Source organism: Streptomyces sp. NPDC059917, assembly GCF_042730635.1.
Classification (GTDB): domain Bacteria; phylum Actinomycetota; class Actinomycetes; order Streptomycetales; family Streptomycetaceae; genus Streptomyces.
Map to the genome: position 1 here is coordinate 1 of NZ_JBHWLC010000046.1, position 57,253 is coordinate 57,253.

47 protein-coding genes, 9 tRNA genes and 1 pseudogene (1 of these 57 cut by a window edge) are annotated in these 57,253 nt (G+C 73.1%); 31 read left to right on the forward strand and 26 right to left on the reverse strand.

What is annotated here, in order from left to right:
* The 5 genes and pseudogenes from ACFWAR_RS24790 to ACFWAR_RS24810 all read left to right on the forward strand — a co-directional run.
* A pseudogene (locus tag ACFWAR_RS24790) lies at positions 1-691 on the forward strand (DNA polymerase III subunit gamma and tau); the annotation flags it as partial.
* Positions 692-751: 60 nt separating this feature from the next.
* Positions 752-2,005: a phosphoribosylamine--glycine ligase gene (gene purD, locus ACFWAR_RS24795; protein WP_385781022.1), complete on the forward strand. Its 1,254-nt coding sequence runs from the start codon at positions 752-754 to the stop codon at positions 2,003-2,005.
* A 308-nt stretch (positions 2,006-2,313) separates the two neighbouring features.
* Positions 2,314-3,984, forward strand: coding sequence for a hypothetical protein (locus ACFWAR_RS24800; RefSeq protein ID WP_385781025.1), 1,671 nt, complete (start codon positions 2,314-2,316; stop codon positions 3,982-3,984).
* Positions 3,985-4,212: 228 nt separating this feature from the next.
* The gene (locus ACFWAR_RS24805; protein WP_385781028.1) at positions 4,213-5,688 is read left to right on the forward strand and encodes a N,N-dimethylformamidase beta subunit family domain-containing protein; all 1,476 of its coding nucleotides are present in this window, start codon (positions 4,213-4,215) and stop codon (positions 5,686-5,688) included.
* An 84-nt stretch (positions 5,689-5,772) separates the two neighbouring features.
* Complete coding sequence (locus ACFWAR_RS24810) at positions 5,773-6,684, forward strand: phosphoribosylaminoimidazolesuccinocarboxamide synthase (protein WP_385781031.1); 912 nt, start codon at positions 5,773-5,775, stop codon at positions 6,682-6,684.
* Positions 6,685-6,802: 118 nt separating this feature from the next.
* Here the strand turns inward: ACFWAR_RS24810 and ACFWAR_RS24815 are convergent.
* The 8 genes from ACFWAR_RS24815 to ACFWAR_RS24850 all read right to left on the reverse strand — a co-directional run bounded on the left by ACFWAR_RS24815 (position 6,803) and on the right by ACFWAR_RS24850 (position 11,421).
* A tRNA-Gly gene (locus ACFWAR_RS24815) sits at positions 6,803-6,875 on the reverse strand.
* A gap of 22 nt (positions 6,876-6,897) precedes the next feature.
* Complete coding sequence (locus ACFWAR_RS24820) at positions 6,898-7,509, reverse strand: response regulator (protein WP_385781143.1); 612 nt, start codon at positions 7,507-7,509, stop codon at positions 6,898-6,900.
* Between the two features lie 68 nt (positions 7,510-7,577).
* Positions 7,578-8,867, reverse strand: a complete 1,290-nt coding sequence (locus tag ACFWAR_RS24825) for a sensor histidine kinase (protein ID WP_385781033.1) — start codon at positions 8,865-8,867, stop codon at positions 7,578-7,580.
* 18 nt (positions 8,868-8,885) lie between these two features.
* Complete coding sequence (locus ACFWAR_RS24830) at positions 8,886-9,683, reverse strand: ABC transporter permease (RefSeq protein WP_385781035.1); 798 nt, start codon at positions 9,681-9,683, stop codon at positions 8,886-8,888.
* A complete protein-coding gene (locus ACFWAR_RS24835; protein ID WP_385781037.1) occupies positions 9,680-10,627 on the reverse strand; it encodes an ABC transporter ATP-binding protein in 948 nt (315 codons plus the stop codon). Before ACFWAR_RS24835 ends, ACFWAR_RS24830 begins: the two co-directional genes overlap by 4 nt.
* 151 nt (positions 10,628-10,778) lie before the next feature.
* Positions 10,779-10,851 (reverse strand) — tRNA-Gly (locus ACFWAR_RS24840).
* 92 nt (positions 10,852-10,943) lie between these two features.
* A tRNA-Gly gene (locus ACFWAR_RS24845) sits at positions 10,944-11,015 on the reverse strand.
* 88 nt (positions 11,016-11,103) lie between these two features.
* The gene (locus ACFWAR_RS24850; protein WP_354378979.1) at positions 11,104-11,421 is read right to left on the reverse strand and encodes an Lsr2 family protein; all 318 of its coding nucleotides are present in this window, start codon (positions 11,419-11,421) and stop codon (positions 11,104-11,106) included.
* A gap of 327 nt (positions 11,422-11,748) precedes the next feature.
* Here ACFWAR_RS24850 and purS point away from each other — a divergent pair, with 327 nt between their 5' ends.
* The 5 genes from purS (at position 11,749) to ACFWAR_RS24875 (ending at position 16,418) form a co-directional block, all read left to right on the forward strand.
* Positions 11,749-11,994, forward strand: a complete 246-nt coding sequence (gene purS, locus ACFWAR_RS24855; protein ID WP_030009438.1) for a phosphoribosylformylglycinamidine synthase subunit PurS — start codon at positions 11,749-11,751, stop codon at positions 11,992-11,994.
* A 2-nt stretch (positions 11,995-11,996) separates the two neighbouring features.
* A complete protein-coding gene (purQ, locus tag ACFWAR_RS24860; RefSeq protein WP_385781041.1) occupies positions 11,997-12,677 on the forward strand; it encodes a phosphoribosylformylglycinamidine synthase subunit PurQ in 681 nt (226 codons plus the stop codon).
* Positions 12,674-14,923: a phosphoribosylformylglycinamidine synthase subunit PurL gene (gene purL, locus ACFWAR_RS24865; protein ID WP_385781044.1), complete on the forward strand. Its 2,250-nt coding sequence runs from the start codon at positions 12,674-12,676 to the stop codon at positions 14,921-14,923. Before purQ ends, purL begins: the two co-directional genes overlap by 4 nt.
* 123 nt (positions 14,924-15,046) lie before the next feature.
* Positions 15,047-15,586, forward strand: coding sequence for a hypothetical protein (locus ACFWAR_RS24870; protein ID WP_385781046.1), 540 nt, complete (start codon positions 15,047-15,049; stop codon positions 15,584-15,586).
* A 40-nt stretch (positions 15,587-15,626) separates the two neighbouring features.
* Entirely contained in the window at positions 15,627-16,418 is a 792-nt protein-coding gene (locus tag ACFWAR_RS24875; RefSeq protein WP_385781048.1) for a sterol carrier family protein, read from the forward strand.
* A gap of 44 nt (positions 16,419-16,462) precedes the next feature.
* Here the strand turns inward: ACFWAR_RS24875 and ACFWAR_RS24880 are convergent, their stop codons facing one another.
* Positions 16,463-17,905 (reverse strand): sulfatase-like hydrolase/transferase, encoded by a 1,443-nt coding sequence (locus tag ACFWAR_RS24880; protein WP_385781051.1) that lies wholly within the window; start codon positions 17,903-17,905, stop codon positions 16,463-16,465.
* Between the two features lie 110 nt (positions 17,906-18,015).
* On the reverse strand, positions 18,016-18,111 hold the full coding sequence (locus ACFWAR_RS24885) for a putative leader peptide (RefSeq protein ID WP_385781054.1): 96 nt from the start codon (positions 18,109-18,111) through the stop codon (positions 18,016-18,018).
* 158 nt (positions 18,112-18,269) lie between these two features.
* On the opposite strand from ACFWAR_RS24885, the gene purF reads away from it, so the two are divergent.
* A complete protein-coding gene (gene purF / locus ACFWAR_RS24890) occupies positions 18,270-19,787 on the forward strand; it encodes an amidophosphoribosyltransferase (RefSeq protein ID WP_385781057.1) in 1,518 nt (505 codons plus the stop codon).
* A 49-nt stretch (positions 19,788-19,836) separates the two neighbouring features.
* Positions 19,837-20,907, forward strand: a complete 1,071-nt coding sequence (gene purM, locus ACFWAR_RS24895) for a phosphoribosylformylglycinamidine cyclo-ligase (RefSeq protein ID WP_385781060.1) — start codon at positions 19,837-19,839, stop codon at positions 20,905-20,907.
* A 118-nt stretch (positions 20,908-21,025) separates the two neighbouring features.
* On the opposite strand, the gene ACFWAR_RS24900 is transcribed toward purM, so the two are convergent.
* Positions 21,026-21,292, reverse strand: coding sequence for a DUF3073 domain-containing protein (locus tag ACFWAR_RS24900; RefSeq protein WP_385781063.1), 267 nt, complete (start codon positions 21,290-21,292; stop codon positions 21,026-21,028).
* A 348-nt stretch (positions 21,293-21,640) separates the two neighbouring features.
* Entirely contained in the window at positions 21,641-22,747 is a 1,107-nt protein-coding gene (locus ACFWAR_RS24905; protein ID WP_354378989.1) for a Glu/Leu/Phe/Val dehydrogenase dimerization domain-containing protein, read from the reverse strand.
* 190 nt (positions 22,748-22,937) lie between these two features.
* On the opposite strand from ACFWAR_RS24905, the gene ACFWAR_RS24910 reads away from it, so the two are divergent.
* Both ACFWAR_RS24910 and bldC read left to right on the forward strand, forming a co-directional pair.
* Complete coding sequence (locus ACFWAR_RS24910) at positions 22,938-23,792, forward strand: hypothetical protein (protein ID WP_385781065.1); 855 nt, start codon at positions 22,938-22,940, stop codon at positions 23,790-23,792.
* 512 nt (positions 23,793-24,304) lie between these two features.
* Complete coding sequence (bldC, locus tag ACFWAR_RS24915; RefSeq protein ID WP_003949541.1) at positions 24,305-24,511, forward strand: developmental transcriptional regulator BldC; 207 nt, start codon at positions 24,305-24,307, stop codon at positions 24,509-24,511.
* Positions 24,512-24,856: 345 nt separating this feature from the next.
* Here bldC and ACFWAR_RS24920 read toward each other — a convergent pair whose 3' ends face one another.
* The 3 genes from ACFWAR_RS24920 to hrpA all read right to left on the reverse strand — a co-directional run bounded on the left by ACFWAR_RS24920 (position 24,857) and on the right by hrpA (position 29,283).
* Positions 24,857-25,048, reverse strand: a complete 192-nt coding sequence (locus ACFWAR_RS24920) for a DUF6274 family protein (protein WP_385781068.1) — start codon at positions 25,046-25,048, stop codon at positions 24,857-24,859.
* A gap of 158 nt (positions 25,049-25,206) precedes the next feature.
* Positions 25,207-25,280: transfer RNA gene (locus tag ACFWAR_RS24925), tRNA-Asp, on the reverse strand.
* A gap of 79 nt (positions 25,281-25,359) precedes the next feature.
* A complete protein-coding gene (hrpA, locus tag ACFWAR_RS24930) occupies positions 25,360-29,283 on the reverse strand; it encodes an ATP-dependent RNA helicase HrpA (RefSeq protein ID WP_385781071.1) in 3,924 nt (1,307 codons plus the stop codon).
* 118 nt (positions 29,284-29,401) lie between these two features.
* On the opposite strand from hrpA, the gene ACFWAR_RS24935 reads away from it, so the two are divergent.
* From ACFWAR_RS24935 to ACFWAR_RS24945, 3 genes are read left to right on the forward strand one after another with little or no spacing between them, the layout of a single operon-like run.
* Positions 29,402-29,803: a hypothetical protein gene (locus tag ACFWAR_RS24935; RefSeq protein WP_385781074.1), complete on the forward strand. Its 402-nt coding sequence runs from the start codon at positions 29,402-29,404 to the stop codon at positions 29,801-29,803.
* Between the two features lie 60 nt (positions 29,804-29,863).
* Complete coding sequence (locus tag ACFWAR_RS24940; RefSeq protein ID WP_385781077.1) at positions 29,864-30,610, forward strand: DsbA family protein; 747 nt, start codon at positions 29,864-29,866, stop codon at positions 30,608-30,610.
* Positions 30,607-31,455 (forward strand): cytochrome c biogenesis CcdA family protein, encoded by an 849-nt coding sequence (locus tag ACFWAR_RS24945; protein ID WP_385781079.1) that lies wholly within the window; start codon positions 30,607-30,609, stop codon positions 31,453-31,455. Before ACFWAR_RS24940 ends, ACFWAR_RS24945 begins: the two co-directional genes overlap by 4 nt.
* Before the next feature lie 37 nt (positions 31,456-31,492).
* Here the strand turns inward: ACFWAR_RS24945 and ACFWAR_RS24950 are convergent.
* From ACFWAR_RS24950 to ACFWAR_RS24965, 4 genes are all read right to left on the reverse strand, one after another.
* Positions 31,493-31,569, reverse strand: a tRNA-Phe gene (locus ACFWAR_RS24950).
* A gap of 22 nt (positions 31,570-31,591) precedes the next feature.
* Positions 31,592-31,665, reverse strand: a tRNA-Asp gene (locus ACFWAR_RS24955).
* Between the two features lie 39 nt (positions 31,666-31,704).
* Positions 31,705-31,777: transfer RNA gene (locus tag ACFWAR_RS24960), tRNA-Glu, on the reverse strand.
* Positions 31,778-31,899: 122 nt separating this feature from the next.
* Entirely contained in the window at positions 31,900-32,250 is a 351-nt protein-coding gene (locus ACFWAR_RS24965) for a metallopeptidase family protein (RefSeq protein ID WP_385781081.1), read from the reverse strand.
* A 67-nt stretch (positions 32,251-32,317) separates the two neighbouring features.
* Between ACFWAR_RS24965 and ACFWAR_RS24970 the strand changes: the two genes are divergently transcribed.
* The 4 genes from ACFWAR_RS24970 to ACFWAR_RS24985 all read left to right on the forward strand — a co-directional run bounded on the left by ACFWAR_RS24970 (position 32,318) and on the right by ACFWAR_RS24985 (position 36,270).
* Complete coding sequence (locus ACFWAR_RS24970) at positions 32,318-32,770, forward strand: CrcB family protein (protein ID WP_385781084.1); 453 nt, start codon at positions 32,318-32,320, stop codon at positions 32,768-32,770.
* Positions 32,767-33,144 (forward strand): fluoride efflux transporter CrcB, encoded by a 378-nt coding sequence (crcB, locus tag ACFWAR_RS24975; protein ID WP_385781087.1) that lies wholly within the window; start codon positions 32,767-32,769, stop codon positions 33,142-33,144. Before ACFWAR_RS24970 ends, crcB begins: the two co-directional genes overlap by 4 nt.
* Before the next feature lie 115 nt (positions 33,145-33,259).
* Entirely contained in the window at positions 33,260-33,802 is a 543-nt protein-coding gene (locus tag ACFWAR_RS24980; RefSeq protein WP_385781089.1) for a hypothetical protein, read from the forward strand.
* Positions 33,803-34,089: 287 nt separating this feature from the next.
* The gene (locus ACFWAR_RS24985; protein ID WP_385781091.1) at positions 34,090-36,270 is read left to right on the forward strand and encodes a DEAD/DEAH box helicase; all 2,181 of its coding nucleotides are present in this window, start codon (positions 34,090-34,092) and stop codon (positions 36,268-36,270) included.
* A gap of 94 nt (positions 36,271-36,364) precedes the next feature.
* On the opposite strand, the gene ACFWAR_RS24990 is transcribed toward ACFWAR_RS24985, so the two are convergent.
* A complete protein-coding gene (locus tag ACFWAR_RS24990) occupies positions 36,365-37,579 on the reverse strand; it encodes a S8 family peptidase (protein ID WP_385781094.1) in 1,215 nt (404 codons plus the stop codon).
* 238 nt (positions 37,580-37,817) lie between these two features.
* Here ACFWAR_RS24990 and cseB point away from each other — a divergent pair, with 238 nt between their 5' ends.
* From cseB to ACFWAR_RS25010, 4 genes are all read left to right on the forward strand, one after another.
* Positions 37,818-38,540 carry a two-component system response regulator CseB gene (cseB, locus tag ACFWAR_RS24995; protein WP_385781097.1) on the forward strand — a complete coding sequence of 241 codons (723 nt, stop codon included), beginning with the start codon at positions 37,818-37,820 and terminating at the stop codon, positions 38,538-38,540.
* A complete protein-coding gene (locus ACFWAR_RS25000) occupies positions 38,537-39,814 on the forward strand; it encodes an ATP-binding protein (protein ID WP_385781100.1) in 1,278 nt (425 codons plus the stop codon). Before cseB ends, ACFWAR_RS25000 begins: the two co-directional genes overlap by 4 nt.
* Positions 39,815-39,938: 124 nt before the next feature.
* Positions 39,939-40,724 carry an ABC transporter ATP-binding protein gene (locus tag ACFWAR_RS25005; RefSeq protein WP_385781102.1) on the forward strand — a complete coding sequence of 262 codons (786 nt, stop codon included), beginning with the start codon at positions 39,939-39,941 and terminating at the stop codon, positions 40,722-40,724.
* 77 nt (positions 40,725-40,801) lie between these two features.
* A complete protein-coding gene (locus tag ACFWAR_RS25010) occupies positions 40,802-43,375 on the forward strand; it encodes an FtsX-like permease family protein (RefSeq protein ID WP_385781105.1) in 2,574 nt (857 codons plus the stop codon).
* 77 nt (positions 43,376-43,452) lie between these two features.
* Here ACFWAR_RS25010 and ACFWAR_RS25015 read toward each other — a convergent pair.
* Positions 43,453-43,525: transfer RNA gene (locus ACFWAR_RS25015), tRNA-Lys, on the reverse strand.
* 175 nt (positions 43,526-43,700) lie between these two features.
* Positions 43,701-44,279 carry a TetR/AcrR family transcriptional regulator gene (locus ACFWAR_RS25020; protein WP_385781108.1) on the reverse strand — a complete coding sequence of 193 codons (579 nt, stop codon included), beginning with the start codon at positions 44,277-44,279 and terminating at the stop codon, positions 43,701-43,703.
* Between the two features lie 86 nt (positions 44,280-44,365).
* Here ACFWAR_RS25020 and ACFWAR_RS25025 point away from each other — a divergent pair, with 86 nt between their 5' ends.
* From ACFWAR_RS25025 to ACFWAR_RS25040, 4 genes are all read left to right on the forward strand, one after another.
* Complete coding sequence (locus ACFWAR_RS25025) at positions 44,366-44,860, forward strand: FBP domain-containing protein (protein ID WP_385781111.1); 495 nt, start codon at positions 44,366-44,368, stop codon at positions 44,858-44,860.
* Positions 44,861-44,931: 71 nt separating this feature from the next.
* Positions 44,932-45,008: transfer RNA gene (locus tag ACFWAR_RS25030), tRNA-Met, on the forward strand.
* A 220-nt stretch (positions 45,009-45,228) separates the two neighbouring features.
* Complete coding sequence (locus ACFWAR_RS25035; RefSeq protein ID WP_385781146.1) at positions 45,229-46,401, forward strand: PP2C family protein-serine/threonine phosphatase; 1,173 nt, start codon at positions 45,229-45,231, stop codon at positions 46,399-46,401.
* Positions 46,402-46,712: 311 nt separating this feature from the next.
* A complete protein-coding gene (locus ACFWAR_RS25040; protein ID WP_385781114.1) occupies positions 46,713-47,795 on the forward strand; it encodes a M23 family metallopeptidase in 1,083 nt (360 codons plus the stop codon).
* Here ACFWAR_RS25040 and ACFWAR_RS25045 read toward each other — a convergent pair.
* The 4 genes from ACFWAR_RS25045 to ACFWAR_RS25060 all read right to left on the reverse strand — a co-directional run bounded on the left by ACFWAR_RS25045 (position 47,704) and on the right by ACFWAR_RS25060 (position 53,020).
* The gene (locus ACFWAR_RS25045; RefSeq protein WP_385781117.1) at positions 47,704-49,098 is read right to left on the reverse strand and encodes a PrsW family intramembrane metalloprotease; all 1,395 of its coding nucleotides are present in this window, start codon (positions 49,096-49,098) and stop codon (positions 47,704-47,706) included. The two genes, ACFWAR_RS25040 and ACFWAR_RS25045, sit on opposite strands and share 92 nt — an antisense overlap.
* 56 nt (positions 49,099-49,154) lie before the next feature.
* A complete protein-coding gene (gene trmB, locus ACFWAR_RS25050) occupies positions 49,155-49,961 on the reverse strand; it encodes a tRNA (guanosine(46)-N7)-methyltransferase TrmB (RefSeq protein WP_385781120.1) in 807 nt (268 codons plus the stop codon).
* A 106-nt stretch (positions 49,962-50,067) separates the two neighbouring features.
* Positions 50,068-51,267: an FAD-dependent oxidoreductase gene (locus ACFWAR_RS25055; protein WP_385781122.1), complete on the reverse strand. Its 1,200-nt coding sequence runs from the start codon at positions 51,265-51,267 to the stop codon at positions 50,068-50,070.
* Between the two features lie 76 nt (positions 51,268-51,343).
* Entirely contained in the window at positions 51,344-53,020 is a 1,677-nt protein-coding gene (locus ACFWAR_RS25060; protein WP_385781125.1) for a sporulation protein, read from the reverse strand.
* Positions 53,021-53,611: 591 nt separating this feature from the next.
* Here ACFWAR_RS25060 and ACFWAR_RS25065 point away from each other — a divergent pair.
* Both ACFWAR_RS25065 and ACFWAR_RS25070 read left to right on the forward strand, forming a co-directional pair.
* Positions 53,612-55,867 carry an asparagine synthase-related protein gene (locus ACFWAR_RS25065; protein WP_385781127.1) on the forward strand — a complete coding sequence of 752 codons (2,256 nt, stop codon included), beginning with the start codon at positions 53,612-53,614 and terminating at the stop codon, positions 55,865-55,867.
* A 226-nt stretch (positions 55,868-56,093) separates the two neighbouring features.
* Positions 56,094-57,253 carry the 5' portion of an ATP-binding protein gene (locus ACFWAR_RS25070; protein ID WP_385781130.1) on the forward strand. The gene runs 2,188 nt beyond the window's last position, so the window shows 1,160 of its 3,348 coding nt (coding positions 1-1,160); the start codon lies at positions 56,094-56,096; its stop codon lies off the right edge, out of view.

Here is a 57,253-nt window from a genome sequence, read left to right on the forward strand (position 1 = left end):
GCCCGGCGCCGCCGCATCCGGCGCCCCGGCGCCCGCGGCCGCCCCCGCGGCCCCGGTCCCGGTCGCCGCGGCTCCCGCGCCCGCCGCCCCGGTGGCCTCCGGGCCCGGGATGGCCGCCGGTGCCGGACAGGTCCAGGCGATGTGGCCCGGCGTCCTGGAGGCGGTCAAGAACAAGCGCCGCTTCACCTGGATCCTGCTCAGCCAGAACGCCCAGGTGGTCGGCTTCGACGGCGCCGTCCTCCAGCTCGGCTTCCCCAACCCCGGAGCCCGCGACAACTTCGCGAGCAGCGGCAGCGAGGACGTCCTCAAGCAGGTCCTGTCCGAGCAGTTCCAGGTCAACTGGAAGATCGAGGCCGTGGTGGGCGGCGGTCAGCCCGCCCCCGTCTCCACCTCGTACTCGGCCCCGCCGCCGTCGTACGCGCCCCCCGCCCCGGCCCCCGCGTACCAGCCGCCGCAGGCCCAGGCCCCGCAGCAGCCGGCGGCCCCGGCGTACCAGCCGCCGCCGGCCCAGGGCCACCAGCAGCAGCCCCCGGCCGCGCCCGCGCCCGTCCCGATGCGGGAGCCCGTACGGCCCGAGGACGACGTACCGGAAGAGGACGATCCGGATCTCGTGGACAGCGCGCTGACCGGACACGACCTGATCGTGCGCGAGCTCGGAGCCACCGTGGTGGAGGAATATACGAACGACTAGGGCCCCCTCATTGGGGTGGCCGCACGAAAGGCATCGTCGCAGGCGGGCTAGGCTGCACCCGTGAAGGTCCTCGTCATCGGCGGCGGCGCCCGCGAACACGCCCTGTGCCGCTCTCTGTCCCTCGACCCCGACGTCAGTGCGCTCTACTGCGCCCCCGGCAACGCCGGCATCGCCGAGGTGGCGGAGCTGCGCCCGGTGGACGCCCTCGACGGCGAAGCCGTGGCCCGGCTGGCCACCGAACTGGGGGCGGGCCTGGTCGTTGTCGGGCCCGAGGCGCCCCTGGTCGCCGGGGTCGCCGACGCCGTGCGCGCGGTCGGCATCCCCGTCTTCGGCCCCTCCGCCGAGGCGGCGCGGCTGGAGGGCTCCAAGGCCTTCGCCAAGGACGTGATGGCCGGGGCCGGTGTCCCGACCGCCCGTTCCTACGTCTGCGCCACCCCCGCAGAGGTGGACGAGGCCCTCGACGCCTTCGGCGCCCCGTACGTCGTCAAGGACGACGGACTCGCCGCCGGCAAGGGCGTCGTGGTGACCGAGGACCGGGCCGTCGCCCGCGCCCACGCGCTGGCCTGCGACCGGGTGGTCATCGAGGAGTTCCTCGACGGCCCCGAGGTCTCGCTCTTCGCCATCACCGACGGCGTCACCGTGCTGCCGCTCCAGCCCGCGCAGGACTTCAAGCGCGCGCTCGACGGCGACGAGGGCCCCAACACCGGTGGCATGGGTGCCTACTCGCCGCTGCCCTGGGCCGACCCCAAGCTCGTCGACGAGGTCATGGCGAGCGTGCTCCAGCCGACCGTGGACGAACTGCGCCGCCGCGGCACCCCCTTCTCCGGCCTGCTCTACGCCGGTCTCGCGATCACCTCGCGGGGCGTGCGCGTCATCGAGTTCAACGCGCGCTTCGGCGACCCCGAGACCCAGGTCGTCCTCGCCCGGCTGAAGTCCCCGCTCGCGAGCGTCCTGCTGAACGCGGCCCGGGGCACGCTGGACGCCGAGCCGCCGCTGTCCTGGCGCGCGGACGCGGCCGTCACGGTCGTCATCGCCTCCCACAACTACCCGGAGACCCCGCGCACCGGGGACCCGATCGAGGGCCTGGCCGAGGTCGCGGCCGAGGACGCCCCGACGGCGTACGTGCTGCACGCGGGCACCCGCCGGGAGGGCGACGCCGTCGTCAGCGCGGGCGGTCGCGTGCTGTCGGTGACGGCGACCGGTTCCGATCTGGCGCAGGCCCGCGAGAGGGCGTATAAGGCCGTCGCGCGGATCCGGCTGGCCGGTTCGCAGCACCGCACGGACATCGCGGCCAAGGCCGCCGAAGGCCGCTGAAGTCGGCCGCGGAGCACTGACCAGCGGGGTCTCCCCCACCCTTCGCCACGCGGGCCCGGAGCGCACTCGACGCGCTCCGGGCCCGCGCGTGCGACTGCATCCGGCCGCGTTCGAACGCACCCAGCTTTACCCAAAGCCATTCCATCGGGTGATCGATGCCCGGTCCGCCTGACGGCCGCCCCGGCCCCAACTAGGGTGCGGCGCAAGCACTCCGGCACTTGGCCCACCGGCATTGCGATGTCAGTGGCGGGTGTCACAGTGGGGGAGTGACCAAGACCGTCGCAGGGCAGAGGGGGTGACGTCCGGCCGTGTCCGGAACCGTATCGACCAAGGAGGTGGGCGCGCAGTCCGCGCGCTCCCGGGCCCTGGCCGTGCTGCGCGTGCGCAGCAGGGCACTGGCCCTCGCACTCCTGCCCGCCGCCTTCGCGGTGGTCCTGGTGGCCGCGCGCACGACCGGGCGGCTGGCCGGTGACCCCTGGGGCACCGTCACCCTCGTCGTCTGCGCCGTCGCGGCGCTCGTGCTGCTGGTCGCCGGCGTGTTCGGCGCGGTGGTGCTGCGGGCCGCGCCGGCCGTGACGCCGACGGTCGCGCTGGCCGAGGCCGCCGCGCCCGACCTCTACCGGATGGTGCGGGACCTGGCCGACCGGATGCAGGTGCCGGCGCCCTCCGCGATAGCCCTGACCCCCGACTGCGACAGCTGGTTGGAGGACCGTACCCACGCCGCGCACCGCAGGCGGGGCGCGGTCGCCGGACGGCCGGCCGGCCCGGAGACGGTGCCCGGCGCGGCTCCGGTCCTGGTGATCGGTTCGCCGTTCCTGTGGTGGATGCGGGTCGCCGAGCTACGGGCGGTGCTCGCCCCCGTCGTCGCGGGCACGGGCCCTTCCGCGCACCCCGACATAGCCGACGCCCGCCGCTTCGTGCGCGGGTTGGACGCGGCCGCCGACGTCGGCAACCGGCCCGGCCTCGGCTGGATCGGGCGGACGGCCCGGCTGCTGCTGCGGCTCTGCCGCACGGACGCGGCCGAGATGGAGCGCGGGGTGGCCGCGGCCGCCGCGGACCGGGCCCAGGGCGTGGACTACGGGCTGCGCATCGTCGCCCAGGAGCAGGTCGGCCTCGCCTACGCGGGCTGGGACCGGCTGCTGACCCGGGTCGCGCTGCCCGCCTGGCGGATGGGCCGCTGGCCCGCACACCTCGACACCGGGGTGGTCCGCGCGCTGACCGAGCTGTCCCGGCGCGACCGGCTGGCCGAGGGCTTCACCTCCCGCCTCGGCGAGCGTCCCGCCTGCGATCTGCTGGAACAGCCCGGGGTGGTCGACGAGGCGGCGTCGCTGCTGGCCGCGCGGCTCTTCCACGGCGGTCCGGCCGAAGTCGGTCCGGACTGGTCGCCGGTGGACTGGGCGGCGTATCCGGAGGAGGTCGTGGACCGCAAGTGGCGCACGGAGGCGGCCCGCTTGCACCGCTCCCTGGACGTCCTGGCCGGGGCCGCGCCGCAGGGCGCGGGGGCCGGGGACGCGGCGGGCGGACCGACGCTGGAGCGGGTGCTGCGCCACCTGTCCGTCGACGGGGCGGTCGGGGCGGCCGGGACCGACGGCGCCGATGCGGACGCACTGGCCGGGCGGCTCTGCGCGGACCTGGCGCGCGAGGAGCGGGCCGTCGCCGAGCGGGCCGGCGTGGGCGCCGGTGCGAAGGCGCGCGGCGCGGACGCGGTCCCGCTGTTCCCGTTGCAGGCCCCGCGCAGCGGCCGGGACCTGCTGGCCGACCACGTCATGGCGATGGTGTGCTGCGCGGCCGTGGACTCGGCGGGCGGTGCGCCGGGCCTGGACTGGCTGGACGGACCGGTGCTGCTGGTCGCCGGCGCGCGCTGCGCCGACCTGGCGCCGCCGGTGCTCGCCCTGGTGGAGGACGGCGATCCCGCCCCGCTGCGCGAGTGGCTCGCGGACCTGGGGATCCGTCCCGAGAAGCCGGTCCGGCTGGTCTGAGCGCCGGGCGCCACCTCCGTGCCCCGGATGAGGGCGCGGAGGGGAGTGCGCGGCGCCCGTGGAGGCGTACGGGTCGCACGGGTAAGCGGATGTGAATGTTCCGGTCACGTCAATTCGCGACGAACGGTGACGGAGTGCGTGCGTTATGTGATGTGCTGGGACCGGTCGCGGGCATGGACGCGACGAGGCCGGGCATACGCGTTCGGGGGAGCGAGGGAGGGGAGCGGTATGGGTGCGGACCAGATCCGGCGTTGGGAGTCAGGTGCGCTCGCGCACGCGGTGAACGACCCCTTCGGCCAAGGTCCGTTGCCCTGGTTCCGGGGCAGCGAGGTGTACATCGGCGACACCGGCCAGGTGCTCCCCTGGTACGTGGACCCCTCCTTGGCGCCCGGCCAGGTCCCCCGCGCCCGCACGAGCGGCCCCCGCACCGCCGATGACGTGCACCGCCAGATCAAGGGCTTCGCCTCCACCGGGGCCGTCGCCCCCGGCGAGGCCATCGACTTCCGCATCACCGTCGACCCGCCCCAGCAGTTCTCGGTCGACATCTACCGGATCGGCCACTACGGCGGCGACGGCGCCTCGAAGATCCACTCCAGTCCGCGGCTGTCGGGCATCGTCCAGCCCGCCCCGCTCACCGCCGACCGCACGGTCTCCTGCCACCACTGGTGGCTGTCGTGGCGGCTCCAGGTGCCCTCGTACTGGAACCTCGGCGCGTACGTCGCCGTCCTGACCACCGACGACGGCCACCGCTCGCACATCCCCTTCACGGTCCGCGACGACCACCCCGCCGACCTGCTGCTGCTCCTGCCCGACATCACCTGGCAGGCCTACAACCTCTATCCGGAGGACGGCCGCACCGGCGCGAGCCTCTACCACGCGTGGGACGAGGAAGGGCGCCTCCTGGGCGAGGAGGACGCGGCCATCACGGTCTCCTACGACCGCCCCTACGCGGGCGCGGGCCTGCCGCTGCACGTCGGCCACGCCTACGACTTCATCCGCTGGGCGGAGCGCTACGGCTACGACCTGGCCTACGCCGACACCAACGACCTGCACGCGGGCCGCGTCGACCCGACCCGCTACCGGGGCCTGGTCTTCCCCGGCCACGACGAGTACTGGTCGGTCCCGATGCGCCGGACCGCCGAGCGGGCCCGCGATCACGGCACCTCCCTGGTCTTCCTCTCCGCCAACACCATGTACTGGCAGGTGGAGCTCTCCCCCTCGCCGTCCGGGATCCCCGACCGGCTGTTGACCTGCCGAAAACGCCGCGGCCCCGGCCGCCCCGCCCTCTGGCGCGAGGTGGACCGGCCGGAACAGCAGCTGCTGGGCATCCAGTACGCCGGCCGCGTCCCCGAACCCGCGCCCATGATCGTGCGCAACGCCACCCACTGGCTCTGGGACTCCACCGGGGCCACGGAGAACGACGAGCTGCCCGGCCTGGTCGCCGGTGAGGCCGACCGCTACTTCCCGCGCACCCAGCTGCCCGAGCACCAGGACCGGATCCTGCTCGCGCACTCCCCGTACGACGACACCGAGGGCCACCGGCGCCACCAGGAGACCTCCCTGTACCGCGCGCCCAGCGGCGCCCTCGTCTTCGCCTCCGGCACCTTCGCCTGGTCCCCGGCGCTCGACCGCCCCGGCCACGTCGACGAGCGGGTGCAGAAGGCCACCGCGAACCTCCTCGACCGGATCTGCAAGCGCGACTGACGGGAGCGGGACCCCTGGGGCCGGGACGGCGCACCCGATGCGGGAGAATGGGCCTGCGCTCGTACAGAACCACAGGGAGACCCCGTGTCCGGATTCGTCGAAAAGCCCGAGCCGGTGCAGGTGCCGGGCCTCGTCCACCTCCACACCGGCAAGGTGCGCGACCTCTACCGCGACGGAGACGGCAACCTCGTCATGGTCGCGAGCGACCGGATGTCCGCCTTCGACTGGGTGCTGCCCACGGAGATCCCGGACAAGGGCCGCGTCCTGACGCAGCTCTCCCTCTGGTGGTTCGAGCAGCTCGCGGACATCACCCCGAACCACGTGATCAGCACCGAGCTGCCGGCCGGCGCCCCCGCCGACTGGGCGGGCCGCACCCTGATCTGCCAGAACCTCGACATGGTCGCCGTCGAGTGCGTGGCCCGCGGCTACCTCACCGGCTCGGGGCTCGCCGAGTACGAGCAGACCCGGACCGTGTGCGGCCTCGCGCTCCCCGAGGGCCTCGTGGACGGCTCCGAGCTGCCCGCCCCGATCTTCACCCCGGCCGCCAAGGCCGCGGTCGGCGAGCACGACGAGAACGTCTCCTACGAGGAGGTCGCGCGGACCACCGGTCCCGAGACGGCGGCCCTGCTGCGCCAGGCGACCCTCGCCGTGTACGGGCGGGCCCGCGACATCGCCCGGGAGCGCGGGATCATCCTGGCGGACACCAAGTTCGAGTTCGGCTTCGACAAGGACGGCGCCCTGGTCGCCGCCGACGAGGTGCTGACCCCGGACTCCTCCCGCTTCTGGCCCGCCGACCTGTGGGAGCCGGGCCGCGCGCAGCCCTCCTACGACAAGCAGTACGTCCGCGACTGGCTGGCCTCCCCGGCCTCCGGCTGGGACCGCCACGGCGAGCTGCCGCCGCCCGCGCTGCCGCAGGACGTGGTCGAGCAGACCCGCGCCAAGTACATCGAGGCGTACGAGCGGCTCACCGGCCAGAGCTGGAAGAGCTGGACCTGATCCGCGCCGCCCGGGCCCGCCTTCGCGGCGGGCCCGGGAGCCGGTTCGCCGGACATGCGGACGCGCGGGCGGACACGAAGAAACCCCTGGTCGATGACCAGGGGTTTCTTCCTTACAGAGCGGACAACGCGACTCGAACGCGCGACATCCACCTTGGCAAGGTGGTGCTCTACCAACTGAGCTATGTCCGCAAGCGCCGTAAGGCGAGACCTACTATACCCAACCCCGGGCCCGTGCGAGACGCACTGCCGTGTGCCGGTTCTCGGCGCCCAGCTTCGCCGCCGCCGAGGAGAGGTAGTTGCGCACGGTGCCCTGTGACAGCGAGGCCCGCTCCGCGATCTCCGCGACCGGTGCCCCGTCCGCCGCGAGCTCCAGCACCTCCGCCTCCCGGGCGGTCAGCGGGGAGTCCCCGGCGCTGATCGCGTCGGCCGCCAACTCCGGGTCCACGTACCGCCCTCCGGCGTGCACGGTCCGGATGATCTCGGCCAGCCGCCGCGCCGAGACGGTCTTGGGCGCGAAGGCCCGCACGCCCGCGCTCAGGGCCCGCTTCAGGTGCCCGGGGCGGCCGTGACTGGTCACGATCATGGTCCGGCAGTCCGGGAGTTCGGCCCGCAGGGATGTGGCCACGCTCACACCGTCCGCCCCGGGCATCTGGAGGTCCAGCACCGCCACGTCCGGCCGGTGGGCCCGCGCCATGGCGAGGGCCTCGGGCCCCGTGGCCGCCTCGGCGACCACCAGGAGGTCGTCCTCCAGCCCCAGCAGCGCGGCCAGCGCACCCCGGATCAGGTGCTCGTCGTCGGCGAGCAGCACCCGTACGGGGCCCACCGCGGCCCCCGCGCCGTACGCACCGCCCGCGCCGCCGTCGGCGCCCGTGCCGCCCGTGCCGCCCGTGTTCACGTCCGTGCCTCCTCGTGTGCGCGTTCCGCCCGCGGCTGCTGCCCGGGCACCTCGGCCCGCAGCCGGAAGATGCCCGGCGCGTCCCCCCTCGACACGGTCCCCGTCTCCAGCGAACCCCCCAGCGCCGCCAGCCGCTCCCGCAGCCCCGCGAGCCCCGATCCCCCGTCGCGACCGGCCCCGTCGCGACCGGTCCCGACCGGCTCCGGCGGCGCCCCGTCGTTCTCGACGACCAGCACCACCGCCCCCGCGTCCCCGCCCGTCAGCCGGATCAGGCAGCCGCGGGCGTCCCCGTGCCGCAGCACGTTGGTGGTCGCCTCGCGGACCACCCAGCCCAGCGCGGACCGCACCGCCACCGGCAGATCCGGCAGGTCCGGCGGCTCCGACAGCTCGACCCGGCAGTCGATGCCGGCGGCGCCCAGCACCCCGCGCGCTCCCTCCAGCTCCACCGCGAGATCGGCCTCCCGGTAGCCCCGCACCACGTCCCGCACCTCCCGCTGCGATTCCCGCGCGATCCGCTGCACCTCGACCATCTGGTCCACCGCCTCCGCGCGCCCGCGCCGCGCCAACTGGACCGCGAGCTCGCTCTTGAGCGCGATCACCGCGAGGTTGCGGCCCATCACGTCGTGCAGGTCCCGGCCGAAGCGCAGCCGCTCCTCGGCGACCGCCAGCCGGGCCTCCAGCTCCCGCGCCCGGTCCAGCTCCCACACCGTGGCCAGCAGCCAGACGGAGAAGGCGTAGGTGCAGCAGAGCAGCAGGCTGCTGATCAGCACCCCGATCAGCAGCCCGAGCGCCAACCGGCCGGAGTGGCCCACCGCGAGGGCCGCCAGCGCCGTGCCGACCGCCGCGCCCGGGGGCACGTACCGCGCGCGCCGGGCGGACTCCAGGGCCATCGTGAGCGCGCCGGCGCCGAAGCTGACCGCCCCGACCGCCGCCGTCGTGCCCACCTCCGGGGTGAGCCGGGCCGGGTCGGTCATCAGGGCGAGGGGGACGACCACCGCGGCGCCGCTGACCAGCGAGGTGACGAGGGCGAGGCGGGCCGGGCGGGCGCGGCGGCCCGCCACCCGGTCCAGTGCGCGCGAGGTGAGCACCCCGCACAGCACGGCGTGCACGCTGACCAACAGCAGGACCAGGAGGCCGAGTCGGCCGCTGCCCCCGGAGGACATGAGCGGGAGCAGCCCGATCGACACGATCTCCATCACCACGAAGAGGTGGAACGAACCGCGGGTGTACAGATCGACCTTGGCCGCGCTGCCGCGGTCCTTCCACCACCCGGTCAATCTGGACACGGGCCCGCCCCCCGACCTCTAGCGCCGCGGTTCCCAGCGGAACCACCGACCCACAGCAAACACCGTGACGGCGATCCAGACCAGCGTGGTCGCCGCCGGTGCGAGCAGGGCCGCGTCCCCGCCCGCCCAGCCCGCCCGCACCAGGGTCATCACCCCGCTCAGCGGCAGCAGTTCGGCCACCCGGCCGACGCCGCCGGGCAGCGAGTCGGCCGGTACGAACAGCCCGGAGCCGATCATCGAGACGAGGAAGAGCGGGAGCGTGGTCAGGCCCGCGCTCTCCACGTTGCGGGTGAACGCGCTGGTGAGCGCCGAGAGTCCGGCCAGCAGCACGATCCCGGCGAGGACGGCGGCGACGAGCACCGCGGGGTCCTGCGGGGCGCGCACGTGGAGTGCGGGCGCCCCCGCGAGGACCAGGACGGCGGACTGCGCCGACGCCAGCACGGCGGCGGGCAGCGCGGTCCCGGCCAGGATCTCCAGGTCCCCGGCCTCGCCGGTGCGCAGCCGCTTGAGGACCAGTTCCTCGCGCCGGGCGACGTACGCCGAGACGAGGTTCATGTAGACGACGAGCAGCAGCACCGCGCCGATGCCGCCGGTCAGGGTGGCTTCGCCGACGGCGGCCGCGCCGTTCGCGCTGAGGGTGGAGCGCAGGGCGAGGACCAGTGCCAGCGGCATCAGCAGCGCCACGGACAGCGCGGCCCGGTTGCGGACCAGGAGGGTGAGTTCGGACCGGCCGAGGGCGGCGAGCCGCCGCGGCCGCAGGTCCGGGAGGCGCGGGCCGCGCGGGCCGCCGGTCGCGGCCCTGCCCGGGGCGCTCATCGGCTTCCCGCCGTCGCGTCGGCGCGCTCGTCCGCGCGGTGGCCGCGGGCGATCTCCAGGAAGGCCTCCTCCAGCGAGGCCGACCGCGCGTCCAGCCCGGCCAGCTCCACCGCGGCCCCGTCGGCCCAGCGCAGCAGCTCACCGAGCGTCGACTGGAGCCGGTCGGTACGGATCTCCACCCGCTGCCCGTCGGCGGCGGCCCGCAGCGCGAGCGGCAGCCTGGCCGCCGCCACCCCCGCGGGCAGGGTGAACCGGATCCGGGCCGGTCGGGTCGCGCTCACCTCGGCCGGGGTGCCGGACAGGGCGATCCTCCCCTCGTGCAGGATCGCCAGCCGGTCCGCCAACTCCTGCGCCTCCTCCAGGTAGTGCGTGGTCAGCAGCACCGTGGTGCCCTCCTCCCGCAGCGCCCGCACCAGCGCCCAGGTCTCCCGGCGCCCTTCCGGGTCCATGCCGGTGGTCGGCTCGTCGAGGAAGAGCACCTCGGGCCGCCCGAGCAGGGCCAGCGCCAGGTCGAGCCGCCGCCGCTCGCCACCGGACAGCTGCTTGACCCGTACGTCCGCCCGCTCCCCGAGCCGGACCAGCTCCAGTACCTCGGCGCCCGGGCGGGCGCCGCTGGTGACTCCGGACCACATGCGGACGGTCTCCGCGACGGACAGGTCGGAGGGGAAACCGCCCTCCTGGAGCATCACCCCGGTGCGGGGGCGCACGGCCGCCCGCCGGTGGAAGGGGTCGAGGCCGAAGACCCGGACCCGGCCCGCGCTCGGCAGGGCCAACCCCTCCAGCAGCTCGACGGTGGAGGTCTTCCCGGCCCCGTTGGTGCCGAGGAGGGCGAAGACCTCGCCGCGGGCGACGGAGAAGGAGACGCCGCGCACGGCCTCGAACCCGCCCGAGTAGCCGCGGCGCACCTCCTCGGCTTCGATCACTGTCCGCTCGGTGTCAGTCATGGACCCAGCCTCCGGCCGGTTCCGGGAGCGGGTCAGTGCGCGGTGTCACCACGACCGATGACATTTGTCATCGCAGGTCGGGAGCGGGTGAGGGCAACGCAGAAGGCCCCAGTCGATGACTGGGGCCTTCTGATGAAACTCTTGAATCAAGAGCGGACGACGAGACTCGAACTCGCGACATCCACCTTGGCAAGGTGGTGCTCTACCAACTGAGCTACGTCCGCAAACTCGCGATGATCGCTTCCCGAAGGGGGCCATCAAGCGGTTGCGAGCATCACTCTACCCGATCCACCACAGTGGTCGGTAAAGCGTGCAGAGCGGGTGACAGGAATTGCACACTGCGCCTTCCCCCTGGAAGAGGGATGTTCTGCTACTGAACTACACCCGCACGACCTTCGGGGCTTTGACCTGCGGTCTGGCCCCTCGGCGTGATCCACACACTAGCCGATCCCTGGGGGTGGATGGCAAATCGGGGGTCAGTGGGCGGCGTTGTACGCCTCGTAGACCTTCTTGGGGATGCGGCCGCGGGGCGGCACGTCGAGCTGGTTGGAGCGCGCCCAGGCGCGGACGACCGCCGGGTCGGGGGCGATCGACGTGTGCTTGAAGGTCTTCCCGGAGCGGGACTGCCGGCGCCCCGCCGCCACGTAAGGAGCCAGGCCCTTGCGGAGCTTCTTTGCGTTGGCGACATTGAGGTCGATCTCGTACGACTTACCGTCCAGAGCGAAGACGACCGTTTCCGCCGCTTCTCCGCCGTCGATGTCGTCGGAGATCGTGACTACTACGCGCTGCGCCACGGATATCGGTCCCTTCGTGCGGCACCGGCACGGGTTGACGTGGGGTGATGCCGACTGTGTGGATGCTTCGGAGCATTGCTTCTTTCCCCCGGTTTTCGGGGGGATTCCTTTGTACCGTGATTCGCGTTGTATAGCGAAGCCCAGTTAATTCGCTCCGCGTGTCCCGCCGCAATCCCGAGTGCGTGTTTTTCCGAGGGATTTTGCGAAGCGTTGGTGAAGCCGAAACCGCCCGGCGGGGTCCTCCGTCCGATATCTACCCGCGTAGAAATTTTGGCCGGGTACGCTGATGGAACCGCCTTCGCACCAACCACCACACGGGAGTGCCCGATGGCACGCGTCGTAGTCGACGTCATGCTCAAGCCGGAGATCCTCGACCCCCAGGGCCAGGCGGTGCAGCGTGCGCTGCCGCGCCTGGGCTTCGAAGGGATCGCCGACGTCCGCCAGGGGAAGCGCTTCGAGTTGGAGGTGGAGGGACCGGTCGACCAGGCCGCCCTCGACCGCATCCACAAGATGGCCGAAACGTTCCTCGCCAACACCGTCATCGAAGACTTCACCGTGAAGGTCGAGGCCTGACGGTGACCACTCGCATCGGAGTCGTCACGTTCCCCGGAACGCTCGACGACCGTGACTCGCTGCGCGCCGTTCGCCTCGCGGGGGCCGAGCCGGTCTCGCTGTGGCACCGCGACAAGGACCTGCACCAGGTCGACGCGGTCGTCCTCGCGGGCGGCTTCAGCTACGGCGACTACCTGCGCGCCGGAGCCATCTCCCGGTTCTCGCCGGTGATGGAGACCATCATCGAGCAGGCCAGGGCGGGCATGCCCGTCCTCGGCATCTGCAACGGCTTCCAGGTCCTCACCGAGGCCCACCTGCTGCCGGGGGCGATGCTCCGCAACAACCACCTGCACTTCATCTGCCGCGACCAGAAGCTGCGGGTGGAGAACGCGGAGACCGCGTGGACCGGCGACTACGCCGCCGGCCAGGAGATCTCCGTACCGCTGAAGAACATGGACGGCCGGTACGTCGCCGACGAGCACACGCTCGACGAACTGGAGGCCGAGGGTCGCGTGGCCTTCCGGTACCTCGACGTCAACCCGAACGGCTCGCTCCGCGACATCGCGGGCATCACCAACGCCGCGGGCAACGTGGTCGGCCTCATGCCGCACCCCGAGCACGCGGTCGAGCCGCTGATCGGGACGGGCCGCACCGACGGCCTCCCGTTCTTCACCTCGGTCCTGAAGAAGCTGGTCAGCGCATGAGCCTCGACACCGTCAAGAACGCCACCGAGACCCCGGACGCCTCCCAGCCGTGGAAGGAACTCGGCCTCAAGGAGGACGAGTACGCCCGGATCCGCGAGATCCTCGGCCGCCGCCCCACCGGCGCCGAGCTCGCCATGTACTCCGTCATGTGGTCCGAGCACTGCTCGTACAAGAGCAGCAAGGTCCACCTGAGGCAGTTCGGCGAGAAGGTCCCCGAGAACGACGCCATGCTCGTCGGGATCGGCGAGAACGCCGGTGTCGTCGACGTCGGCCAGGGCTACGCGGTCACCTTCAAGGTCGAGTCGCACAACCACCCGTCGTACATCGAGCCCTACCAGGGCGCGGCCACCGGCATCGGCGGCATCGTGCGCGACATCCTGGCCATGGGGGCCCGCCCGGTCGCGGTCGTGGACCCGCTGCGCTTCGGCGCCGCCGACCACCCCGACACCAAGCGCGTCCTGCCGGGCGTCGTCGCGGGCATCGGCGGCTACGGCAACTGCCTGGGCCTGCCCAACATCGGCGGCGAGGTCGTCTTCGACTCCTGCTACCAGGGCAACCCGCTGGTCAACGCCGGCTGCATCGGCGTGATGAAGCACGAGGACATCCACCTCGCCAAGGCCTCCGGCCCCGGCAACAAGGTCATCCTCTACGGCGCCCGCACCGGCGGCGACGGCATCGGCGGCGTCTCGGTCCTCGCGTCCGAGACCTTCGACGACACGAAGCCCACCAAGCGCCCCGCGGTGCAGGTCGGCGACCCCTTCCAGGAGAAGCTCCTCATCGAGTGCACCCTGGAGATCTTCAAGGAGAAGCTGGTCGCGGGCATCCAGGACCTCGGCGGCGCCGGGCTCTCCTGCGCCACGTCCGAGCTGGCCTCGGCCGGTTCCGGCGGCATGCGCGTCGAGCTGGACACCGTGCCGCTGCGCGACGCGACGCTCTCGCCCGAGGAGATCCTCATGAGCGAGTCGCAGGAGCGCATGTGCGCGATCGTCGAGCCGCGGTACGTCGAGCGGTTCATGGAGATCTGCGAGAAGTGGGACGTCATCGCCACCGTCATCGGTGAGGTGACCGAGGGCGAGCGCCTGGAGATCTTCTGGCACGGCGAGCAGATCGTGGACGTGCCCCCGGGCACCGTCGCCCACGAGGGCCCCGTCTACAACCGCCCCTACGCGCGCCCCTCCTGGCAGGACGCGCTCCAGGCGGACGACGCGGCCAAGCTGCCCCGCCCGCAGACCTCCGAGGAACTGCGCGCGCAGGTCCTGGCCCTGGTCTCCTCCCCGAACCAGGCCTCCAAGTCCTGGATCACCGACCAGTACGACCGCTTCGTGCAGGGCAACACGGTGCTCTCGCAGCCCGAGGACGCCGGCATGGTCCGCATCGACGAGGAGACCAACCTCGGCGTCGCCATGGCCACCGACGGCAACGGCCGCTTCGCCAAGCTCGACCCCTACACGGGCGCGCAGCTGGCGCTGGCGGAGGCCTACCGCAACGTGGCGGCGACCGGCGCGAAGCCGCTGGCCATCTCCGACTGCCTGAACTTCGGTTCCCCCGAGGACCCGGACGTCATGTGGCAGTTCGCCGAGGCCACCCGCGGTCTCGCCGACGGCTGCCTGGAGCTGGGCACCCCGGTCACCGGCGGCAACGTCTCGCTCTACAACCAGACCGGTGACACCGCGATCCACCCGACCCCGGTCGTGGCGGTCCTCGGTGTGATCGACGACGTCAACCGCCGCACGCCGATGGCGTTCGCGGAGGCCGGCCAGCTGCTGTACCTGCTGGGCGACACGGCCGAGGAACTGGGCGGCTCCGCCTGGTCCGAGGTGGTCCACCAGCACCTCGGCGGCATGCCGCCCAAGGTGGACCTGGCCCGCGAGAAGCTCCTCGGCGAGATCCTGATCTCGGGCTCGCGCGACGGCATGATCGACGCCGCGCACGACCTGTCCGACGGCGGCCTCGTCCAGGCGCTCGTCGAGTCCTGCCTCAAGGGCGGCAACGGCGCGCGGATCGTGGTCCCGGAGGCGCTGGACGCCTTCACCTTCCTCTTCTCCGAGTCCGCCGGCCGGGCCGTCGTGGCCGTGCCGCGCAGCGAGGAACTCCGCTTCACCGACATGTGCGGCGCCCGCGGCCTGCCCGCCACCCGCATCGGTGTCGTGGACGGCGAAGAGATCGAGATCCAGGGCGAGTTCACGCTCACCCTGGACGAACTGCGCACCGCGCACGAGGCGACCATCCCGGCACTGCTCGCCTGAGCCGCCGCTCCGCCACGAGCCGAGCCCCCGTCCGGAACCGCTGCGGACGGGGGCTCGTCCGTTCGGTCGAGCGGGCAGCCCGCACCGTCGTCGGTGCGGGGCCGGCGGGCGAACGGGGGCGAGATGTCGCGGAGTCGGGGCCGATGGCTCCTCGGGGTCGGGCTGCCGGTGGCTCTGGTGGCCGCCGGGGTGGCGGGTTGGTTCGTCCACGACCGATACGGGGACCGCGCGCAGAGCCGGTCCGCGATCACCACGGCCTGCCGGGGGCTGATCGACCCGGACGCGGTGATGCGGGTCGGCGGGAACACGATGGACGCCGGCCCGGCGGGAGCGCACCTGTGCGTGCTGCGGCGGGCGGTGACCTTCGAGGGCCAGCGGGAGATGCGGGAGTTCCTCTCCCTCACGGTGACCTCCTCCAAGGACGCCGAACCGGGCGACAGCCGCTTCGAGCAGGGCGCGCGCGGGGTCACGGCGATCGCGAAGTGCGTCGATCCGACCGCGTCCGGCGGAGTGACCTCCCTGCGGGTCACCGCCGCGACCGAGGGGGACGGCCCGGGCCGCGGCGAGCCCGGCTTCCTGGCGGAGCTGGCCCGTGGGGCGGCCCTGCGCGCGGCGGCGGAGGCGGGCTGCGCGGTCACCTTGCCGGCGGCCCCGAAGTCCTGACCGCGCGCGCCCCGCCGGACCGGGGACGTAGGGTCGGCCCATGCCGCCCGCCAAGAAGAAGCCGCGCACCTACGACCACGCCAGGACCGGCGCGGCCGTCCTCGCCCAGTTCGGTCATGTCCAGGACGCCGTAAGGGGGTTGGACCCCGAGCAGCTGGCCGGACCGAGCGGGGTCGGGCACTGGTCCGTCGCCGAACTCGCCGCGCACATCGCCTGGATCGCCGACTCGCTGGCCACCGGACTCTCCCGGCCGCCCGCCGCCGTCGCCGTACTGTCCGCCGAGGAGTGGCCCTCCGCCACGGCCTCCCTGGCGGGGAAGATCGCCGAAGCGGCCAAGGAGACCCTGGAGGGGGCCCCGCTCACGGAGCTGTACGACCGGGCCGGGGCCCGGCTGGCCGAGGCGCTGGAGTCGCACCCCGCCAGCCGGGTCCTGGACCTGTGGATCGGGGCCATGACCCTGGCCGACTTCGTGGTCACCCGGACCGTCGAACTGGTCGTGCACACCGATGACCTGCGGCGCGCCACCGGCGTCGAGGTCCCGATCGACCGCCAGGCCCTGGCCGCCTGCACCCGGCTGCTCGCCGACGCCCTCGCGCTGAAGGCACCGGGCGGAGCGGTGGAGTTCCGCGTTCCGCCGTTCGCGGTGGTCCAGTGCGTCGAGGGGCCCCGGCACACCCGGGGCACCCCGCCGAACGTGGTGGAGACCGACCCGGTCACCTGGATCCGGCTCGCCGCCGGCCGCGAGAGCTGGGCCGGGGCCCTGGCGGACGCCCGGGTCCGGGCCAGCGGCGAGCGCGCCGACCTCTCCGCGCTGCTCCCCCTGATGAGCTGACGCGCCGCACGGGGGCGTCGCACGGGCCCCCGTGCGGTGCGGGATCAGGCCGGGTACGGGAGCAGTCCCGCGTCCGTCTTCTCCCAGGCCGCCCGCAACTCCGCGAGCCGGGCCGGTTCCAGGGCCGCCTTGTCGGCCTGCTCGCGGATGTCCCCGGCCAGGTTGAAGAGCTGGTCGCGGCCCGTCCTGCCGCGGTAGTACTTCCAGTCGCCGCGGCGCAGCGCCCGCTCCCCGCGCACCCGCCAGAACAGGTCGTGCTGCGGGGCCTTCTCGCCGCGCAGCAGGTACCCGGCCAGGCTCCTGCCGTCGAGCGGGTGGGCCCGGTCGGGGCGGGCCCCGGCCAGTTCCAGCAGGGTCGCCGTCCAGTCCGGGGTGACCACGGGCACGTGGCTGACCTGGCCGCCGTCGATCCGGGACGGCCAGCGGACGATGGTGGGGACCCGGATCCCGCCCTCCTGCAGGGAGGCCTTGTTGCCGGTCAGCGGCCAGTTGTAGGAGAAGCGCTCGCCGCCGTTGTCGCTGGCGAAGAAGACGAGGGTGTCGTCCTCCTGCCCGGAGCGCTTCAGCGCGGCGAGCACCTGGCCGACCGAGCGGTCGAGGTCCTCGACCATCTGCTTGTACTTCTCGACCGAGCCGCCGTCCTGGTGCCACAGCGCGCGCCCGTCCCCCGCCTTGATCCGGCGGACGACCTCCTTGCTCTCCTCGGTGTCGCCGTCGGCTATCCAAGGCCAGTGCGGGGTGGTGAAGTTCAGGTTCAGCAGCCACGGCTTGTCGTGGCGGCGGCCGACGTACTCGCTCGCGCGCTCGGTCAGGATCCGGGTGTAGTACCGCAGGTCCTTGTACTCGGCGTCGCCCTCGTAGAGGTCGTACTCGCCGCCCAGCCCCAGCTTGGAGTAGTACTCCAGGGCTCCGCCGAAGTTGCCGAAGAACTCGTCCCAGCCGGACTTGGTGGGGCTGTAGTCGGGGAGGTAGCCGCAGTGCCACTTCCCGATCAGCGCGGTGGCGTAGCCGGACGCGCGCAACAGCGAGGCCAGCGTGGGGTGGGTGGGTTCCAGGCCCGCCGACTTGTCGGCGATCGGCTCGGCCAGTCCGCCCCGGGTGCGGCCCGGGTAGCGGCCGGTGTAGAGGCTGAACCGGGTCGGCGAGCAGGTCGCCGACCCCGAGTAGGCGTCGGTGAACCGGACTCCCTGGCGGGCCAGTCGGTCCAGGTTCGGGGTCTTGATGTGCGGGGCGCCGTAGGAGGACAGATCGGCCCAGCCCAGGTCGTCCCCGAGGATGAACAGGATGTTCGGGCGGCGCCCGGAGCGGCCGCGGGCCGCCTTGAACTCCCGTTCCCGGGGCTGCGCGTACTGCGCCTCGGGCGCGGCATCGGCGGCCGGGGCCGCCTGCGCCGGGGAGGCGGCGAGAGCGACGGCGGCGGTGGCCGCGCCGGCCCCCACCGCACCGCCGAAGGCGCGCCGGGACAGCTCGGATCGGTTGGTGCTCACAGAGGTACTCCAGTCCAGGGCGGAGCCGCCGACGGAAGTCTCCGGCCGGCCCAGACAGAAAAGACCCAGAAAGGGTCAGAAAAGGGAAAAGAACCGCGAAATGTGAGTGGTTACGCGGAACAGCGACAGATAGCGCTCGCGACACGGACCAGGTCTACGTGGCGGCGCTCAACGAGGGTGACGCACTGGTCACCGAGGGACTGCATGGAGGGGAGCTTGTGCGAACCCACAGGTACCTGTCAACCAGGGCATCCCGGATATCGAGACGGTCACCCTGCGTCCGGTTTACCGGACTGTCCGCACTGTGACATTTCCTGGCCTTCGCCAATTCGGACCAGTGGTCGATCTCGCCTACACTCAAAGCGTGCCTCGTGGTGATGGACGACTCAACCACGACCTGCTCCCCGGTGAGAAGGGCCCCCAGGACGCTTGCGGCGTCTTCGGTGTCTGGGCTCCGGGTGAAGAGGTCGCCAAGCTCACCTACTTCGGACTGTATGCACTGCAGCACCGCGGACAAGAGTCCGCGGGAATCGCTGTGAGCAACGGTTCCCAGATCCTCGTCTTCAAGGACATGGGCCTCGTGTCCCAGGTCTTCGACGAAACCTCCCTCGGATCCCTCCAAGGTCATATCGCGGTCGGTCACGCCCGCTACTCGACCACCGGAGCCTCCGTCTGGGAGAACGCGCAACCCACCTTCCGTGCGACGGCCCACGGCTCCATTGCCCTGGGTCACAACGGAAACCTGGTGAACACCGCCGAGCTGGCGGGGATGGTCGCCGACCTCCCCCGGCAGGACGGCCGTGCCACCCAGGTGGCCGCGACCAACGACACGGACCTCGTGACGGCCCTGCTCGCCGGGCAGACGGACGACGACGGCCGCCCCCTGACCATCGAGGAGTCGGCCACCAAGGTCCTCCCGCAGGTCAAGGGCGCCTTCTCGCTCGTCTTCATGGACGAGGGGACGCTCTACACCGCTCGTGACCCGCAGGGCATCCGCCCGCTGGTCCTCGGCCGCCTGGAGCGCGGCTGGGTGGTGGCGAGCGAGACCGCCGCCCTCGACATCTGCGGCGCCAGCTTCGTCCGCGAGGTCGAACCGGGCGAGCTCATCGCGATCGACGAGAACGGTCTGCGTTCCTCCCGATTCGCGGAAGCGAAGCCCAAGGGCTGTGTCTTCGAGTACGTCTACCTGGCGCGCCCGGACACCGACATCGCCGGCCGGAACGTCTACCTCTCGCGCGTCGAGATGGGCCGTCGCCTGGCCAAGGAAGCCCCGGCCGATGCCGACCTGGTGATATCGACACCGGAGTCCGGCACGCCCGCCGCCGTCGGATACGCCGAAGCCAGCGGGATCCCGTACGGCGTCGGCCTGGTCAAGAACGCCTACGTCGGCCGGACCTTCATCCAGCCCTCGCAGACGATCCGCCAGCTCGGCATCCGGTTGAAGCTGAACCCCCTCAAGGAAGTCATCCGGGGCAAGCGCCTGGTGGTCGTCGACGACTCGATCGTCCGCGGCAACACCCAGCGCGCCCTGGTCAAGATGCTCCGCGAGGCCGGCGCGGCCGAGGTCCACATCCGGATCTCCTCCCCGCCCGTGAAGTGGCCCTGCTTCTTCGGCATCGACTTCGCCACCCGTGCGGAGCTGATCGCCAACGGCATGACCGTCGACGAGATCGCCACCTCCATGGGTGCCGACTCCCTCTCGTACATCTCGCTCGACTCGATGATCGAGGCGACGACCATCCAGAAGCCCAACCTCTGCCGGGCCTGCTTCGACGGCGAGTACCCCATGGAGCTGCCCGACCCGCAGCTGCTGGGCAAGCAGCTCCTGGAGACCGAGCTGGCCGGTGGCAAGGACGCCGCCGACGCGCTCCGTCGTCCCTGATCACGCACCCGCAGTAACCGCAGTAACGACACGAAAGCTCATCCCTGTCATGACAGAGAAGACCACCGGTGCCAGCTACGCAGCCGCGGGCGTCGACATCGAAGCGGGCGACCGCGCCGTCGAGCTGATGAAGGAGTGGGTGAAGAAGACGCAGCGCCCCGAGGTCCTCGGCGGCCTCGGCGGTTTCGCCGGCCTCTTCGACGCCTCCGCCCTCAAGCGCTACGAGCGCCCGCTCCTGGCCTCGGCCACCGACGGCGTCGGCACCAAGGTGGACATCGCCCGCCAGCTCGGCGTGTACGACACGATCGGCCACGACCTGGTCGCGATGGTCATGGACGACATCGTCGTCTGCGGCGCCGAGCCGCTCTTCATGACCGACTACATCTGCGTCGGCAAGGTCCACCCGGAGCGGGTCGCGGCCATCGTCAAGGGCATCGCCGAGGGCTGCGTCCTGGCCGGCTGCGCCCTGGTGGGCGGCGAGACCGCCGAACACCCGGGTCTGCTCGGTCCGGACGACTTCGACGTCGCCGGCGCCGGTACGGGAGTCGTCGAGTACGACTCCCTGCTCGGCGCGGACCGCATCCGTACGGGGGACGCCGTCATCGCGATGGCTTCGTCCGGGCTTCACTCGAACGGGTACTCGCTGGTCCGCCACGTCCTCCTCAACCACGCCAAGATGGCGCTGGAGGGGCACGTGGAGGAGCTCGGCCGGACCCTGGGCGAGGAGCTCCTGGAGCCGACCAAGATCTACTCGCTGGACTGCCTGGCCCTCACCCGCACCGCCGAGGTCCACGCCTTCTCGCACATCACGGGCGGCGGCCTCGCGGCCAACCTCGCCCGGGTCGTCCCGGACCACCTGCACGCCACGGTCGACCGCTCGACCTGGGCCCCCGGTGCGATCTTCGACCTGGTCGGCCGCGCCGGCAAGGTCGAGCGCCTGGAGCTGGAGAAGACGCTGAACATGGGCGTCGGCATGATGGCCGTGGTTCCGCAGGAATCCGTGGACGTGGCCCTGACCACGCTGGCCGACCGGGGCGTCGACGCCTGGGTCGCCGGCGAGATCCTCGACCGCGGCGCGCACACCGAGGGCTCGACCCTCACGGGCGACTACGCGAGCTGAGCTCCACAGGACCGGCCAAGGCGCCGGGAACGCACGGAAACCCGGTCCGGGGCTCAGGCCCTGGACCGGGTTTCAGTGTTGTTCGGATGCTGGTGGTGCGGTGTAGACGCTGGATGCGTCAAGCGCCGCGACGTTGCGCCGACGGGCCGGACTCTTCGTCCTCGTCCTCGTCATCGCCGTTGTACAACTTCGCGTACTTGGCGTACGGGTCGTCGTCATCGTCTTCCAGCTCGTCATCGACCTCGACGGGCGCGCTGACAGGCAGCGGGTCCGTCGGCGATGCGCCCAGCTCATTGGCCAGACGCGAGAGGTCAGTCCCGCCGCTGTTGTACTTCAGCTGGCGGGCGACCTTTGTCTGCTTGGCCTTGGCCCGGCCGCGCCCCATGGCTCGACCCCCTCGGTGACGGGGCTCGACGGCCCCAGAGTCTGACACGCGTTCATGGTTCGGAGCGGGCTCTCCGTGGAGAGACCGTCCGTAGGGCTTTAACGGTACCTGCTTCCGCGGCCATACGGTACGCCGCCCGCATGACGTGCCCCGGCACAGTGCCTGCGAGACGCCCCGTACTCGCTGGTCAGCTGCGATTTTAACCCTATATTGGCGAGCGACCCGCCGAAGCGCAGTGAGTTCCGTCTCTCCGCAACCCCGGCGGGTGCACACACGCCCTGAACCCGCCCCGAACCAGGGCCGGCGCCGGTTTCCACCGGGCGCCGACCCGTCGGTCGAACCCGTCGACTAGCCCCGCGCGGCGCGCGCTTCGGCCATCCGCTGCTCGGCGATCCGGTCGGCCGCCGCAGCCGGCGGAATCCCGTCCGACTTCGCACGTGCGAATATGGCCAGCGTGGTGTCGAAGATCTTCGTCGCCTTGGTCTTGCAGCGGTCGAAGTCGAAGCCGTGCAGCTCGTCGGCGACCTGGATCACGCCGCCGGCGTTGACCACGTAGTCCGGCGCGTAGAGGATGCCGCGGTCCGCGAGGTCCTTCTCCACGCCGGGGTGCGCCAGCTGGTTGTTCGCGGCGCCGCACACCACCTTCGCGGTGAGGACCGGCACGGTGACGTCGTCGAGGGCGCCGCCGAGCGCGCAGGGCGCGTAGATGTCCAGTCCCGCCAGCCGGATCAGCGCGTCGGTGTCGGCGACCGCCGTCACCTTGCCCGGGTGCTTGTCCAGGATCCGCTGCACGGACTCGGCGCGGACGTCGGTGATGACGACCTCCGCCCCGTCCGCCAGCAGGTGCTCCACCAGGTGGTGGCCGACCTTGCCTACGCCCGCGACGCCGACCTTGCGGCCGCGCAGGGTCGGGTCGCCCCACAGGTGCTGGGCGCTGGCGCGCATGCCCTGGAAGACGCCGAAGGCGGTGAGCACCGAGGAGTCGCCGGCGCCGCCGTTCTCGGGGGAGCGGCCGGTGGCCCAGCGGGTCTCGCGGGCGACGACGTCCATGTCGGCGACGTAGGTGCCGACGTCGCAGGCGGTCACGTAGCGGCCGCCGAGGGACTCCACGAACCGGCCGTAGGCCAGCAGCAGTTCCTCGCTCTTGAGGACGTCCGGGTCGCCGATGATCACGGCCTTGCCGCCGCCGTGGTCGAGCCCGGCGAGGGCGTTCTTGTACGACATTCCGCGGGCGAGGTTGAGGGCGTCGAGGACGGCCTCCTCGTCCGAGGCGTACGCGTGGAAGCGCGTACCGCCGAGGGCGGGGCCCAGTGCGGTGGAGTGAAGGGCGATGACGGCCTTGAGGCCACTGGCGCGGTCCTGGCAGAGCACGACCTGCTCGTGGCCGCCCTGTTCCGTGCGGAACAGGGTGTGCAGGACGCCGTCGGTCATTTCGGTCACGGTGGTGACTCCCATGGATGAGATGCGGCGGGAAGCGCCCTCCTGCGGGTGGGGAGGGCGTTGTTGGGAGCAGCGTAAGACCTGCGGGCCGCCCCGGAGCGTCCTGTCCGGGGATCGGACGGCCGTTCGGACTTCTGAGCGGATTTCTCCCCGGTCGGGGGCGCGCGGCGGCGTACGGGCGCCCGGCGCGGGGGAGTACGAGAGCGTGAGCGAATCCCCCGACCCCCGGCTGCCCGCCGCGCGCCAGGCACCGACCGTCCCCTACGCGTCCTACCTGCGCGTGTACGAACCCCTGGCCGCCTTCGCGGAACCGGAGCGCGCGCACTGGGCCGACTACGCCCGGCGCGGGCACACCCCGACCGCCCAGGACGAGCTGCGCCGGTCGCTGGCCGACCTGGTGCGCGTGCCGCTGGTCGGGGTGCCGGCGCACGAGAGCGCGGACGCCTTCACCGCGGAGTGGGACGGGGTGCTGCTGGTGTGCCCGTGGCGGACCCGGCTGCGCGGCTGGCTGGCGCTCCAGGACTTGGAGGCCGACTTCCCGCGCCCGGTGCTGGACGCGGCCCTGCCGCCGGGGGTGCGCCGCCGGGCGGAGGAGGAGTACGAGGCCTGGCGGGAGCGGAACCCGGACGCGCGCCCGTGGATCCGCACGGCGGTCTGGCAGGTCCCGCTGCGGTGGTTCGTCCTGGTCGCGGACGAGGAGCGGGAGTACGTGCCCGGGGAGGTGCTGCGCTACCGGACGCCGATGGTCCAGGCGCGCCGCAGGCTCGCGCGCGGGCTGCGGACCCTGCGCGAGGCGGAGGGGTACGGGGCGTTGGCGGACGGCCTGGTCGAGGTCGGCAGCTGGCTGGAGGAGTTCCATCCGCGCTCGATGGTCGAGCTGGACTACGGCGGCCTGGTCCACGGACTGCCGGCGGCGGGGTTGGCGCGGGACCGGTCGGCGGCGGAACTGGCGGCGGGGATCGCGGCGCTGCGGGCGGGGGACACCGAAGGTGCCGTAGAGACGTACGTCATATTGGCCGACCGTTGGCGGGCTGTTCGGGAGAGACTGTTCGCCAACTAGCCGTATCGTCCGAACGGCCACAACCCGTGGTACTTCCGGACGATTCACTCATTAGGGTCTTAGTGCCAGGACCTACGTCCCGATCCGGGCCATTGGCTCAAGCGTGACGGACCGCACTTTCCACACCCTTGCGCCCTTCCCCTACCCTCGTGCCAAAATAGGACAAGGAGTCCGGGGAGGGTTCCTTCCGCCCAACTTTGGGCGGATTGCTCGACATTGCACGCTATGGGGGGTCTAGCGACTCCTGATCGCTCTGTGACTGATCGTTACGGTGGGGTGACTGTCCGTTATGGGACGGTCCATCGGCTTCCGCCGCTGATGAACACCTCGGAGGGCAATTCCATCGGTTTGGCCGACGAGGCTGGACAGATGGTGTAGTTGTAGTGCCGAGGACAAGCCGTTCGTCCTATAACCGACTCGGCCTTCGTCTGTCCATTTCGGGCAACGAGGGCCAAGGTGCAGAATTTAGAGGAAAGAACCGAGATGGTTCGGTTCTCCCGAGGAGGCCGCTCATGACCGCTCGCACCCCTGATGCCGAGCCGCTGCTGACCCCGGCTGAGGTTGCCACGATGTTCCGCGTGGACCCGAAGACGGTCACTCGCTGGGCCAAGGCTGGCAAGCTCACGTCCATCCGCACCCTGGGTGGGCACCGCCGCTACCGCGAGGCCGAGGTTCGCGCTCTGCTCGCGGGAATTCCGCAGCAGCGCAGCGAGGCCTGAGGTCCCGCAGCACAACCTTTTACCGGGTCGATATCGGATCCCCCAATCCGATGAAACCCGCATAGCTTCATGCGGCCCGGACCTGCCCCAACAGGTTCATCAGCCGTCGGTCGCGCTGGACTCCGCCGGGTCCAGCGCGATCTTTTTTATGCCCTGACGCGGGTGCGGGTGCCGTGTCGGCGGGGTCTCCCGAGAGGGGGTGCCATTGCACATATTAAATCGAAGAGGCGTAGGCGCGTGATAAACGTGGGTGTCTCAAAAACTCATGTGGTGACTCCCGTTACAGCTAACAACTCTTGTACATCCGGCATTGCGCCCGTAATGGGGCTGGCCGGACGGCAGAAGTCATGCCGGAGCGGGACCTTCGGCCCCCGGCGGGGGTTCCTGTCCCGGCCGCCGCCGCGCCTCGCGCTCCGCCTCCCGTGCGAGCCGCATGAGCCGGTTGCAGAGGAGGCAGTGACGCGTGAGGTGGCGGCGGCCTCCCGAGGCCGCCAGGTGGGCCCTCAGGAGCGCTCTGAGCTCGTCGCGGGCGTTCATGGGGGAAAGCCACACCTCCCGTGCCTGCGGCGGCCGTACGGCCCGTGATCTTCCCGGGGCCGGTCGCGCGCGCCGTGCGGTGCCGTGTCGTGCCGTGCTGTCGGGCGGAAACGCGACAGGGCCCGTATCCCTGGGGGATACGGGCCCTGTCGTTACTGCGAACCTGACGGGACTTGAACCCGCGACCTCCACCTTGACAGGGTGGCGAGCTAACCAACTGCTCCACAGGTCCTCGTTCGCGGCCACTTGGTGGCTGCGAAACCGACTGTACAACAGCTGGGGGGGTGAGGTCGAACCCGATCACGGCGCCGTCACGGCGCCAGGGCGTCGACCGCCTTCACGATGCGCTTGTCGGAGACCGGATAGGCCGTCCCGAGGGCGTGGGCGAAGTAGCTCACCCGCAGTTCCTCGATCATCCAGCGGATGTCCGTGACCGCCGTCGGCACCGGCCGGCCCTGGGGCAACTGCTCCAGCAGCCAGGCGTACTCGTCCTGCATCTCGTGGACCTTCTCCATGCGCGTGGTGTCGCGCTGGACCGAGGTCGGCATCTGCTGCAGGCGCCGGTCGGCCGCCACCAGATAGCGCATCAGGTCGGGCAGCCGCCGCAGCCCGGTGAGGGTCACGAAGCCGGCCGGCACCAGGGCCGCCAGCTGCTTCTGCACGTCCTGCACGTTCTTGACCAGGGTCAGGCTGTTCGTCGCCTTCAGACGGCGCTCACAGGCCTGCCAGGCGGCCAGCACCTGCTGCACCTGGGCGACCGTGCGTACGGTCGTGTCCACCAGGTCGGTCCGCACCGCGTCGTAGAGCTTGCGGAAGCCCGCCTCGTCCCAGGCGGGCCCGCCGTGGTCGGCGATCAGCTTGTCGGCCGCCGCCGTCGCGCAGTCCTCGAAGAGAGCCTGGATGGAGCCGTGCGGATTGCGGGAGAGCGCCAGCTTCGCCTGGTTGCCCAGCTTGTCCGAGGCGAACTTGGCGGGGTTCACCGCGATGTTGAGCAGGATCAGCCTCCGGGTCCCGCGCCACATCGCCAGCTGCTGCTCGGCCTCCGTGTCGAAGAGCCGTACGGAGACGCTCGCGCCCGCGTCCACCAGCGCCGGATAGGCCTTCACCGGCTGGCCCGCCCGCCGGGTCTCGAAGACCTTGGTCAGGGTGCCGATCGTCCAGTCCGTCAGCCCGGTCCGCTCGATGGTCTCGCCGCCCGCGCGCTCGGCGGTCGCCGCGGCGGCCTGGGAGAGCGCCTGGCGCGCCTTGGGCCGCAGGCGCAGCCGCAGGGCCTCCAGGTCCTTGTCCTCGGCGAGGTTCTTGCGGCGCTCGTCGACGATCCGGAAGGTGATCTTGAGGTGGTCGGCGATCCGGCTGAGGTCGAAGTCCTCGGCCGTGACCGGGACCCCGACCATCCGCTTCAGCTCGCGCGCGAGCGTCACCGTCAGCGGCTCCTGGAGCGGTACGGCGGTGTCCAGGAAGCGGGTCGCGAAGTTCGGCGCGGGCACGTAGTGCCGGCGGATCGGCTTGGGCAGCGAGCGGATCAGCTCGGTGACGATCTCCTCGCGCAGGCCCGGGATCTGCCAGTCGAAGCCCTCGTCCGTGACCTGGTTCAGCACGGTCAGCGGGACGTGCACGGTCACGCCGTCCGCGTCCGCGCCCGGCTCGAACTGGTAGGTCACCCGGAACTTGAGCGGGCCCTGGCGCCAGGAGTCCGGATAGTCGTCCTTGGTGACCCCGGCGGCCTTCTCGGTGAGCAGCATCTCGCGCTCGAAGTCGAGCAGCTCCGGCTCGTCCCGCTTCTTGTGCTTCCACCAGGAGTCGAAGTGCGCGCCCGACACCACGTGTTCGGGGATCTTCTGGTCGTAGAAGTCGAAGAGGGTCTCGTCGTCGACCACGATGTCCCGGCGCCGGGCCCGGTTCTCCAGCTCCTCGACCTCGGTCAGCAGCTTGCGGTTGTCGGCGTAGAACTTGTGGTGCGTGCGCCAGTCGCCCTCGACCAGCGCGTTGCGGATGAAGAGCTCGCGCGAGACCTCGGCGTCGATCCGGCCGTAGTTGATCTTCCGCTGGGCGACGATGGGGACGCCGTACAGCGTGACCTTCTCGTACGCCATCACCGCCGCCTGGTCCTTCTCCCAGTGCGGTTCGCTGTACGTGCGCTTGATCAGGTGCTGGGCCAGCGGCTCGACCCATTCGGGCTCGACCTTCGCGTTGACCCGCGCCCACAGCCGAGAGGTCTCCACCAGCTCCGCGGACATGACGAATTTCGGCTGCTTCTTGAACAGCGCCGAACCGGGGAAGATCGCGAACTTCGCGGAGCGCGCGCCCAGGTACTCGTTCTTGTCGGTGTCCTTGAGCCCGATGTGCGACAGCAGACCGGCCAGCAGCGACACGTGGATGTGCTGCTCGGGGGCATCTGCCTCGTTGACGTGGATGCCCATCGTCTTGGCGACCGTGCGCAGCTGCGAGTAGATGTCCTGCCACTCGCGGATCCGCAGGAAGTTCAGGTACTCCTGCTTGCACATCCGGCGGAAGGAGGAGGAGCCGCGCTCCTTCTGCTGCTCGCGGACGTAGCGCCACATGTTGAGGAACGAGAGGAAGTCGCTGGTCTCGTCCTTGAACCGGGCGTGGTTCTGGTCGGCCTGCGTCTGCTTGTCCGAGGGCCGCTCGCGCGGGTCCTGGATCGACAGGGCGGCGGCGATGACCATGACCTCGCGCACGCAGTTGTTCTTGTCCGCCTCGACCACCATGCGGGCCAGGCGCGGGTCCACGGGCAGCTGGGACAGCTGGCGGCCCATCGGGGTGAGCCGCTTGGTGTGGTCCTTCTCCGCCGGGTCGAGCGCGCCCAGCTCCTGGAGCAGTTGCACGCCGTCGCGGATGTTGCGGTGGTCCGGCGGGTCGATGAAGGGGAACTTCTCGATCTCGCCGAGGCCCGCCGCGGTCATCTGGAGGATGACGGAGGCGAGGTTGGTGCGCAGGATCTCGGCGTCCGTGAACTCCGGGCGCGAGAGGAAGTCGTCCTCGGAGTACAGGCGGATGCAGATGCCGTCCGAGGTGCGGCCGCAGCGGCCCTTGCGCTGGTTGGCGCTGGCCTGCGAGATCCGCTCGATCGGCAGCCGCTGCACCTTGGTGCGGTGGCTGTAGCGGGAGATGCGGGCGTTGCCCGGGTCGATCACGTACTTGATGCCCGGGACGGTCAGCGAGGTCTCGGCGACGTTGGTCGCGAGCACGATGCGCCGGCCCGTGTGCTGCTGGAAGACGCGGTGCTGCTCGGCGTGCGAGAGCCGGGCGTAGAGGGGGAGCACCTCGGTGAAGCGCAGGTTTCGCTTGTTCAGGGCGTCCGCCGTGTCGCGGATCTCGCGCTCGCCCGAGAGGAAGACCAGGACGTCGCCCGGCCCCTCGGACTGGAGCTCGTCGACGGCCTCGCAGATCGCGGTGATCTGGTCGCGGTCGCTGTCGTCGCCGTCCTCTTCCAGGAGCGGGCGGTAGCGCACCTCGACCGGGTACGTACGGCCGCTGACCTCGACGATCGGGGCCTCGCCGAAGTGCCGGGAGAAGCGCTCGGGGTCGATCGTTGCCGAGGTGATGATCACCTTGAGGTCGGGGCGCTTGGGCAGCAGCGTGGCCAGGTACCCGAGCAGGAAGTCGATGTTCAGCGACCGCTCGTGGGCCTCGTCGATGATGATCGTGTCGTAGGCGCGCAGCTCGCGGTCCGTCTGGATCTCCGCGAGGAGGATGCCGTCGGTCATCAGCTTCACGAAGGTCGCGTCCTGGTCCACCTGATCGGTGAACCGGACCTTCCAGCCGACGGTCTGGCCGATCTCGGACTTCAGCTCCTCGGCGATCCGCTCCGCGACCGTGCGGGCGGCGATCCGGCGGGGCTGGGTGTGCCCGATCATGCCCCGGACGCCGCGCCCCAGCTCCATGCAGATCTTGGGGATCTGCGTGGTCTTGCCGGAGCCGGTCTCGCCCGCGACGATCACGACCTGGTGGTCGCGTATCGCCTCGGCGATCTCGTCCTTCTTCTGGCTGACCGGAAGGTTCTCGGGATAGGTGACCTCGGGCATGCGCGAGGCGCGGCCGGCCAGACGCGCGGCGGCCTTCTCGGCCTCCGCGGCGATCTCGTCGAGCACGGCCTGCTTGGCCTCGGGCTTACGGATGCGGCGGGCGCCTTCGAGGCGGCGGCCGAGGCGGTGCGCGTCGCGGAGGGAGATCTCACCGAGAAGCGTCTGCAGGGCGGCGAAGGAAGTAGACATACCTGGTCGAGGATCTCACCCGTGGGCGTCGGGTGGCGAACGCATTTGTGGGGCGGCCCCGTACCATTTCCGGACGAGTCACCCCAAGTAACCACGTCCTTCCTGTGAGAGGCCCGCCATGTCCCGCCCCGGTCCGCGCCTGTGGTGCCTGTGGGGCGCCGTTCTCGCGGTGCTGCTGGGGTGTGCGGCGCAGGTACCGGCCCGGTCGCCCGCCCCCGCGGCCGCCCCCGCGACGGCCGCCGCGTTCGCCCGTGCCGCGGACGGCCCGGTCGGGACCCGCGCCACCGCGGACCCGCAGGCGTCACCCGACCGGGGCCCCTCCTGCGCACCGGGCGACCCCGACCGCGGGCGGGTGCCCGCGCTCCCGCTGCGCGGGCCCGGGGACCACGGCTGCGCACCGCTGGCGCGGTGCGCCCCGGAACAGGTCGACCACGCCCGGGGCGACCCCGTACGAGCGCCCGCGCGCGGGCCGGACCGGCCGGCGCCGGGGCCGCTGGAGCTGTCCGTGATGCGGGTCTAGGAGGACGGCCGTCCCCGGTCCGTCCCCGTCCCTTCCCGTACGTCACTCCGGAGCACCCGCATGTCCCCTTCCCAAGGTTCGCCGCGTCCGTCCCGCAAGCCCCTGCTGATCAGCGCCGGGGTCGCGGTCGCCGCCGTCACCCTCGGCATCGTCTCCTGGCAGGCCACCTCCACCGAGGACGCCGCCGCCACGCGCTCCTCCTCGTCCGCGTCCGCGCCCGAGGTCCCCGACGCCAGGGCCGAGCTGATGAAGCTGGCCCGCCGCGACGCGAACGACAAGCTCACCACCGGGCGCGCCGACGCGCCCGTCGTCCTCATCGAGTACTCCGACTTCAAGTGCGGCTACTGCGGCAAGTTCGCCCGCGACACAGAACCCGAACTGGTGAAGAAGTACGTCGACGCCGGCACCCTGCGCATCGAATGGCGCAACTTCCCGATTTTCGGCGCCGAGTCCGAGGCCGCCGCGAAGGCCGCCTGGGCCGCCGCCCAGCAGGACCGCTTCGCCGCCTTCCACGCCGCCGCCTACGCGGACGGCGCCAAGGAGAAGGGCTTCGGCGAGGCCCGCCTGCTGGAGATCGCCAAGGAGGCCGGGATCCCCGACCTGGACCGCTTCGCGAAGGACATGGGCGGCGAGCAGGCGGCGGCGGCCGTCGCCAAGGACCAGGAGGAGGGCTACCGCATCGGTGTCACCTCCACCCCGTCCTTCCTGGTCAACGGGCAGCCGATCGCGGGCGCCCAGCCGGTCTCCGCCTTCGACGCGGCCATCGCCAAGGCCGAGCGGGACGCGCGGGCGGCGGCCGCGAAGTGAGCGACATCGGATACCTGGCCGCCCTCCTGGGCGGCCTCCTCGCGCTGCTCAGCCCGTGCAGCGCGCTGTTGCTGCCCGCCTTCTTCGCCTACTCCATCGATTCCACGTCCCGACTGCTGGCCCGCACCGGGATCTTCTACGCCGGGCTCGCGACCACCCTGGTCCCGCTGGGCGCGGCCGGTTCGTACGCGGGCCGCTTCTTCCACGGCAACCGGGACGCCCTGGTCCTCTTCGGCGGCTGGCTGATCATCGCGCTCGGCCTGGCGCAGGTGCTCGGCATGGGCTTCGCCCCGCGCCGGATCTCCGAGCTGTCGGGGCGGATCCGCCCGACGACCGCGCTGTCCGTGTACGCGCTGGGCGCGGTCTACGGGCTGGCCGGCTTCTGCGCCGGGCCGATCCTGGGCAGCGTTCTCACCGTCGCGGCCGTGAGCGGCAGCCCGGTCTACGGCGGTCTGCTGCTCGCGGTGTACGCGCTGGGGATGGCCCTGCCGCTCTTCCTGCTGGCCCTGCTCTGGGAGCGGTTCGACCTCGGGCGGCGGCGCTGGCTGCGCGGCCGGGTGGTCCGGGCGGGCCGCTTCGAACTGCACACCACCACGCTGGCGTCCGGCCTGTTCTTCATCGCGCTGGGCGCGATGTTCCTGGCGTACGACGGGGCGAGCGCCCTGCCGGGGCTGCTGGACGTGGACGACTCGTTCGCCGTGGAGGAGCGGGTGCGCTCCGTCGCGGACGCGGTGCCGGACTGGGCGCTGCTCGGGCTGGTCGCGGTCGGGGCGCTGGTCGCGGGCCTGGCGCAGTGGCGCCGCAGGGCCCGGACCGCCGACGGGGCGGAGCCGGAGGAGGGATGACGCAGAAGGCCCCGTCCGATGGACGGGGCCTTCTATCTGGTGGCTGGGGCCGGGGTCGAACCGGCGACCTATCGCTTTTCAGGCGATCGCTCGTACCAACTGAGCTACCCAGCCACGAAACTCTTACGAGCTTCAGCGAACCTGACGGGACTTGAACCCGCGACCTCCACCTTGACAGGGTGGCGAGCTAACCAACTGCTCCACAGGTCCTTGCTATGTGCGAGCGCAAGTCTCGCACATGGTGTTGCGTACCCCCAACGGGATTCGAACCCGTGCTACCGCCTTGAAAGGGCGGCGTCCTGGGCCACTAGACGATGAGGGCTAAAGGCCCGCCTAGGCACTTTCCAGCGCGTCGGGGACGTGAGAAGCATATGGGATCGGGGCGGCGATCGCCAAAACGGTTTCCCCCGCCCGATCCGCGGGTCCGCCGCCCCGGCCTGCGGGTCAGCCCCAGCCCAGCTCGTGGAGGCGTTCGTCGTCGATGCCGAAGTGGTGGGCGATCTCGTGCACGACGGTCACGGCGACCTCGTGCACCACGTCGTCGGGCACCTCGCAGTAGCGCAGGGTCGGGCCCATGTAGATGGAGATCCGGTCGGGCAGCACCCCGGCGTACCACTCGCCGCGCTCCGTGAGCGGCGTCCCCTCGTAGAGGCCCAGCAGTTCCGGATCGTCCGCGGGAGGTTCGTCCTCCACGAACACGGCCACGTTGTCCATCACCCGGGTCAGCTCGGGCGGGATCCGGTCCAGGGCCTGGGCCACCAGCTCTTCGAAGTCGTCGCGCGTCATCTGCAGCACCCGCCCATTGTCCGGGAGCCGGGCGCCGACCGGGAGGGATGCGCCCCGGCGCGTGAGAATGGGCCGCATGGAAATCCCCGTGGGAGACCCGGTGGGGGCGAGCGCCCCGCCGGAGCGGCAGGGTCCGGTGCTCGCCGCCGTCTCGGCGGGAGGCGTGCTCGGGGCCTCGGCCCGCTACGGGCTCGCGCTGCTGTGGCCGGCCGCGCCCGGGGCGTTCCCCTGGGCGACCTTCTGGACCAACGTGATCGGCTGCGCGCTGATCGGCGTCCTGATGGTGCTCGTCGCGGAGGACGGGCGCACCGGGCCGCACCCGCTGCTGCGGCCCTTCCTCGGGGTGGGCGTGCTCGGCGGCTTCACCACCTTCTCCACCTACGCCCTCGACGTCGAGCGGCTGCTGGACGGGGGCGCGGCCGGTACGGCCCTGGCCTACGCCGGGGCCACGCTGGCCGGGGCGCTGGGCGCGGTGTGGGCGGCGGCGGCGATCACCCGGCGCGCGGTGGACGGGATGGTGCGGGCGTGAACTGGCTGCTGGTGGTGATCGGCGCGGCCGTCGGGGCGCCGCTGCGCTATCTGACGGACCGCGCGGTGCGGCCGCGGCACGACTCGGTCTTCCCCTGGGGGACGTTCGTGGTGAACGCCCTCGGGTGCCTGGTGCTCGGCGCGCTGACCGGGGCGACGCTCGCGGGGGCGGCCTCCTCGCGGGTGGGCCTGCTCGTGGGGACGGGCCTGTGCGGGGCTCTGACGACCTATTCGACGTTCTCCTACGAGACCCTCCGACTGGCCGAACGGGGCTGGAAGTTCCTCGCGGTGGCGAACGTGGCCGCGTCCGTGCTGGTCGGACTGGGCGCCGTACACCTCGGGTCGCAGGTGGCGCGGGCGCTGGCCGGGGGCTGAGCGCGGGGGCGCGCGCAGCCGGTGGCGCAAGGGGCGTGTCTCTTACGGGGCAAAGAGAGTTGGACACATTGACCCGTTCACCGCGGAACCCTGCCCTGTCCCGGAGGTGCCACCCGTGCGCCACTTGTCCGCTTCGGTCCGACTGGCCGTCGCCACCCTCGCGCTCGCGGCCACGGCGGGCTGCATGAGCGTCGGCGCCGACGCCGCCAAGCCCGGCGCGACCTCCCCGGCCGGTCGCCGGGGAGCCGCCGCCGACTCCGAGGGCGCCTCCTCGGGGAGCCGGGGCGGCGGGGCGCACGGCAGCGGGCACGACAAGAAGGGCGGGGCGGGCGACAAGGGGAGCGCCGTGGGCCCCGACGGGAAGGCCCTGCCCCCGGGCGCCTCGGCCAGTCCAGGCGCCGTGACGGCGGGACTGCCCGGCGGCCCCTCGCCGTCGGCCGGACCGGGCGCGGCGGCCGGTGGGGGCACGGGCGGACCGGCGGGCCCCGGCCCCGGGACCCAGCTGCCGCCCTCGGCGGGCGGGACGACCGCGGGGGCGGGCGGCACGGGCGGGGGCTCCCAGCCCTCTCCCACGCCCCCGTCGGAGCCGACTCCGCCTGTGACTCCGCCCACGTCCGCGGCCCCTTCGCCGGAGCCCTCGGTGAGTCCCGTGGTGTAGTCCGGCGCCCTCTCCGGGCCCTGCCGCACGGGTGCGCGTCATGCGTACTCCCGTTCGACGCAGTGACGTTCTTGCAGGTCAGCCGCTTCCTCGTGGGGGTGACTTGCCAGAGTGGGGGGAGGGTGCGTATGGTTATAGATCGTTTGATCCCATTGCCCGGCGCCGAATCCGAAGAGCGCCGCGTGGCGCGTACTCTCCCCTACCGTGGCTGACCGCATTGAGGCGGTCGATTTGCGATTCACGGAGTTTGGGCGCGTGCCGAGACTCCGGAAGGTTTCGCATTTCGCATGTCCATTTCCAGTTCTGACCGTCCCGTCATGCCCGAGAACGACTCCATCGACGCCGTGCAGGCCGTCGAGTCCGTCGAGATCGTCGAAGCCGTCGACACCCACGTGATCGACCCGACCGTCACCGACTCGCTCGCCGCCGACATCGATGCAATTGAGGCCGACATGACGAACGACCAGTCCATCGACGCCGTTGCCGCCGACGAGGCCGCCGACGCCGAGCCCACGATCACCTTCGGCGACCTCGGTCTGCCGGACGGGATCGTCCGCAAGCTCGCGCAGAACGGTGTCACCGCCCCCTTCCCGATCCAGGCCGCGACCATCCCGGACGCCCTGGCCGGCAAGGACATCCTCGGCCGTGGCCGCACCGGCTCCGGCAAGACCCTCTCCTTCGGTCTGCCCACCCTGGCCGTCCTGGCCGGTGGCCACACCGAGAAGAAGAAGCCCCGCGCGGTCATCCTGACCCCGACCCGCGAGCTCGCCATGCAGGTCGCCGACGCGCTCCAGCCGTACGGTGACGTGCTCGGCCTGAAGCTCAAGGTCGTCTGCGGCGGTACCTCGATGGGCAACCAGATCTACGCCCTGGAGCGCGGCGTCGACGTCCTCGTCGCCACCCCGGGCCGTCTGCGCGACATCATCAACCGCGGCGCCTGCTCGCTCGAGAACGTCCAGGTCGCCGTCCTCGACGAGGCCGACCAGATGTCCGACCTGGGCTTCCTGCCCGAGGTCACCGAGCTGCTCGACCAGATCCCCGGCGGCGGCCAGCGCATGCTCTTCTCCGCCACCATGGAGAACGAGATCGGCACGCTCGTCAAGCGTTACCTGTCGAACCCCGTCACCCACGAGGTCGACAGCGCGCAGGGCAACGTCTCGACCATGAGCCACCACGTCCTCGTCGTGAAGCCGAAGGACAAGGCGCCGGTCACGGCCGCCATCGCCGCCCGCAAGGGCCGCACGATCATCTTCGTCCGCACCCAGCTGGGCGCCGACCGCATCGCCGAGCAGCTCATCGAGTCCGGCGTGAAGGCCGACGCGCTGCACGGCGGCATGACGCAGGGTGCCCGCACCCGCGTCCTGGAAGACTTCAAGAAGGGCTACGTCAACGCGCTCGTCGCGACCGACGTCGCCGCCCGCGGCATCCACGTCGACGGCATCGACCTGGTCCTGAACGTGGACCCGGCCGGCGACCACAAGGACTACCTGCACCGCTCGGGCCGTACCGCCCGCGCCGGCAAGTCGGGTGTCGTGGTCTCGCTGTCCCTGCCGCACCAGCGCCGCCAGATCTTCCGCCTGATGGAGGACGCGGGCGTCGACGCCTCGCGCCACATCGTCGGCGGTGCGGGCGCGTTCGAGCCCGAGGTCGCCGAGATCACCGGTGCCCGCTCGCTGTCCGAGGTCCAGGCCGACTCCGCGAACAACGCCGCGAAGCAGGCCGAGCGCGAGGTCGCCGACCTCACCAAGCAGCTGGAGCGCGTCCAGCGCCGCGCCGTGGAGCTGCGCGAGGAGGCCGACCGCCTCGTCGCCCGTTCCGCCCGTGAGCGCGGCGAGGACCCGGAGGCCGCCGTGGCCGAGGTCGCCGAGGCCGCCGAGGCGGAGGTCGCGGCCGAGGCCGCAGCCGCCGCTGCCGCCGCCGAGGCGCAGGCCGTCCAGCGCCGTGACGAGCGCGGCAGCTACGAGCGTCGCGACGACCGCGGCGAGCGCAGCGGCCGTGGTGGCTTCAACCGTGACGACCGCGGTGACCGCGGTGGCGACCGTGGCGGCTTCCGCTCCGGTGGCGACCGTCGTGACGACCGTCCGTCCGGTGGCTTCCGCCGCGACGACCGCCCCTCCGGTGGCTTCCGCTCCGGTGGCGACCGTCGTGACGACCGTCCGTCCGGTGGCTTCCGCCGCGACGACCGTCCCTCGGGCGGCTTCCGCTCCGGTGGCGACCGTCCGACCGGTGGTGGCTTCCGTCGTGACGACCGTCCGTCCGGTGGTTTCCGTCGCGACGACCGTCCCTCGGGTGGCTTCAACCGTGACGACCGCGGTGGCGACCGCCCCTCCGGCGGCTTCCGCTCCGGTGGCGGCGACCGCCCCTACGGCCGTCGTGACGACCACCGTCCGTCGGGCTCCGGCTCCGGCTCCTTCGGTGGCGGCGCCGGCCGCCGCGACGACAAGCCGCGCTGGAAGCGCAACGGCTGATCGTCGGCACCTGTGACACCTGACGCCTGACCCCAGGCGTCCGCTCGGCCCCCACGGCACTCCGGTGCGGTGGGGGCCGAGTGCGTTTCCGGGGCTAGAGGCCGCCGGTGAAGAGGATCGCGTTCGGGCTGCTCTTGCTGAGCTTCTTCAGGACGTCCTTGGTGGACCCCTCCTCCAGGAAGTCGGCGAGCTCGCCCGGGTCCGCCTTGGGGTGGGCCTGCTTGTAGAGGACCGCGGCGCCGGTGACGTGCGGCGCCGCCATGGAGGTGCCGTTCAGGGAGACCGATCCGCCGCCGAGCTTCGCGGAGAGGATGTCCTCACCGGGTGCGTAGAGCTCCACGGCCGTACCCCAGTTGGAGAAGTCGGTCTCCTCGTCGTACTTGTTGGAGGCGGCGACGGTCACGACCCGGTCGGCGGAGGCCGGGGAGACGAAGCCGGCGTCCTTGGCGTCGTTGCCCGCCGCGAGGACGGGCAGGACCCCCGCGTCGGACAGGGCGGTCGCCGCGTCGTTGAGGGCCTGGGACTTGTCGCCGCCCAGGGATCCGTTGAGGACGGCGGGCTGCTTGGCGTTCTTCGCGACCCAGTCCAGCCCGGCGATCATCCCGGAGTACTCGCCCTTGCCCGCGCAGTCGAGGACCCGGACGCTGACGACGTTCGCCTTGGACGCCACCCCGTAGGTCTTGCCCGCGACCGTGCCCGCGACGTGCGTGCCGTGGCCGTTGCAGTCCAGGCCGTCCCGGCCGTCGCCCACGGCGTCGAAGCCGAAGGTGGCGCGGCTGTGGTCGGGACCGCCGAACTCCGTGTGCTTGTAGTCGATGCCGGTGTCCAGGATGTAGGCGGTCACCCCGGCGCCGTTGCCCTCGGTGGTGAAGTTGCCGTCGAGCGGCAGTTGCTTCTGGTCGATCCGGTCCAGGCCCCAGGCCGCGGCCGGGCCGCGGGGCGCGGAGCGGCTCGGGACGCCCTCCGACGCGGGCGAGGAGAGCTTCGAGTCCTCCTCGACCGACTTCACCCCCAGGCTGTTGCGGACGATCGTCAGCTGGACCGGGGTCAGCGGGACGGCGAAGCCGTTGAGGGCCTTGGTGTAGAGGAAGGTCGGCTTCACGCCCAGCTTCTCGGCCGCCTTGGCGGGGTCCACGAGCTTGTCGAGGGTGACGATGTACTTGCCGGCCACCGGGTTGCCCGAGCGGATCAGCGGCGCCGGGTTCGGCTCCGGTGCGGCGGTGGATGAAGCGGCGGTCGCCAGCGGGGCGGCGAGGGCGAGGGCCGCGGTGACGGTGGCCGCGAGCACGAGCTTGCTGCGAGTGGTCATGGCGCGCAGGGCATCATGCAGAAACGATAATGTACTAGGACATTCTTGCGGATTCCGGTTATCTCACCCGGCTGGCCTTTCGAGCGGCCTTTGTATCGGCCGTGCATCGGGGACCGCTTGGTCGACCATCGGATCGGCCCGCCCGGCCCTGCGGGACGGCGTCCGAGGTCGGTGCCCGCCTATCGTTCTTCGCGGGCGGTACGTCCGCCCGCGCCGCCCGAACCAGGAGCCGTCTGCAGTGTCGTCCTCCGTGTCGTCCTCGCCCGAGCCCCCCGTGCGCGTGCTCCTCGTGGAGGACGACGACCTGATGCGCCGCTCCTTCACCATCGCCCTGGAGCGCTACGGCTACGCGATGCGGGCCGCCGCCGACGGGCTGAGCGGGCTGGAGCTCTTCCGCGCCGAAGCCTTCGACCTGCTGGTCCTGGACGTGATGCTGCCCGGCCTGGACGGGATCGGCCTGTGCCGCAAGGTCCGGGAGACCAGCCTCGTACCGATCCTGATGATGTCGGCCCGCGGCGACGGGCTCGACGTCGTCGCCGGTCTGGAGGCCGGGGCGGACGACTACGTGGTCAAGCCCGTGGACACCTACGTGCTCGTGGCCCGCATCCGTTCGCTGCTGCGCCGCGCGACCTACGCGCCCGCCCCGGCCCCGGGCCGACCCGCGGACCCTGAGGGGGAGGTGCTCGTCTTCGGGGACCTGACCATCGACACCGGCGGCCTGGAGGTCTCCCTCGCCGGCAGCCCGGTGGCGCTCACCCCGACCGAGCTGCGGCTGCTGCTGGAGTTCGCCGCCCACCCCGGCATCGTGCTGGAGCGGCACACGCTGCTGCGCGAGGTGTGGGAGTACGGCTGGGACGGCGACAGCCGGGTCGTGGACCTGTGCGTGCAGCGGCTGCGCGGCAAGGTCGGCCGGGACCGGATCGAGACGGTCCGCGGCTTCGGCTACAAGTTCAGGCGGTGAGCGGGGTGAGCGGGGTGAGCGGGGTGAGCGCGGTGAGCGCCCCGCGCGGTCTGCCGCTGCGGTGGAAGATCGCCGCGCTGGCCGCCACCACGGCGTGCCTGGTGGCAGTGGCGGTGGGCCTGCTGGTGCACGTGTGGACCAAGCACGAGATCCGCCACCGGGCCGAGCGCAACGCCTTCAACGGCATCTACGCGGCCATGGACGCCTACCGGCGCACCGGCACCCTCACGAACGGCGCCCGGCTCGACCCGCCCGACCTGCCCTACGCGCTGCGCGCCCCGGACGACGGCGAGCGGCACGTCTCCTACGGCGGGAACCTGCCCGGCAGCATGGACCCGACGGTCTGGGGCGCGCAGCGGACCGGCGGCCCGGGCAGCCCCGTACTGGCCGTACAGGTCGCCATCACCAACGACTTCGCCGACCTGTACCGCCTCGACGCGACCATGGCGGTGGCCTCGCTGATCGCCCTCGCGGTGACCACCCCGCTGGCCTTCTACGGCGCCGGGCTGCTCGGGCGGCGGCTGGGGCGGGTCTCCGAGACCGCGGCCCGCATCTCCGCCGGGGACCTGGACGCCCGTACCGGTCCCACCAGGGGCGGTGACGAGGTCTCCGACATCGCCGCGACCGTCGACCTGATGGCGGACACCCTCAGCCGCAGGCTGCGCGACGAACGCCGCTTCACCGCCGACGTGGCCCACGAGCTGCGCACCCCCGTCGGCGGGCTGCTGGCCGCGGCCGACCTGCTGCCGGCGGGCGAGACGGAGGACCTGCTGCGGGCCCGGGTGCGCGACCTGCGGGGCCTGGTCGAGGACCTGCTGGAGATCTCCCGGCTGGACGCGGGCGCCGAGCGGCCGGTCCGCGCCCGGGTCCCGCTCGCCGCGGTGGTCGCGGAGGCGGTGGCCCGTACGGGCTTCGACGCCGAGGTCACCGCGGCCGACGGCGCCGGCATGACGGTGGAGACGGACCCGCGCCGCCTCGAACGGATCGTCGCCAACCTCGTCGTCAACGCGCACCGGCACGGGGGCGCGCCCGTGCGGGTCACCGTCGACGCGGGGGCCCGTACGGTCGTCGTGCGCGACCACGGCGGCGGCTTCCCCGCGGACCTGCTGGCCGGCGGCCCGCGCCGCTTCCACACCGGCGCCGCCGAGCGCGGTACGGGCCACGGGCTCGGCCTGACCATCGCCGTGGGCCAGACCCAGGTCCTCGGCGCCGAACTGCTCCTGGAGAACGCGCCGGACGGCGGCGCCGTCGCCACCCTGCGACTGCCCGCCTGAGGTCGCGCGCCCCTACACGACCGGTACGCGGTGGAGCGGCGGCCGATACACGACGGACCGGGCGCCGATACGTTCCCCGGACACCCTTCGGAGTGCACCTTCCGCGCCCGTAGAGGAGTCCTTCGTGACCGCCGAACCCCTTGCCCCGTACGCACCGCACGCGAGCCCCGGGACGGCGGCCGCCACCACGGACCTGACCAAGGTCTACGGCAGCGGCGACACCCGCGTCGTCGCCCTGGACCGGGTCAGCGTCTCCTTCCGGGAGGGCGAGTTCACCGCGATCATGGGCCCCTCCGGCTGCGGCAAGTCGACCCTGATGCACTGCGCCGCCGGGCTCGACTCCTTCAGCTCGGGATCCGTGCGCATCGGGACCACCGAACTGGGCGCGCTGAACGACCGCCAGCTCACCCAACTGCGCCGCGACCGGATCGGGTTCGTCTTCCAGGCCTTCAACCTGCTGCCCACGCTGACCGCGCTGGAGAACATCACGCTGCCGCTGACCGTCGCGGGTCGGCGCCCCGACCGGGCCTGGTTGGACCGGGTCGTCGCCATGGTCGGCCTCTCCCAGCGCCTCGGCCACCGGCCCGGCGAGCTCTCCGGCGGGCAGCAGCAGCGCGTCGCGGTGGCCCGGGCGCTGGTCTCCCGCCCCGCGATCGTCTTCGGCGACGAGCCCACCGGCAACCTCGACTCGCGGTCCGGGGCCGAGGTCCTCGGCTTCCTGCGGGATTCGGTGCGCGAGCTGGGCCAGACCGTGGTCATGGTCACCCACGACCCGATCGCCGCCGGGTACGCGGACCGGGTGCTCTTCCTCGCCGACGGACGCCTCGTCGACGAGATGGCGCGGCCCACCCCGGAGCGGGTCCTGGACCGGATGAAGGCGCTCGACACCCGCGCGCACACCGTCGGCTGACCGCCCGGAACGGCACCGCCCGCCCGTCCGCCCGCTCGCACCCGCCGAGCCCGCACCCCTCACAGGACCCGCACCCCATGTTCCGAACCGCCCTGCGCAACGTGTTCGCGCACAAGGCCCGCCTGGCGATGACCGCGTTCGCGGTCATGCTCGGCGTCACCTTCATCACCGGCAGCCTCGTCTACGGCGACAGCGCGAACCGCGCCACCACCGCCCGGGTGACCGACGGCTTCCGCGGCATCGACGTCAGCGTCTCCGCCCGGGCCACCGGCGCGGCCGGCGGACCGCCAGCGGTCGTCGACGCCGCGACCGTGGCCGCCCTGGCCAAGATCGAGGGCGTCGCCACCGCCTCGGGCCGGGTGAACGGCTTCGCCGCCGTCGCCGACCGCGGCGGCCGCCTGATCGGCAGCGGCTCGCAGCACAAGGCCGGGAACCACACCCCGGGACCGGACGGGAAGGACCCCGCCTACCACTTCGTCCAGGGCTCCGGCCCGACCCGCGACGACGCGATCGCCCTCGACGAGAAGACCGCCGCGAAGGGCGGCTACCGCGTCGGCGACCGCGTCCGCGTCGGGACGAACGAGGGCGCCGCCGGCTACACCCTCAGCGGAATCTTCCGCGCCGACGGGCCCGAGACGGCCACCGGCGACAGCCTGACGCTGTTCACCGACGCCACCGCCCAGCGGCTCCTGCTCCAGAGCGGCCGCTTCGAGAGCGTCGTGCTGACCGCCGCGCCCGGCACCAGCCCCCAGCAGCTGCTCGGCCGGGTCGAGGCGAAGCTGCCGCAGGGCCTCGGCGCGATCACCGGAGCCCAGCTCGCCCGGATCAAGACCAACACGGCCACCGGCGACAGCAGCACCATGAGTCAGATCCTGCTCGGCTTCGCCGCGGTCGCCCTCTTCGTGTCCACCTTCCTCATCTCCAACACCTTCACCATGTTGGTCGCCCGGCGTACCAGGGAGCTGGCCCTGCTGAGGGCCGTCGGCGCCTCGCGCCGGCAGGTGCGCCGCATCCTGCTGACCGAGACCCTGCTCGTCGGCGCGATCGCCTCCGCGGCGGGCATCGCCCTGGGCACCGGCGTCGCCTCGGTGCTCCAGAACGCCTTCGCCACCGACAGCGAGCCGGCCGCCCCGCTGGTCCTCACCCCGACGACCGTGATCGTGGCCCTGCTGGTCGGCACCGCGCTGCCGATGGTCTCCGCCTGGCTGCCGATCCGCCGGGCCATGGCCATCCCGCCCGTCGCCGCGCTCGCCGCGGCCGAGCCCGCGGCGCCCGCGCGCACCGCCTCCCTGCGCACCGGCCTCAGCGCCGCGCTCGCGCTCACCGGCGCCATCGCCGTGGTCTACGGCGCGCTCAGCACCGCGGAGGACAACCGGCTCGTCATCGGCTGCGGCGCGGCCCTCACCCTGGCCGGGGCGATCGGCTTCGTGCCGCTGCTGTCGCGGCCGTTCGTCGCCCTCCTGCGGCCGCTGCTGACCCGGATCTCCCCGGTGTACGGGGACCTCGCCGCCCGCAACACCGTGCGCGACCCGCGGCGCACCGGAGCCACCGCGGCCGCGCTCGCCATCGCCCTCACCCTCGCCTCCGGCCTGTCCGTCATGGGGGCCTCGGCCACCCAGTACCTCGACGGGGCGACCACCCGCGACTTCGCCGCCGACTACCTGCTGAAGCCCGCCGAGGGCGCCGCGGGGCTGACCCCGGCCACCGCGGCCCCGCTCGCCAAGGTGCCCGGTCTCGCCTTCAGCCCGCTCAACCTCTCCACCCAGTACCGGCTGGCGGGCGCCCAATCCGTACTGACGGGCGTGGACCCGACCACCATCGGGCGCCTGCTGCACTACGACGTGATCGAGGGCTCCCTGGACGTCCTGGGCAAGGGCCAGGTCGCCGTGGCCGACTTCAAGGCGAAGAAGGAGGGCTGGCACGTCGGCCAGGTCCTCCCGCTGGAGCGCACCGAGACCCGGCAGGGCGTCGACACGGCGCAGGGCGCGGGAACCCGGCGCGGCTCCGTCACCATCGGCGCGATCTACCGGGCGGACGAGCAGAGCAAGCTGATGCCGAGCATCACCGCCCCCGACTCGCTCGTCGCCCGCTACGACACCGCCCCGACCACCGACGCCGTCCTGATCGCCACCTCCGGCGGGGCCGACCGGGCCGCGCTCGGCAAGGTCACCCGCGCCCTCGGCGACAACCCCGCCCTGGCCGTCCTCGACGAGGCGGACCTCCAGGCCCGGGAGAGCGGCGACATCGGCAAGCAGGTCAACGTCTTCTACGCCCTGCTCAGCATGGCCCTGGCGATCGCGGCCCTCGGCATCGCCAACACGCTCGCCATGTCCGTACTGGAACGGCGCAGGGAGATCGGCACCCTGCGGGCCCTCGGCGTGGACCGCCGCGGGGTGGTCCGGATGATCCGCCTGGAGGCCCTCGTCCTCGGCGCGCTCGGCGCCACGATCGGCACCGTCCTCGGCGTCTTCCTCGGCTGGGCGCTCAGCAACACCCTCCAGGAGAACGTCGTGGGCTACGCCCTGGTCATCCCCTGGGGCCGCCTCGCGCTCGGCGTGCTCATCGCCATGACGGGCGCGCTGCTCGCCTCGCTCTGGCCCGCCCGCAGGGCGTCCCGCGTCGACATCCCGGCGGCGATGACCGAGCAGTAGCCCGCGCCCCGCGGCCCGCCCCGGAAACGAACGAGCGCCCCACCTGGCCGAAACCAGGTGGGGCGCTCTGCGAGCTGTAGGCCATGTCGGACTCGAACCGACAACCAACGGATTAAAAGTCCGCTGCTCTGCCAATTGAGCTAATGGCCCGCGGAGTGCTCACCCCAGAGCATAGCCGGAGAGGGACGCGAGGCCGATCGGGTATCGCCCGGAGTGGCTCCGGCGGTTTCCCGCCACGATCCGTTCGGGCGAACGGCCGGGTGCGGGTGCCGGGTTCGTGGGGGAAGCGTCGCCCGATGCGTCAACCCCGTGCGGGGGAGTCGAGTTAGGCGTCCGCGGTGCGCGGCCAGTCGGTCAGCAGGGCGTGCAGGGCGGCGGTGATCCGGCTCCAGGACTCGGGGACGGCGCGCGGGTGGCCGAAGGAGCCGGTGGCCTCCAGGGCCGCGAAGCCGTGGAAGGTGCTGCGCAGCAGCCGGACCGCGTCGGTGAGGTCGGGTTCGGGCAGCGCGTAGGAGTGCAGCATCGACGCCGTGAGCCCGATCATCCGCTGGTGCCCGGGCGAGGCGGCGACCACGTCGGGCGGGAGCCGCAGCTGGGTGGCGGCGTACCCGCCGGGGTGCGTGAGGGCGTAGGTGCGGTAGGCGTCGGCGAAGGCGGTCAGCGCCTGCTCCCCGGCGCGGCCGGCCAGGGCCTCGCCGAGCCGGTCGGCGAAGTCGGCGGCCGACCGCAGGGCGAGGCGGGTGCGCAGGTCGTCGAGGCCGCGGATGTGGGAGTAGAGGCTGGCGTCCTTGACGCCGAAGCCGCGGGCCAGGGCGGAGACGGTGACCTGGTCGAGGCCCGCGGAGTCCGCCAGCTCGGCGGCGGCTTCGACGATCCGGTCGGGGGTCAGGCCTGCTCGGGACAACGCCGGCTCCTTGGGTAGGTCTCTGTAATCAGCGATAAGTATTAATCATTTGCCTAGGTGTCCTAGGTAAATCTACCGTGGGTGTCATGAAGGCACTGACCGAGAAGGACATCCGGGGCTCGTTCGTGAACTGCTCCAAGGGCGAGGCGGCCCGGATCCCGCTGCCGCGGGACCTCGCCACCCGGCCGTGGGAAGACCTCGACTTCCTCGGCTGGCGCGACCTGTCCGCCCCCGACCGCAGCTACCTGGTGACCGGCGGGTCCGACGGCGGCGGACCGGTCGGGGTGACGCTGCGCTTCCCGTCCGTCAAGCGCGGGGCGCTGCACCGCAGCATGTGCGGCCTGTGCCTGACGATCCACCCGGGCAGCGGCGTCTCGCTGATGACCGCTCGCAAGCGCGGCAAGGACGGCCGCGAGGGGAACTCGCTCGGCCTCTACATGTGCACCGACCTGGCCTGCTCGCTCTACGTGCGGGGCAAGAAGCTGCCGGAGCCGGGCGGCCGGTTCGAGGAGACGCTGACCGTGGACGAGCAGATCGCGCGGATGACGGGCAATCTGTCCGGGTTCCTGGCCAGGCTGTGAGGCCCCGGACGGCCCCCGGCCGTTAAGTGGTCGAGGGGCCGTCCCGGATGGCGTAGAGTTGGGTTTACCGACGCGGGGTGGAGCAGCTCGGTAGCTCGCTGGGCTCATAACCCAGAGGTCGCAGGTTCAAATCCTGTCCCCGCTACCAAAGCCCTCAGGGGCGAAGACGAAGGCCCGGATCCTCACGGATCCGGGCCTTCGTCGTTCCCGCGCTCGCGCGTGCCTCTCCCCGTGGGCCCCGTGGGCGCGGTTCACCCGGACGCCCCGGCCGCCTCGCCCGCCGCCGCCGGAGCCCACAGGCTGGGGGAGCGAGGCGGCAGCGGCCCGTGCCCGTGCGAGGGAGCCGGCAGGAGAACACCTTGGTGGGGCTGGGTCAGCAGGGCGATGAGAGCGGCGCGGCCGGCACCGGCGCGAACCGGTTGATCCGGCGCTTCGTGCGGACGCTCCCGGTGCTGCTCGTCCTCCTCGGTCTGGTCTTCGACCTGGCCACCCCGCCCAACTACACGGGCTCGCCCTTCTTCTCCGCGGCCCCGCTGGTCGCCGCGCCCCTCTTCGCCCTCGGTACGACCGTGCTGACCGGCGCCTTCGCCTCGCTCGCGGTGGTCGCGCTGCACGTCCACCACGGCACCACCTGGCGGGCCGAGGCCGTCACCGAGCTGGTCACCGTCCTGACCGTCTCGGTGCTCGCCATCCTCATCAACCGGGTGGTCCGGCGCAGCGGCGCCCAGCTCGCCTCCGCGCGCGGCATCGCCGAGGCGGCCCAGCGCGCGGTCCTGCCGACCCCCGCCGATCGGATCGGCGGCCTGCACATCGCGGCGCGATACGTGGCGGCGGAGGCGGACGCCTTCATCGGCGGGGACCTGTACGCCGTACAGGACACCCCGTACGGCGTGCGGCTCGCCGTGGGCGACGTACGGGGCAAGGGGCTGGGCGCGGTGGAAGCGGTCGCGGTGGTCCTCGGGGCCTTCCGGGAGGCGGCCGAGCAGGAACCCGCGCTGGAGGGGGTGGCCCGGCGCCTGGAGCGGGCGCTGGCCCGCGAGGGCAACCGGCGCGACAGTCTGGACGCCGTCGAGGGGTTCACGACCTGCGTGCTGGCCGAGATCCCGCGCGGGACCGGGACCCTGCGGATCGTGAACCGGGGGCATCCCGAACCGCTGCTGCTCGGCCCGGACGGCTCCTTGGCGGTGCTGCACCCGGGCGAACCGGCGCTGCCGCTGGGCATGGGGGAGCTGGGCAGTTGGCCCGACCGGGCCGAGGAGTGGCCGTTCCCGGCCGGTGCGACCCTGCTGCTGCACACCGACGGGCTGAGCGAAGCCCGGGACGGGGCGGGGGAGTTCTACGATCCGCCGGCCCGGCTGCGGGGGCGGATCTTCCCGGGCCCCGAGGAGGTGCTGGACGCGCTCATCACCGACGTGCGTCGCCACACCGGCGGCGGGGCGACGGACGACCTGGCGCTGCTGGCGGTGGCCCGGCCGGGGGAGGGGCAGCCGACGCGGCGCAGGACGGTACCGGTGGTGCGGCGCGATGGCGGCGCGGTGTGACGGTGGCGCGGCGTGACGGTGGGTGAGCGAAAGGGCGCGCTCCGCAAGCCGTTTGACGGGTCGTCATGAAGAGTGTGTGGCTGGAGGTACACAAAAAGTGGTGCCCTTTTGCCACTGTTTGGCAGGCAGAGGGCGGGAAAGTCCAGGCCAAAGCCGGTCGCCGGATGGCCGATTGGTATGAACGATCAATCGCAACTGCTTGGAATCACTCCCTGGTGTCTATTACCGTTCGATAACGCAGCGCGGTCGCCACAACCGTCGCAAGAGACGGCACAGTGCGCGTGCGCGCGGATTTCGAGGAGTGTGCCCCGGTGCCGTCCCAACTGCCCGCCCCCGACGGCGTCGAGGTCCAGGAATCCCCCACTGCCGGCGCCTGGGGCGAGTGGAATCCGACCGAGGACTCGGCCCGCCCGGTGCGCGGCAAGCACCGCGTGGCGCGCCAGCGCGGCGGACTGGCCCGCAGCTCCACCGTGCTCGGGGTGGGCGTCATCGCGGCCGTCGGCGCGGGCGGCATCGCCACCGCGCAGGGCCGCCCGCAGGTGGCCATCAGCATCCCGTCGCTGGGCGACCTGACCGGATCCGACGACGCGGCGGGCGAGGGCGCGGGGCACGCCGGGGACGGTTCGGCGAACGGGATCGTCCGCGGCGGGGCCGAGGGCGCGCACCAGGGCTTCGACGCGGGCGCGGGTCAGGAGCGGCGGGCCTCCGGTTTCGACGCGGGCGAGGTGCTGCGCCACCGGATCCTGCAGCAGGCCGAGTCCCAGCAGGACGCCGCCGCGGCCACGGCCAGGGCGGAGGCCGAGCGGACCGCGCAGCAGGCCGCCGCCGAGGAGGCCAAGCAGAAGCAGGCCGCCACCGAGGAGGCGGCGCGCGCCAAGGCCGAGGCGAAGGCCAAGGCCGAGGAAGAGGCGAAGGCCAAAGCGGCCGCGGCGCAGCAGCGGTCCGCCGACGCGGGCCCGGCCGCCTCCGGCCCGTCCGGTTCCACGGCCGCGACCACCGGCGGGTACGCGCTCCCCACCTCGGCCTACACCCTGACCTCGCACTACGGCGACGCCGGCTCGATGTGGTCCTCCGGCATGCACACCGGGCTCGACTTCGCCGCGCCGACCGGCACTCCGGTCAAGGCGGTGCACGACGGGAAGATCATCTCCGCGGGCTGGTCCGGCTCGTACGGCTACCGGATCGTGCTCCAACTCTCCGACGGCACCGAGGTCTGGTACTGCCACCTCTCCTCGATGTCGGTGACCTCGGGCACGGTCTCCACCGGCGAGACCATCGGCCGGGTCGGAGCCACCGGCAACGTCACCGGACCCCACCTCCATCTGGAAGTGCGTACGGACGGGGCGACGCGTGACCCGCTGGCGTGGCTCCAGGGCAAGGGCCTGAACGTCTAGGAGCGGGAACGGGAACGGCGGCGGGAGCCGCAACCGCGGTCGCGGTCGCGGCCGCTGCCGCTGCCGCTGCCGCTGCCGCTTCCGGGGGGTGGGCGACCTGCCCCGGCGGCCCCGCCCACAGCTCCTCCATGACGGCCGCCCTGGCCAGCACCGGGCCCGCCGATGCCCGGGCCCGCCAGAGCCGCTCCAGCAACTCCCGCTCCCGGTCCACGAAGTCCGCCACGCGCCGCGGACCGCCGCTACGGGCCCCGTCGCGCAGCAGGGCGAGGGCCGCCGCGTCCGCCGTGTAGGCGGCGACCGCCCGGGCCGCCGGCCGTCCGCCCGCGCTCCGGGCCAGTGCCCGGGCCAGCGCCCGGGCGGGCACCGACGCGAGCGCGGCCGCCTCCGCGGCGCCGAGCCATCCGGCGCCCGCGTAGACCCGCAGCTCGCGCGCGACCGCGCGCAGTTGACCGCGCCGGATCCGCACGGCCAGCCCCACCAGCGCCCCGAAGACCGGAACCATCACGCAGCCGTAGACGACGTAGAAGCCGTACGCGCCCAGCTCGGACGAGCTGTTCCACAGGGCGTGCGCGCCCATGGCGAGCCCCAGCCCCAGCGGCGGCAGCCAGGTCCGCACCGGGCGGCGGGCGCTGCGCGCGGCCAGCCCCAGGCCGAGCCCGGTCAGCGCGGTGAACAGCGGGTGGGCGAAGGGCGACAGCATGATCCGGACGAAGAAGGTGGCCGCCGTCGTGGAGTCGAGCACGGTGGTGCCGCTGTCCAGGTCCTCGCCGAAGGCGTTGCCGAGGTAGAGGATGTTCTCGGTGAAGGCGAAGCCCGTGGCGGTGAAACCGGCGAGGACCAGCCCGTCCGCGGGACCGGTGAAGTGCCGTCTTCGGAAGGTGAACACCAGCAGCAGGGCGGCCGCCTTCGCGCTCTCCTCGACGACGGGGGCGACCGCCACCGAGCCGAGCCGGTCGGCGGCGGAGGGATCGGTGGCGGCCGCGGCCATCCACTCGCTCGCGAAGTTGTTGGCCACTATGGCGATCAGCGCCGCGGTGCAGGCCCCCCACCCCGCGCAGAACAGCAGCCGGGACCAGGGCAGCGGCGCGGCCCGCCCCAGCCACCGGAACGCCGCCATGAGCGGCGCCACCGGGAGCAGCGCCAGCCCGAGCCCGACGAAGAAGCCGGCGGTGCCGGTCTGTTCCCGCACGAGCTCCAGGATGGCCACGCCGGACAGGGTCACGCAGGAGAGCAGGGCGACGAGCACGCACGTGCGGACCGCGCCCGACGGACGTGCGAGCACACCGGGGAGCGCTCGGAACACGTCATCACCCTAGCGAGCGGGTCCGACACGCGCAGTGACGTTGGCCGTTATCCCCGTTAAGGGGTACGGCGGAACAGAAGGTCGTGTACGACGTGCCCCTTGTCGAGCCCCTGGCCCTCGAAGCGGGTGAGCGGCCGGAACTCGGGGCGGGGCGCGTAACCGCCGTCCGCCTGCGTGTTCTCGAACATCGGGTGCGCGCCGAGGACTTCGAGCATCTGCTCGGCGTACGGCTCCCAGTCGGTCGCGCAGTGCAGCACGGCCCCGGGGGCCAGCCGGGTCGCGGCCAGGTCGAGGAACTCGGGCTGGATCAGCCGCCGCTTGTGGTGGCGGGCCTTGGGCCACGGGTCCGGGAAGTAGACGCGCAGTCCGGCGAGGGAGTCGGGCGCCAGCATCTCGCGCAGCAGGATGATCGCGTCGCCGTTGGCGACCCGGATGTTGTCGAGGCCGCCGCGCTCGGCGAGCGCGAGCAGGTTGCCCTGGCCGGGCGTGTGCACGTCGGCGGCCAGGATCCCGGTGTCCGGGTCGGCGGCGGCCATCTGCGCGGTGGCCTCGCCCATGCCGAAGCCGATCTCCAGCACGACGGGGCGGCCGTCGAAGAGCTTGTTCAGGTCGATGACCTCGTGCCCGTCGATGTCCAGGCCCCAGGTGCCCCACTTGCGGCGCAGCGCCTCGCCCTGGCCGGTGGTCACCCGGCTGCGGCGCGGCTGGAAGCTGCGGATCCGGCGCTCGTGGTGCGAGCCCGCCGGGTCGGGCGCGGGCCCGTCGGGAAACCGGGGCTCCGTGCGCCAGCGCGGCGGAACGTGGGGAGCCGCCCCCTCGGGGGCGTCGGGGGTACCGGGCTGCGGATTCAGTGACTCAGACACAATGCCCCGATTCTACGACCCGCCCGCCGTCTCCCCCACGCCTCGAAGGCCCCCGCCCGACCGGGTCCCGCCGGTGCGGGCCGGGCGCCGAACCCGGCGGGCCGGTTCAGTCCCGCAGCATCCGCAGGGCGCGGCGGGCCACCGCGCTCCCCACCGGCAGCGCGCCCGCCACCCCCGGCAGCGCCACGTCCACCACGTGCACCGCGCCGGGCGTCTCCCGGACCAGGACCTCGTCCACCGGCGTCCCGTCCGGGCGCACGGCCCGCGCCCGCAGCCCGGCGGGCCCCGCCGCGGGTACGAGGTCCGCCTCCGACACCCCGGGCAGCACCCTGCGCACCGCCTCCACGAACTCCCGCTTCACCGGCACCGCCCCGGCACCGGACCCGTGCCCGGCCCCGGCCGCGCGACGGGGCCCGGCGGCCCCCGCCGCGACGTGGACCTCGCCGTCGATCCCGCGGAGCAGGTGGACACCGGGGAAGGGGCGCGCCGGGTCCGGGAGCGCGTCGATCGGGCCGCGCAGCAGCGAGGGCCGCGCCAGGTCGTAGTACTCCCCCCGGAACGCCGAGATCCGCACCCCCGGGTCGTCCCCGGCCAGCCGGGCCACCCGGTCGCTGCGCACCCCGGCGCAGTTCACCAGCACCTTCGCCCGCAGCACCTCGCCGGAGGCGGTCCGCACCGCGACCCGGCCCGGCCGCCGCCGGATCCCCTCCGCCCGCGCCCCGTACCGGATCTCCGCGCCGGATGATCGCGCGAGCTGCGCCGCCAGCCGTCCGTGGTCCACGACCGCGGTCGTCCCGACCCGGATCGCGGCCAGCGCGCGGACCTCCGGTTCGTACTCCCTGATCTGCGCCGGGCCCAGCTCCCGCACCGGTACCCCCAGCCGGCGGCCGCGCTGGACCAGCGCGTGCAGCCGCGGCAGCTCGGCCCGCTCCGTGGCGACGACCAGCTTCCCGGTCACCTCGTGCGGCACACCGTGCTCCGCGCAGAAGGCGGCCATCTCGACCGCGCCCCGCACCGCGAAGCGGGCCGTGAGGGACCCGGGCCGGTGGTGGATCCCGCTGTCCACGACCCCGCTGTCGACGCCCCCGCTGTCGACGGTGTCGCCGTCGACGGTGCCGCTGTCCGAGCCCCCGCTGTCGACCGCCCCGTCCTGGCGCCCGTCGCGGCGCCCGCCTCGGGGACGGACCGGGGCGGCCCCCCGCTCCTCCAGCACCACGACCCGCGTGCCGGGGGCGAGGCGCGACAGCGCGTGCGCCGTCGACAGGCCGACGATCCCCCCGCCGATCACCAGCACATCGCAGTCCACGTCGCTGCCACCTCCCACCTCCGCATACTGCACCCCACCACTGACAACGCGGCCCGGGAGCGGTGCGCGGACGCGCCTACGCCGGAGTCACCAGCAGCGGCCGGGCCCGCTCGCGCAGCTCGGCCACGCGCGGCTCGTCGCCGTACGGTTCCAGCCGGTGCAGCAGGTCCCGCACGTACTCCGTGGTGCGCGCCGAGGAGATCCGGCCCGCGACCTCCACCGCCCGGGTCCCGGCCGCGCAGGCGGCGTCGAGGTTGCCGGACTCCAGCTCGGCGACCGCGCTCACCACCAACCGCAGCCCGTGCGAGCGCACGTACTCCTCGGTCGGGCGCGACAGCGCCTGCTCGGTGAACCGCCGCACCTGCCGGGGCAGTTTGAGGTCCCGGTAGCATTCCGCCGCATCCGCCGCGAAACGGTCGTACGAGTAGAAACCGAGCCAGGTCGGATCCGGGTCCCCCTCCCGCGCCCGCTCCAGCCAGCCCTCCGCCGCCCGCAGCGCCCCGCCGGCGGCCACCGGATCGCCCGACTTCGCGTGCGCCCGGGCCTCCACCAGCCGGAAGAAGCTCATGGTGCGGGCCGTCGCCAGCCCCCGGTTGCGCTCGACGGCGGCCTGCGCGAGGTCCACCCCCTCGTCCGGGAAGTCCCGGTAGGTGGCCTGGAGGGACATCGAGGCCAGCACGTACCCGCCGAGCGGTACGTCGGCGGCCGCGCGGGCCAGCCGCAGCGCCTGGATGTAGTACCGCTGGGCCGCCTCCTGCTGGCCGGTGTCGAAGGCCATCCACCCGGCCAGCCGGGTCAGCTCGGCGGTCGCCCCGAACAGCGCCCGGCCCACCTCGTCGGTGTAGGAACCCAGCAGCAGGGGGGCCGCGTCCACCCGCAGGCACTCGGGGACCATCGAGGAACGCCAGTCCCCACCGCCGTACTTGGAGTCCCAGCGGCGTGCGTCCTCGGCCGCCTCGCGCAGCTTGGCCACGTCGCTGTGGCCGACCCGCTGGGGGGTCGGGTCCGGGGAGTGCGCGGCCGTCGACTGGCCGGGCGCGCGGGGCGTTTCGGCGCCGGACTGCGCGGGCACAAAGGAGGTCGGCGGCGATGTGACCGGGACCACTGGGCCACCGCCCGGAGCGCCGCTCGCCGCGCCGCCCGTCGTGCTGCCGCCCGTCGTGCCGCCCGTACCGCTCGCACCTCCCGTACCGCTCGTACTTCCCGTACCCCCCGCAGCACCCGTACCGCCCGTACCTCCCGACGTGCCGTCCGAGAGAAGGGGGGCCGGAGCATTGGCCTCACGCGCGACCGAGCCGTCCGCCGGAGATATCAGCCAGCGCGAGGCGGGCGTCGCGTACGCCGCCACGGAGAAGGAGCCGGCCAGCGACTGCCAGATCCCGCCGCCCCCGCGGCGGCCCGCGAGGTCGAGACGGTAGAGGTCGGTGGCCGAGCGCACCGCCGCGCCCACGTCGCGCGGGAAGGCGAGGCCGACCTCGGGCGCGGGGTCCGCGTCCGCCAGTCCGATCTCGTGCAGCGGAACCGGCCGCCCCAGCTTGGCGCCGATGGCGGCGGCGATGAGATGAGGGGCCGCGCCCTGCGGCACCATGCCCTTGGACACCCACCGGGCGACCGAGGTCTTGTCGTACCGGAGCGTCAGTCCACGCTGCGCCCCGAGGTCGTTGACCCGCCGGGCCAGCCCCGCGTTGCTGATGCCCGCGAGGGCGAGGACGGCGCCGAGCTTGTCGTTCGGCTCACGGAGCTCCCTGGACATGCGCCACCCCTCGTCACACACGTGGAACGCAGACCGTCGTCGGGGCATAGGCGCCCGGCAACGTAAACCCAGCGTAGTTCGCCGCATCCCAAGCGTTAAGGCCCCGCCTTCCGGATGGCGAGATTGTTGTCCGTACGCACAGTCGGGGCCGGGGTCGTGCCCGGGGCGCACGTGTCAGTGCGTGCTCCGCCCGTGTGGCCGTGCGCCCGCCCGTGCGCTCTGCCCCGCCCCGGGGCCCGGCGATTCGATGTGCGGTGCGTGGGTCGGCCCGACGCATGGATCCGGCGGGCCGGGAGGGACCGCCGCCTCAATCCCCGCGGGTGGCGGTACGGTCCGGGAGGTGGACGCCGCTTCCCGGACCGCGCCCCCGCGCGCACGCTCAGTACGGCCGAAGAATGGCCGAAACCGACCTATGGGGCGGTGGGCACGGAACGCCAAATACCGCGTGGGCGGGGCGTGTTCGTTTGCATGTGCGCCCCCCTTAACCACTCTCGCACGCCTGTCTCGTGGCAGCATGGACCCGAGCCACCCGGGGTCCCGCCGTCCGGCCGTCCGGCCCCGGTCACGTGCCCACGGGCTGGGGAGACGGCTATGCGGTGGTTGGTGGGCTGGAGCAGTATCGCCGCAAGCTTCGGCACGGCCGGGCGCGTCGGCGAGCCCCGCCGAGGGGCTGACGGCCCGAGCGGAGGCCTCGCGGACGTCCCGCGCACCTCGTACGCCTCCCAAACCCCCTACGCGTCCACGGGCCCGGTCGGTTCCCCGGGATCCGCCGGTGCGTACGGCGCCTACGGCGAGCCCGACGAATACACCGAACGCACCCTGCACCCGGTCGGCGCCCAACTCCTGTGGGGCGACCCCGACCCGCTGTGGGCCGTCGGCGACTGGCGCCCCGACGAGATCCGCACCGTCACCGCCGACCCCGCCGACCCCTTCACCCGGCTCGCCGTCCTCGGCTGCTGCGGCGCCGGGGACGCCGAACTGCGCCGCGCCCTCTACGCCGCCCGGGGCGGCGCCCTGCGCCACCTCACCCAGTGGCCCGGCAGCTACACCGCCGTCGTCCAGGCCGGCCGCCGGATCACCGTCGTCGGCGACCTCGCCGGCGCCCGGCCCGTCTTCTACACCCCCTGGGCGGGCGGAACGGCGTACGCCACCGCGGCCCTCCCCCTCGCCGACCTGATCGAGGCCCAGCTCGACATCGGCCACCTCGCCGCCCTGCTGGCCTGTCCCGACAGCCCCGAGGCACTGGGCGACGGCACACCGTACGCGGGCGTCCGCCGGATCCCGCCCGGGCACGCGATCATCCTGCGCGAGGGCTCCCGCGAGATCACCGGCTACGAGCCCGTCGCCTCCCTCGCCGTCGCCGCGCCCGAGATGGCGGCCGAGGCCGCGACCGAGGGCGTGCGGGAAGCACTCGTCGACGCGGTGCGCGCCCGGCTCACGGCGCCCCGCCATGCCCCCGACACCCTGCCCCACGACCCCGGGCCGGTTCCCGGCATGGGCCCCGCCGACCGCCGCGCCGCCCGCGGCGCCCCCACCGCCGGGGTGGGGGCCGACCTCTCCGGCGGCAGCGCCTCCGCCACCCTCGCCCTCCTCGCCGCCGGACTGCCAGGCGCCCCCGGCACCGTCCTCGGGCACGGCTCCGGAGCCGGCGAACGCCTGCTCGCCGTCACCTTCAACGACCTCACCACCCCGCGCGGCCGCGAGGGCGAGCTCGAACGCGCCCACGCCATCGCCGCCGACCCCCGCCTGCACCACGTCGTCGTCGCCGCGGCCGAGGAAGCCCTCCCCTACGCCGACCTCGACGGCCCCCTCACCGACGAACCCGGCCCCTCCCTCGTCCTCGCCGCCCGCGACCGGCGCCGACTGGCCTCGGGCAGCGCCGACCACTTCGTCGGCCACGGCGCCCGCCAGGTCCTCGACGCGCACCCCGCCCGGCTGGCCGACCTCCTCATGGACCGCCGCAGACGCCACCTGCTGCGGCCCGTCGCCGCCCTCGCCCGCTCGGTCGGCGCCGAGGGCCAGCCCTCCGGCCCGTCCCTCCTCGTCCCCCTGACCGTGTACTCCGCCGCCCGCCGCCTCGCCCGCACGCCCTACCGCGCGGGCATGGAAGCGGCCGCCGCCCGGCTGCGCGAGGGCCTGCTGCCCCGGGACGCCGCCACCCCGCTCGACGCCTCCCTCGCCGCCCTCACCTGGTGCCGACCCGGCCCCGCCGCGAGCTGGCTGACCGGCGAAGCCCTCGCCGAGGTCGCCGTCCGGCTCGCCGCCGCCGCGGGCCGCCCCCCGCTGTCGCTGCGCCCCGGAGAGGCCCGGGCCCGCTCGGTCCTGGCCCGGCACGCGGCCGACCACCGGGTCTTCGAACAGGCGGTGGAGGTCCGCAGCCAGCGCCTGCACGCCCCGTTCCTCGACAACCAGGTCGTGCGCGCGGCCCGCGCCCTGCCCGAATCCCTGCGGGTCCAGCCCGGTGCCCGCGCCGCGATCCTGCGGACCGTCCTCGCGGGTACGGGCGTGCGCGAACTCCCGCCCGGCTGGGGCGCCCCGGCCCACTCCGCCAACGAAACGGCGGTCCGGCTCGGGCTGCGCGCCGCCCTCGACCCGCTGCTGGCGCTCTTCACCGCCCCGCTGCTGGCGGACGCGGGCCTGATCGACGCGCGGGTCATCCAGCAGGCCCTGATCGATGCGGCGCAGGGCCGTCCGGTCCCGCTGGACGGCCTCGCCGAACTGGTCTCCGTGGAACTGTGGCTGCGCCGCCTCCTGGCCCGCCGCGGCACCTGCTGGACGGGCACCTCCTCCCCCCGCCGCCGCGCCGTCCCCACCGGCATCCCCCTCCGCCGCCCGGCCCTCTCCTGACCCCCACGGGCAAATCCAGCCCCGCCGGCGTTTGAGGCGCGGGTCCGGGCGGAGCCCGGTTTCGGGAAGGGGCGGGGAGGGGACAGCCCCGCGCAGCGGGCCCCCCCCCCCCCCCCCCCCACGGGCACCCGCACCCGCCCCCCACGGGCACCCGCACCGGACGGCCGCCCCCACCCGCACCCAAAATCCACGCCCCCCGCCCCCACCCCCAAGGCAAAATGACCCCGTGCGGTACCTGATCCTCGGCAACACCCAAGCCCGTGACGATTCCGGCTCCCCCCTCCCCATCGGCGGCGCCCGCCTCCGCGCGCTCCTCGCCGCCCTCGCCCTCCGGGCCGGCGGCCCCGCCGTCCCCGTGTCCGTCCTCATCGACGAGATCTGGGCCGAGGACCCGCCCCACGACGCCCCCGCCGCCCTGCAGGCCCTCGTATCCCGCCTGCGCCGCACCCTCGGCGGCAAGGACACGGTCCAGGCCGACCCCACCGGCGGCTACCGCCTGTCCGCCACCCGGGACGACGTGGACCTGTACGAGTTCCAGCGCCTGGCCCGCCAGGCCGCCCTGGCCCTCTCCGCGCCCCCGCCCGGAGCACGGCCCCCCGCCGACATCCTCCGCACCGCCGAGACCCTCCGCACCGCCCTGGCCCTCTGGCGCGGCCCGGCCCTCGCCGACCTCCCCGACCCCACCACCCGCGCCGCGCACGCCATCGGCCCGGAGGCCCAGCGCGCGGCCGCCGTCCGCGACCTCATCGAGGCCGAACTGCGCACCCCCACCACCGATCCGGCCACGCTGCTCCCCGAGATCGAGGCGCTGATCGCGCTCCACCCGTACGACGAGCCCCTGCGCGCCCAGCAGTTGCGCGCCCTGCGCGCCGCCGGCCGCACCGCCGACGCGCTCGCCGCGTACGACCGCACCCGCCGCGCCCTCGCCGAAGGCCTCGGCGCGGACCCCGGCCCGGAACTCACCGCCCTCCACGCCGACCTCCTGCGACCCGCCCCCGCCCCCGCGCCCACAACGCCACCCCCCACCCCCGGCCCCGCCCCCACCGAGCGCCGCGGCAACCTCCGCCCCCGCCTCACCTCCTTCGTCGGCCGCGAACCCGAACTCGCCGCCCTCCACGGCGACCTGTCCCGCGCCCGCCTCGTCACCCTCACCGGCCCCGGCGGCTCCGGTAAGACCCGCCTCGCCGAACACGCGGCCGCCCGCCACGCCGAGCGCGCCGCCCCCGCCACCCCGGCCAGCCCCGCCGAACCGGTCTGGCTGGTCGAGCTGGCCCGCCTCGACCACCCGGCGGCCGTCCCCGGCGCGGTCCTCAGCGTCCTCGGCCTGCGCGACACCGTCCTCGTCGGCCGCGAGAAGCCCGTCGCGCAGGACCCCACCACCCAGCT

What these genes read in the sequence shown, in the direction of transcription:
- ACFWAR_RS24905 (WP_354378989.1), bottom strand. Translation starts at nt 22,747, where the DNA reads ATGGGAGTCACCACCGTGACCGAAATGACCGACGGCGTCCTGCACACC.
- ACFWAR_RS24900 (WP_385781063.1), bottom strand. Translation starts at nt 21,292, where the DNA reads ATGGGGCGCGGCCGGGCCAAGGCCAAGCAGACAAAGGTCGCCCGCCAG.
- bldC (WP_003949541.1), top strand. Translation starts at nt 24,305, where the DNA reads ATGACCGCTCGCACCCCTGATGCCGAGCCGCTGCTGACCCCGGCTGAG.
- ACFWAR_RS24935 (WP_385781074.1), top strand. Translation starts at nt 29,402, where the DNA reads ATGTCCCGCCCCGGTCCGCGCCTGTGGTGCCTGTGGGGCGCCGTTCTC.
- purS (WP_030009438.1), top strand. Translation starts at nt 11,749, where the DNA reads ATGGCACGCGTCGTAGTCGACGTCATGCTCAAGCCGGAGATCCTCGAC.
- ACFWAR_RS24940 (WP_385781077.1), top strand. Translation starts at nt 29,864, where the DNA reads ATGTCCCCTTCCCAAGGTTCGCCGCGTCCGTCCCGCAAGCCCCTGCTG.
- ACFWAR_RS24805 (WP_385781028.1), top strand. Translation starts at nt 4,213, where the DNA reads ATGGGTGCGGACCAGATCCGGCGTTGGGAGTCAGGTGCGCTCGCGCAC.
- ACFWAR_RS24875 (WP_385781048.1), top strand. Translation starts at nt 15,627, where the DNA reads ATGCCGCCCGCCAAGAAGAAGCCGCGCACCTACGACCACGCCAGGACC.
- purL (WP_385781044.1), top strand. Translation starts at nt 12,674, where the DNA reads ATGAGCCTCGACACCGTCAAGAACGCCACCGAGACCCCGGACGCCTCC.
- ACFWAR_RS25010 (WP_385781105.1), top strand. Translation starts at nt 40,802, where the DNA reads ATGTTCCGAACCGCCCTGCGCAACGTGTTCGCGCACAAGGCCCGCCTG.
- ACFWAR_RS24835 (WP_385781037.1), bottom strand. Translation starts at nt 10,627, where the DNA reads ATGACTGACACCGAGCGGACAGTGATCGAAGCCGAGGAGGTGCGCCGC.
- ACFWAR_RS24830 (WP_385781035.1), bottom strand. Translation starts at nt 9,683, where the DNA reads ATGAGCGCCCCGGGCAGGGCCGCGACCGGCGGCCCGCGCGGCCCGCGC.
- ACFWAR_RS24990 (WP_385781094.1), bottom strand. Translation starts at nt 37,579, where the DNA reads ATGACCACTCGCAGCAAGCTCGTGCTCGCGGCCACCGTCACCGCGGCC.
- ACFWAR_RS24870 (WP_385781046.1), top strand. Translation starts at nt 15,047, where the DNA reads ATGTCGCGGAGTCGGGGCCGATGGCTCCTCGGGGTCGGGCTGCCGGTG.
- purM (WP_385781060.1), top strand. Translation starts at nt 19,837, where the DNA reads ATGACAGAGAAGACCACCGGTGCCAGCTACGCAGCCGCGGGCGTCGAC.
- ACFWAR_RS24885 (WP_385781054.1), bottom strand. Translation starts at nt 18,111, where the DNA reads ATGCAGTCCCTCGGTGACCAGTGCGTCACCCTCGTTGAGCGCCGCCAC.
- ACFWAR_RS24970 (WP_385781084.1), top strand. Translation starts at nt 32,318, where the DNA reads ATGGAAATCCCCGTGGGAGACCCGGTGGGGGCGAGCGCCCCGCCGGAG.
- ACFWAR_RS24920 (WP_385781068.1), bottom strand. Translation starts at nt 25,048, where the DNA reads ATGAACGCCCGCGACGAGCTCAGAGCGCTCCTGAGGGCCCACCTGGCG.
- ACFWAR_RS24985 (WP_385781091.1), top strand. Translation starts at nt 34,090, where the DNA reads ATGTCCATTTCCAGTTCTGACCGTCCCGTCATGCCCGAGAACGACTCC.
- ACFWAR_RS25065 (WP_385781127.1), top strand. Translation starts at nt 53,612, where the DNA reads ATGCGGTGGTTGGTGGGCTGGAGCAGTATCGCCGCAAGCTTCGGCACG.
- ACFWAR_RS25025 (WP_385781111.1), top strand. Translation starts at nt 44,366, where the DNA reads ATGAAGGCACTGACCGAGAAGGACATCCGGGGCTCGTTCGTGAACTGC.
- ACFWAR_RS25060 (WP_385781125.1), bottom strand. Translation starts at nt 53,020, where the DNA reads ATGTCCAGGGAGCTCCGTGAGCCGAACGACAAGCTCGGCGCCGTCCTC.
- hrpA (WP_385781071.1), bottom strand. Translation starts at nt 29,283, where the DNA reads ATGTCTACTTCCTTCGCCGCCCTGCAGACGCTTCTCGGTGAGATCTCC.